Annotated in this window: 56 protein-coding genes and 3 pseudogenes (1 of these 59 cut by a window edge); 25 read left to right on the top strand and 34 right to left on the bottom strand. The window is 70.6% G+C overall.

All coding sequences use genetic code 11. The features are described from left to right. From A4R44_RS04245 to A4R44_RS04230, 5 genes and pseudogenes are all read right to left on the bottom strand, one after another. Positions 1–856, bottom strand: partial view of a (2,3-dihydroxybenzoyl)adenylate synthase gene (locus A4R44_RS04245; protein ID WP_232791489.1) — the start only. The gene continues 899 nt to the left of window position 1, outside the view; 856 of the gene's 1755 nt are visible here — the first part of the coding sequence; its start codon is at positions 854–856; its stop codon lies off the left edge, out of view. Positions 857–947: 91 nt separating this feature from the next. After that, entirely contained in the window at positions 948–2192 is a 1245-nt protein-coding gene (locus A4R44_RS04240) for an isochorismate synthase (protein WP_067576629.1), read from the bottom strand. 152 nt (positions 2193–2344) lie between these two features. Next, positions 2345–3079 (bottom strand): 2,3-dihydro-2,3-dihydroxybenzoate dehydrogenase, encoded by a 735-nt coding sequence (locus A4R44_RS04235; RefSeq protein ID WP_067576407.1) that lies wholly within the window; start codon positions 3077–3079, stop codon positions 2345–2347. A 360-nt stretch (positions 3080–3439) separates the two neighbouring features. After that, positions 3440–3541: pseudogene (locus A4R44_RS45260) on the bottom strand (2,3-dihydro-2,3-dihydroxybenzoate dehydrogenase); the annotation flags it as partial. Between the two features lie 134 nt (positions 3542–3675). Then, the gene (locus A4R44_RS04230) at positions 3676–5910 is read right to left on the bottom strand and encodes a cation-translocating P-type ATPase (RefSeq protein WP_067576406.1); all 2235 of its coding nucleotides are present in this window, start codon (positions 5908–5910) and stop codon (positions 3676–3678) included. A gap of 229 nt (positions 5911–6139) precedes the next feature. Here A4R44_RS04230 and A4R44_RS04225 point away from each other — a divergent pair, with 229 nt between their 5' ends. After that, positions 6140–6334: a hypothetical protein gene (locus A4R44_RS04225; RefSeq protein ID WP_338080294.1), complete on the top strand. Its 195-nt coding sequence runs from the start codon at positions 6140–6142 to the stop codon at positions 6332–6334. A 158-nt stretch (positions 6335–6492) separates the two neighbouring features. Here the strand turns inward: A4R44_RS04225 and A4R44_RS04220 are convergent, their stop codons facing one another. Further along, entirely contained in the window at positions 6493–8430 is a 1938-nt protein-coding gene (locus A4R44_RS04220) for a cytochrome c oxidase assembly protein (RefSeq protein WP_095213178.1), read from the bottom strand. A gap of 407 nt (positions 8431–8837) precedes the next feature. Beyond that, positions 8838–9407 (bottom strand): RNA polymerase sigma factor SigC, encoded by a 570-nt coding sequence (gene sigC / locus A4R44_RS04215; RefSeq protein WP_093577110.1) that lies wholly within the window; start codon positions 9405–9407, stop codon positions 8838–8840. A 100-nt stretch (positions 9408–9507) separates the two neighbouring features. Here sigC and A4R44_RS04210 point away from each other — a divergent pair, with 100 nt between their 5' ends. Then, positions 9508–10248 carry a zf-HC2 domain-containing protein gene (locus tag A4R44_RS04210; RefSeq protein ID WP_067576403.1) on the top strand — a complete coding sequence of 247 codons (741 nt, stop codon included), beginning with the start codon at positions 9508–9510 and terminating at the stop codon, positions 10246–10248. 723 nt (positions 10249–10971) lie between these two features. Here the strand turns inward: A4R44_RS04210 and A4R44_RS04200 are convergent. Both A4R44_RS04200 and A4R44_RS04195 read right to left on the bottom strand, forming a co-directional pair. Further along, positions 10972–11580 (bottom strand): DUF5134 domain-containing protein, encoded by a 609-nt coding sequence (locus A4R44_RS04200; protein WP_067576401.1) that lies wholly within the window; start codon positions 11578–11580, stop codon positions 10972–10974. Beyond that, the gene (locus A4R44_RS04195; RefSeq protein WP_067576400.1) at positions 11577–12890 is read right to left on the bottom strand and encodes a PepSY domain-containing protein; all 1314 of its coding nucleotides are present in this window, start codon (positions 12888–12890) and stop codon (positions 11577–11579) included. Before A4R44_RS04195 ends, A4R44_RS04200 begins: the two co-directional genes overlap by 4 nt. Positions 12891–13081: 191 nt before the next feature. On the opposite strand from A4R44_RS04195, the gene mftA reads away from it, so the two are divergent. From mftA to mftD, 7 genes are read left to right on the top strand one after another with little or no spacing between them, the layout of a single operon-like run. After that, positions 13082–13186, top strand: a complete 105-nt coding sequence (gene mftA / locus A4R44_RS04190) for a mycofactocin precursor MftA (protein ID WP_067576399.1) — start codon at positions 13082–13084, stop codon at positions 13184–13186. Further along, a complete protein-coding gene (gene mftB / locus A4R44_RS04185; protein WP_067576398.1) occupies positions 13176–13469 on the top strand; it encodes a mycofactocin biosynthesis chaperone MftB in 294 nt (97 codons plus the stop codon). The genes mftA and mftB overlap by 11 nt, the downstream gene beginning before the upstream one ends. Continuing rightward, positions 13469–14656: a mycofactocin radical SAM maturase gene (mftC, locus tag A4R44_RS04180; protein WP_067576397.1), complete on the top strand. Its 1188-nt coding sequence runs from the start codon at positions 13469–13471 to the stop codon at positions 14654–14656. Before mftB ends, mftC begins: the two co-directional genes overlap by 1 nt. Before the next feature lies 1 nt (position 14657). Then, positions 14658–15347, top strand: a complete 690-nt coding sequence (gene mftE / locus A4R44_RS04175) for a mycofactocin biosynthesis peptidyl-dipeptidase MftE (RefSeq protein ID WP_067576396.1) — start codon at positions 14658–14660, stop codon at positions 15345–15347. Further along, positions 15344–16132: a mycofactocin-coupled SDR family oxidoreductase gene (locus A4R44_RS04170; protein ID WP_067576395.1), complete on the top strand. Its 789-nt coding sequence runs from the start codon at positions 15344–15346 to the stop codon at positions 16130–16132. The genes mftE and A4R44_RS04170 overlap by 4 nt, the downstream gene beginning before the upstream one ends. Beyond that, the gene (gene mftF / locus A4R44_RS04165) at positions 16129–17556 is read left to right on the top strand and encodes a mycofactocin biosynthesis glycosyltransferase MftF (RefSeq protein WP_067576394.1); all 1428 of its coding nucleotides are present in this window, start codon (positions 16129–16131) and stop codon (positions 17554–17556) included. The genes A4R44_RS04170 and mftF overlap by 4 nt, the downstream gene beginning before the upstream one ends. Next, the gene (gene mftD / locus A4R44_RS04160) at positions 17553–18725 is read left to right on the top strand and encodes a pre-mycofactocin synthase MftD (RefSeq protein ID WP_067576393.1); all 1173 of its coding nucleotides are present in this window, start codon (positions 17553–17555) and stop codon (positions 18723–18725) included. Before mftF ends, mftD begins: the two co-directional genes overlap by 4 nt. A gap of 9 nt (positions 18726–18734) precedes the next feature. Here the strand turns inward: mftD and A4R44_RS04155 are convergent, their stop codons facing one another. Together A4R44_RS04155 and A4R44_RS04145 are read right to left on the bottom strand one after the other, a co-directional pair. Beyond that, positions 18735–19487 (bottom strand): alpha/beta fold hydrolase, encoded by a 753-nt coding sequence (locus A4R44_RS04155; RefSeq protein WP_067576392.1) that lies wholly within the window; start codon positions 19485–19487, stop codon positions 18735–18737. Positions 19488–19856: 369 nt separating this feature from the next. Then, complete coding sequence (locus A4R44_RS04145) at positions 19857–20576, bottom strand: YafY family protein (protein WP_232791488.1); 720 nt, start codon at positions 20574–20576, stop codon at positions 19857–19859. Between the two features lie 343 nt (positions 20577–20919). Here A4R44_RS04145 and A4R44_RS04140 point away from each other — a divergent pair, with 343 nt between their 5' ends. Beyond that, positions 20920–21849: a hypothetical protein gene (locus A4R44_RS04140; RefSeq protein WP_067576390.1), complete on the top strand. Its 930-nt coding sequence runs from the start codon at positions 20920–20922 to the stop codon at positions 21847–21849. Between the two features lie 7 nt (positions 21850–21856). Continuing rightward, entirely contained in the window at positions 21857–22222 is a 366-nt protein-coding gene (locus A4R44_RS04135) for an RNA-binding S4 domain-containing protein (protein ID WP_009076800.1), read from the top strand. A 19-nt stretch (positions 22223–22241) separates the two neighbouring features. Here A4R44_RS04135 and ctaD read toward each other — a convergent pair whose 3' ends face one another. The 5 genes and pseudogenes from ctaD to A4R44_RS49960 all read right to left on the bottom strand — a co-directional run. Further along, positions 22242–23945, bottom strand: coding sequence for a cytochrome c oxidase subunit I (gene ctaD, locus A4R44_RS04130; RefSeq protein ID WP_067576389.1), 1704 nt, complete (start codon positions 23943–23945; stop codon positions 22242–22244). Between the two features lie 102 nt (positions 23946–24047). After that, a complete protein-coding gene (locus A4R44_RS04125; RefSeq protein WP_067576388.1) occupies positions 24048–24299 on the bottom strand; it encodes a hypothetical protein in 252 nt (83 codons plus the stop codon). Positions 24300–24304: 5 nt separating this feature from the next. Beyond that, positions 24305–24730, bottom strand: coding sequence for an SPW repeat protein (locus tag A4R44_RS04120; protein ID WP_067576387.1), 426 nt, complete (start codon positions 24728–24730; stop codon positions 24305–24307). Further along, complete coding sequence (locus A4R44_RS49965) at positions 24727–25197, bottom strand: hypothetical protein (protein ID WP_232791501.1); 471 nt, start codon at positions 25195–25197, stop codon at positions 24727–24729. The genes A4R44_RS04120 and A4R44_RS49965 overlap by 4 nt, the downstream gene beginning before the upstream one ends. A 53-nt stretch (positions 25198–25250) precedes the next feature. Further along, positions 25251–25307 (bottom strand): annotated as a pseudogene (locus A4R44_RS49960) (hypothetical protein); the annotation flags it as partial. A 344-nt stretch (positions 25308–25651) separates the two neighbouring features. Here A4R44_RS49960 and A4R44_RS04110 point away from each other — a divergent pair. The 4 genes from A4R44_RS04110 (at position 25652) to A4R44_RS04095 (ending at position 29107) form a co-directional block, all read left to right on the top strand. Further along, positions 25652–26746, top strand: a complete 1095-nt coding sequence (locus A4R44_RS04110; RefSeq protein ID WP_067576386.1) for a calcium:proton antiporter — start codon at positions 25652–25654, stop codon at positions 26744–26746. 299 nt (positions 26747–27045) lie between these two features. Then, the gene (locus A4R44_RS04105) at positions 27046–27258 is read left to right on the top strand and encodes a hypothetical protein (protein WP_067576385.1); all 213 of its coding nucleotides are present in this window, start codon (positions 27046–27048) and stop codon (positions 27256–27258) included. Next, complete coding sequence (locus tag A4R44_RS04100; RefSeq protein ID WP_067576384.1) at positions 27255–28697, top strand: MDR family MFS transporter; 1443 nt, start codon at positions 27255–27257, stop codon at positions 28695–28697. The genes A4R44_RS04105 and A4R44_RS04100 overlap by 4 nt, the downstream gene beginning before the upstream one ends. Before the next feature lie 5 nt (positions 28698–28702). Beyond that, positions 28703–29107: a hypothetical protein gene (locus tag A4R44_RS04095; RefSeq protein ID WP_067576383.1), complete on the top strand. Its 405-nt coding sequence runs from the start codon at positions 28703–28705 to the stop codon at positions 29105–29107. Between the two features lie 501 nt (positions 29108–29608). Here A4R44_RS04095 and A4R44_RS04090 read toward each other — a convergent pair. The 4 genes from A4R44_RS04090 to A4R44_RS48785 form a co-directional block, all read right to left on the bottom strand. Next, the gene (locus tag A4R44_RS04090) at positions 29609–31249 is read right to left on the bottom strand and encodes an FUSC family protein (protein ID WP_198545148.1); all 1641 of its coding nucleotides are present in this window, start codon (positions 31247–31249) and stop codon (positions 29609–29611) included. Between the two features lie 314 nt (positions 31250–31563). Beyond that, the gene (locus A4R44_RS04085) at positions 31564–31881 is read right to left on the bottom strand and encodes a hypothetical protein (RefSeq protein ID WP_067576382.1); all 318 of its coding nucleotides are present in this window, start codon (positions 31879–31881) and stop codon (positions 31564–31566) included. Between the two features lie 203 nt (positions 31882–32084). Beyond that, a complete protein-coding gene (locus A4R44_RS04080; RefSeq protein ID WP_067576381.1) occupies positions 32085–34247 on the bottom strand; it encodes a helix-turn-helix domain-containing protein in 2163 nt (720 codons plus the stop codon). A 62-nt stretch (positions 34248–34309) separates the two neighbouring features. After that, positions 34310–34453, bottom strand: a complete 144-nt coding sequence (locus A4R44_RS48785; protein ID WP_198545147.1) for a hypothetical protein — start codon at positions 34451–34453, stop codon at positions 34310–34312. A 466-nt stretch (positions 34454–34919) separates the two neighbouring features. Here A4R44_RS48785 and A4R44_RS04075 point away from each other — a divergent pair, with 466 nt between their 5' ends. Together A4R44_RS04075 and shbA are read left to right on the top strand one after the other, a co-directional pair. Next, on the top strand, positions 34920–35879 hold the full coding sequence (locus tag A4R44_RS04075) for a hypothetical protein (protein WP_093577067.1): 960 nt from the start codon (positions 34920–34922) through the stop codon (positions 35877–35879). 283 nt (positions 35880–36162) lie between these two features. Continuing rightward, entirely contained in the window at positions 36163–36813 is a 651-nt protein-coding gene (shbA, locus tag A4R44_RS04070; RefSeq protein WP_067576380.1) for an RNA polymerase sigma factor ShbA, read from the top strand. Positions 36814–36919: 106 nt separating this feature from the next. Here shbA and A4R44_RS04065 read toward each other — a convergent pair whose 3' ends face one another. Further along, positions 36920–37336, bottom strand: coding sequence for an STAS domain-containing protein (locus A4R44_RS04065; protein ID WP_067576379.1), 417 nt, complete (start codon positions 37334–37336; stop codon positions 36920–36922). Between the two features lie 259 nt (positions 37337–37595). Here A4R44_RS04065 and A4R44_RS04060 point away from each other — a divergent pair, with 259 nt between their 5' ends. Beyond that, positions 37596–38303, top strand: coding sequence for a trypsin-like serine protease (locus A4R44_RS04060; RefSeq protein WP_067576378.1), 708 nt, complete (start codon positions 37596–37598; stop codon positions 38301–38303). Positions 38304–38351: 48 nt separating this feature from the next. Here the strand turns inward: A4R44_RS04060 and A4R44_RS04055 are convergent, their stop codons facing one another. From A4R44_RS04055 to A4R44_RS04040, 4 genes are all read right to left on the bottom strand, one after another. Next, positions 38352–40796, bottom strand: a complete 2445-nt coding sequence (locus A4R44_RS04055) for a helicase HerA domain-containing protein (protein ID WP_232791487.1) — start codon at positions 40794–40796, stop codon at positions 38352–38354. A 772-nt stretch (positions 40797–41568) separates the two neighbouring features. Continuing rightward, positions 41569–42195: a hypothetical protein gene (locus A4R44_RS04050; RefSeq protein WP_067576377.1), complete on the bottom strand. Its 627-nt coding sequence runs from the start codon at positions 42193–42195 to the stop codon at positions 41569–41571. 76 nt (positions 42196–42271) lie between these two features. Further along, positions 42272–43879: a KGGVGR-motif variant AAA ATPase gene (locus A4R44_RS04045; RefSeq protein ID WP_067576376.1), complete on the bottom strand. Its 1608-nt coding sequence runs from the start codon at positions 43877–43879 to the stop codon at positions 42272–42274. Between the two features lie 3 nt (positions 43880–43882). After that, positions 43883–44458: a TIR domain-containing protein gene (locus tag A4R44_RS04040; RefSeq protein WP_067576375.1), complete on the bottom strand. Its 576-nt coding sequence runs from the start codon at positions 44456–44458 to the stop codon at positions 43883–43885. Between the two features lie 179 nt (positions 44459–44637). Between A4R44_RS04040 and A4R44_RS04035 the strand changes: the two genes are divergently transcribed. Next, on the top strand, positions 44638–45591 hold the full coding sequence (locus A4R44_RS04035) for an SEFIR domain-containing protein (RefSeq protein ID WP_067576374.1): 954 nt from the start codon (positions 44638–44640) through the stop codon (positions 45589–45591). 363 nt (positions 45592–45954) lie between these two features. Here the strand turns inward: A4R44_RS04035 and A4R44_RS04030 are convergent, their stop codons facing one another. Both A4R44_RS04030 and A4R44_RS04025 read right to left on the bottom strand, forming a co-directional pair. Continuing rightward, a complete protein-coding gene (locus A4R44_RS04030; protein ID WP_067576623.1) occupies positions 45955–46860 on the bottom strand; it encodes a serine hydrolase in 906 nt (301 codons plus the stop codon). A 4-nt stretch (positions 46861–46864) separates the two neighbouring features. Further along, positions 46865–47743 carry a LysR family transcriptional regulator gene (locus tag A4R44_RS04025; RefSeq protein WP_093577064.1) on the bottom strand — a complete coding sequence of 293 codons (879 nt, stop codon included), beginning with the start codon at positions 47741–47743 and terminating at the stop codon, positions 46865–46867. Positions 47744–47854: 111 nt separating this feature from the next. Between A4R44_RS04025 and bla the strand changes: the two genes are divergently transcribed. The 6 genes and pseudogenes from bla (at position 47855) to A4R44_RS04000 (ending at position 51158) form a co-directional block, all read left to right on the top strand. After that, positions 47855–48751, top strand: a complete 897-nt coding sequence (gene bla, locus A4R44_RS04020) for a class A beta-lactamase (protein ID WP_067576372.1) — start codon at positions 47855–47857, stop codon at positions 48749–48751. Next, positions 48748–49269: a D-alanyl-D-alanine carboxypeptidase family protein gene (locus A4R44_RS04015; protein ID WP_067576371.1), complete on the top strand. Its 522-nt coding sequence runs from the start codon at positions 48748–48750 to the stop codon at positions 49267–49269. The genes bla and A4R44_RS04015 overlap by 4 nt, the downstream gene beginning before the upstream one ends. A gap of 347 nt (positions 49270–49616) precedes the next feature. Then, a complete protein-coding gene (locus tag A4R44_RS48780) occupies positions 49617–49820 on the top strand; it encodes a hypothetical protein (protein WP_067576370.1) in 204 nt (67 codons plus the stop codon). Between the two features lie 292 nt (positions 49821–50112). After that, positions 50113–50469 (top strand): annotated as a pseudogene (locus tag A4R44_RS49955) (decarboxylase); the annotation flags it as partial. A 97-nt stretch (positions 50470–50566) separates the two neighbouring features. Then, positions 50567–50848, top strand: coding sequence for a hypothetical protein (locus A4R44_RS49950; protein ID WP_232791486.1), 282 nt, complete (start codon positions 50567–50569; stop codon positions 50846–50848). A 64-nt stretch (positions 50849–50912) separates the two neighbouring features. Then, positions 50913–51158 carry a VOC family protein gene (locus A4R44_RS04000; RefSeq protein ID WP_157904820.1) on the top strand — a complete coding sequence of 82 codons (246 nt, stop codon included), beginning with the start codon at positions 50913–50915 and terminating at the stop codon, positions 51156–51158. Between the two features lie 585 nt (positions 51159–51743). Here the strand turns inward: A4R44_RS04000 and A4R44_RS03995 are convergent. The 7 genes from A4R44_RS03995 to A4R44_RS52180 form a co-directional block, all read right to left on the bottom strand. Further along, a complete protein-coding gene (locus tag A4R44_RS03995) occupies positions 51744–53408 on the bottom strand; it encodes an alpha/beta hydrolase (RefSeq protein ID WP_067576369.1) in 1665 nt (554 codons plus the stop codon). Next, positions 53408–53716: a type VII secretion target gene (locus A4R44_RS03990; protein WP_067576368.1), complete on the bottom strand. Its 309-nt coding sequence runs from the start codon at positions 53714–53716 to the stop codon at positions 53408–53410. The genes A4R44_RS03995 and A4R44_RS03990 overlap by 1 nt, the downstream gene beginning before the upstream one ends. Positions 53717–53859: 143 nt before the next feature. Beyond that, on the bottom strand, positions 53860–54666 hold the full coding sequence (locus tag A4R44_RS03985) for a helix-turn-helix transcriptional regulator (protein WP_067576367.1): 807 nt from the start codon (positions 54664–54666) through the stop codon (positions 53860–53862). Between the two features lie 310 nt (positions 54667–54976). Further along, a complete protein-coding gene (locus tag A4R44_RS03980; RefSeq protein WP_067576366.1) occupies positions 54977–55216 on the bottom strand; it encodes a hypothetical protein in 240 nt (79 codons plus the stop codon). Between the two features lie 10 nt (positions 55217–55226). Further along, positions 55227–55406 (bottom strand): hypothetical protein, encoded by a 180-nt coding sequence (locus tag A4R44_RS47750; RefSeq protein ID WP_157904819.1) that lies wholly within the window; start codon positions 55404–55406, stop codon positions 55227–55229. After that, positions 55399–55767: a hypothetical protein gene (locus A4R44_RS45240; RefSeq protein WP_095213175.1), complete on the bottom strand. Its 369-nt coding sequence runs from the start codon at positions 55765–55767 to the stop codon at positions 55399–55401. Before A4R44_RS45240 ends, A4R44_RS47750 begins: the two co-directional genes overlap by 8 nt. A 20-nt stretch (positions 55768–55787) precedes the next feature. Further along, positions 55788–56228 carry an Imm1 family immunity protein gene (locus A4R44_RS52180; RefSeq protein ID WP_369805822.1) on the bottom strand — a complete coding sequence of 147 codons (441 nt, stop codon included), beginning with the start codon at positions 56226–56228 and terminating at the stop codon, positions 55788–55790. Positions 56229–56298: the final 70 nt, after the last annotated feature.

Below are 56298 nucleotides of genomic sequence, written 5' to 3'. Positions count from 1 at the left end.
CCCGTCCGGTCCGCGCCGCCGCCTGCACCCAAGCCGCCGCCAGCGGCGGAACGACCCCGCTGATCGTGACCCCCTCAGCCTCGATCAGCCGGAACGCGGTGTCCGCGTCCGGCCGCGGCGCCATCACCGTGGCCGCCCCCGCGTGCAACGCGCCGAGCAACCCAGGCGAGCTGAGCGGAAAGTTGTGCGCGACCGGCAAAGCCGCGAGATACACGCTTTCTTTCTTGAGCCCGCAAATCCGCGCACTCTCCCGCACGCTGTACAGATAATCGTCGTGCGTACGCGGAATCAGCTTCGGCAGCCCCGTACTGCCGCCGGACAGCTGCAGAAACGCTATCCCCTCCGAATCCGGCTCCGGCAGTTCGCGCGGCGCGCTCGCCGCCAGCTCCGCGAACTCCGGCTCCCCCACGACGAAGACTTTCCGTTGCTGCTGCGCGACTTCCCGCGCCATCTTGGCGTGATCATGCCCAGCGTGCCCGCCGACGGTGAGGATCGCTTTCGCGCTACTCTGCTCCGCGAAGTGCCGCAACTCGCTGTCGCGATGCGCAGGCAACGCGAACACCGGCACCGCACCGGCCCGCCACAGCCCGAAGACGACCGGCACGAACTCCGGAATGTTCGGCAACTGCACGACAACCCGGTCGCCCTGCCCGATCCCGTCCGCGGAAAATCCCGCCGCCAGCCGATGCGCCCGCTCGTCCACCTCGGCAAACGTCCAGCGCTGCCCCTCGCCGACAACCGCCGTCCGGTCCGCATACGCCTCCTTGAGCGAGGTCAGCAGCGCTCCGAACGTCTGCCCCCGCCAATACCCGCTGGCCCGATACCTCGCCGCGGTCTCCTCCGGCCACAGGTTCACGCGACCCCCTCCGCACCCGACACCATCGGCCCCCGCCACCACGCGCTCGCCCGGTGCCCAGCCGCAGTCTCCGCCGGCCACAAGTCCACGCTCATGCGGCGCCCTCCGCGCCCAGCGCACGCAGCAGCGTCCCGAACTTCGCGCTGGTCTCCGCCAGTTCCGCAGCCGGATCAGAACCGGCGACGACCCCCGCCCCCGCGAACAGCCGCGCGGTCTTGTCGGACACCTCGGCGCACCGGATCGTGACGACCCATTCGCCGTCGCCCGCGAGGTCGGTCCAGCCGACCAGCCCCGCGTAATACCCGCGATCCTCCGGCTCGAGCCGCGCGATCGTGTCGCGCGCCAGCTCGACCGGCACCCCGCACACCGCAGGCGTCGGATGCAACGCCTCGGCCAACTCCAGCGACGACGGCCCGCCCGGCCCCACCCGCCCGGTGATCCGGGTCGAGAGGTGCCACATCGTCGGCGTGCCCATCACTTCCGGCTCTCGCGGAACTTCCAGCTCGGTGCAGTAGCGCCCCAGCACCTCCGCGACCTGCGCGGCGACGAGAGCGTGCTCGTTGAGGTCCTTTTCGGACACTCGCAGTTCGGCAATCGCTTGCGCGTCCTGCGCCGGATCCCCCGTCCGCCGCCGCGACCCGGCGAGCGGATTCGCGGTCACGACGTTTCCCTGGCGAGACACCAGCAACTCCGGGCTCGCCCCCACGAGCGTCCGCGGCGCCGGATCCCCGGGCGCACTGACGTCGACGGCGAAAGCATGCGCCGCGGGGTCCGCCACGACGAGGTTGCGGAGGAGTTTTCGCACGGAAACACCGTGCTCGCCCACGAGATCCAGCGCCCGGGCGAGGACGACCTTGCGGAGTTCCCCGGCACCGATGAGGTCGACCGCCCGCCGGACGCTTTCGGCGTAAACCTCGGGTGCCGGCCGCGGGACTACGGTCCAGGAGGCCGGGTCGTTTCGCCGTGGCGCTTCGGGGTCTTCGAAGCCTGAACCGCCGGGGGATCCGGCGAGGGCCGCGCTCTGCGGGCCCCCCTCGCCCGGCATCCCGGCCCGCCGCACCACCGCGGGCACGATCAAGCTGCTCCCGGAGTCCGGCCGGAACCCGATCGCTCCCACCACGACCGGATTCGCGACCCCCGCCAGCACCGCGGCTTCCAACGCCTCGGCCGCCGCCGCGGCCCGGTTCCCGCTCGTGCCGCGGACGTGCGAGTGCACACCATCGGCGAGCAGAACTCCGCGGGCCGACGAGTAGTAGAACGACCCCGGCAGGTACGCGGCCAGGAGATCCGCCGCCCGGTGGACCGGCCGCGGACGGGCCGGAGCAGGTGAGGACACGAGCTGAATTCCCTTTCGCACACGCGCAGGCGGCCGAGCCGCCCTGTCCGTTCCTCGTGCGAGGCCCGGACCTTGACCGTTCGGTTAGCCTAACCTAATGGACACTAACGTACCCGGACGAAAAGAAAAAGCCGCCCGGCGGGTCGACCCGGTCACGCCCGAAGCGTGGCGCCGCCGTCGACGTAGAGGTTCTGCATGGTGATGTGCCTCGCCCGGTCGGACGCGAGGAACAGCACCGCGTCCGCGATGTCCGCCGGGTCGGCGATCCGCCCGAGCGGAATCCCGACCCGGAACTGCTCCGGATTCCCCGCGATCACCCGGGCTTCGCCGGAGTCGTCCGTCCACAACAGACGTTGCATCTCGGTGTCCGTCGACCCCGGCGAGACGATGTTGCACCGGATCCCCGCACCGGCGAGTTCGAGCCCGAGACAGCGGGTGAGCATGGTCGCCGCCGCCTTCGAAGCCGCGTAGGCAGCCATCCCAGCCCGCGGGACACCGGCCGCGTTCGACCCGACGGTGACCAGCACCCCGTTCCCCCGCGGCTGCATCCGCCGGGAGATCTCGCGCAGGACGGTGAAAACCCCGGTCGCGTTGACCGCGAAGGTCGCCGCCCAGTCCTCGTCGCTGGTCTCCGCCACCGACCCGGGCCGCAGCACCCCCGCGACCGACACCCCGATCCCGATCGGCCCCAATTCCCGCTCGACATCCGCCACGACCCGCGCGACCGCCCCCGGATCCCCGACATCCGCCACGAACGGCACCACCCGCCCGGCACCGGCCGGACGCTGCGCATCGACCGGCACACCAGCGTCGCCCGCAGTGCGAGCCTGCGCCGCGGCAACACCGTCAGCCGCGCCAACCCGCGCCGCGTCGGCACCGTCAACCATGCGAGCCCGCGCCGCATCAGCGCCGTCAACCCGCGCCACATCAGCACCGTCAACCGTGCGAGCCCCCGTCGCGCCAGCGCTATCAACCGTGCTGGCTCCCGCCACGTCGGCACCGTCAACCATGCGAGCCCGCGCCCCAGCAGCACCGCCAACCCGCGCCACATCAGCATCGTCAACCATGCGAGCCCCCGTCGCGCCAGCGCTGTCAACCGTGCTGGCTCCCGCCACGTCGGCACCGTCAGCCGCGCCAACCCGAGCCGCGCCAGCACCGCCACCTGCCAGCGCGACACCACGGCTCGCGAGCGCCCCCGCCGGCTCGGCCCGCGCCAGCCCCGCGCCATAGTCCCGCGCTGCGACCTCCCGCAACCCCTCCTCGTCGATGTCCACCGCGGCCACCACGGCACCGGCCCGGGCGAGCGCCTCCACGACGGCCGCCCCGATGCCGCGCGCACCGCCGGTCACCAGCGCGATCCGCCCCTCGATCCCGGCTCCCGCGTCCCGCGTCACCGCGCACCTCACCCTCCGTCGCCGACTGATTAGGCAAACCTAACCTAATCGAGTGAGCGTCGGCCAGGGTGATCCCGCCCACCCCGGGTTCAGCGGCCCGGCGCGAAGTTCCGCAACCGCAGGCTGTTGGCCACCACCAGCACCGACGACAGCGACATCGCCGCCCCCGCGATCAGCGGGTTCAGCAGCCCGCACGCGGCGAGCGGCAGCGCGGCCACGTTGTACCCGAACGCCCAGCCGAGATTCCCCCGAATGGTGCGCAAGGTCCGTTGCGCGAGGCGGATCGCGTCCGGCAGCACCGACAGGTCGTCGCGGACGAGGATGATGTCGGCCGACCGTAAGGCGAGATCGGTCCCCTCGGCGACTGCCAACCCGAGGTCAGCGGTCGCCAGCGCCGGAGCGTCGTTCACTCCATCCCCGACCATCGCCACCCGATGCCCTTTGCCCTGCAACGCCGACACCGCGGCCGCCTTCTCGCTCGGCAAAACCCCGGCGAGCACCTCGGGAATCCCGACCTCCGCGGCGACCGCATGGGCCGTCACCTCGTTGTCTCCGGTCAGCAGCACCGTTTTCAATCCCAGCCGATGCAGCCGCGCGACCGCCTCCCGCGCGGAAGGCTTCACCTCGTCCCGCACGGCGAGCATGCCCGCGACCTCGCCAGCCGCCGACACGAGCACCACCGTCGCCCCGCCAGCCTCCGCCGACGCCACCACGGCCTCGACCTCCGGGCCGACCGAAATCCCTGCGTCCACCAGCAACCTCGGCCGCCCGACGGCCACAGCCGTTCCCTCGACCACACCGCGGGCGCCCAGCCCGGGCAGTGCCTCGAACTCAGCAGCCGGAACCACCTCCGGCCCACCAGCGACAATCGCTGCGGCAATCGGGTGTTCTGACGACGCTTCCACCGCGGCTGCGAGACGAAGCACCTCGGTCGGCGAGAACGCCCCGAACGCCCGGGTCTCGGCGAGGGTCATCCGCCCCTGTGTCACGGTGCCGGTCTTGTCCAGCACCACGGTGTCGACATTACGACTCGCCTCGAGCGCATCCGGCCCCTTCACGAGAATCCCGAGCTGCGCACCTCGCCCGACGCCGACCATCAACGCGGTCGGCGTCGCGAGCCCCAGCGCGCACGGGCACGCGATGATCAGCACGGACACCGCCGCGCCGAACGCGTCCCGAGCCGGATTCCCGGTGAGCGACCACCCCGCCAGGGTCAGCAGCGCCAACGCCGAAACCACCGGGACGAACACCGCGCACACCCGGTCGGCCAGCCGCTGCACCGCCGCCTTCCGCTCCTGCGCCCGCTCGGCCAGCGCACTCATCTGCGCCAGCTGCGACCGCGCTCCGACCGCCTCCGCGCGCACCACCAGCCGGCCGTTCAGGTTGACGCTCCCGCCGATCACCCGGTTTTCCGGCCCGACCTCCGCCGGAACGGGTTCGCCCGTGATAGCGCTGACATCCACTGTGGACAGACCGCTGTCGACGCTTCCGTCGGCGGCGATCTTCTCCCCCGGTCGCACCACGAACCGGTCGCCTGCCGCCAGTTCGCCGATCCCGACCAGCACTTCGCCGTCCGCACGCAGAATCCGCACGTCCTTCGCCGCCAGCGCGTCCAGCGCGCCGAGCAGATCCGCCGCACCGCGCCGGGACCGCGCCTCGAAATACCGGCCGGCGAGCAAGAACGTCGTCACTCCGGCCGCGACGTCGAGGTACACCGAATCCGCACCCGGTGCGGTCGCACCGAACCCGATCCAGTAACCCGCCTCGCCGCCCGATCCGATCAGCACCGAAGCCGCCGACCACAGGTAGGACGCCAGCACGCCCAAGGAAACGAGCGTGTCCATACTGGACGATCGGTGCCGCAGATTGCGCAGCGCGGCACGGTGGAACGGCGCCGCCGACCAGAACACGACCGGGGTCGCGAGCAGCAGGCACACCAGCTCCCACAACGGGAATCGCAGCGACGGCACGAGCGCGAGCGTGATCGACAGATTGCCGAGCGGGACGGCCAGCACCGCGGCCACGATCAACCGGCGGCGCAAGTCGCGAACCCGCGCGTCGCGGTTCTCCGGACTCGATGCGCCGCGGACAGTCGCGGTGTAGCCCGCGCGCTCGATCGTCGCGACCAGCGAGGCCGGGTCGAGCTCAGGCGGACAGTGGACAGTCGCGCGTTCGGTCGCGTAGTTCACCGTGGCGCGGACGCCGTCGAGCTTGCCGAGGGAACGCTCGACGCGCGCCGCGCAGGCGGCACAGGTCATTCCGCCGACGGCGAGATCGAGTTGACGGGTCGGGGTCGCCGCGGGGGCGGCGGTCTGCGTGGACATGATTCTCCGGATTCCAGGACGGGCACAAAGTCGGTGGCAGTGCCGGTGCCGGGAAGGCGGACCGATTTCCATCGTACGCCTGCTTTTCCGTCGCCACTCCTTCGGGTGACTTGGGAACCTTTCGGCTCTCCCCGACGACTATCCGGATGGTGGCAGTGCCCGACCCGACCCCGACCAGACCGGAGCGACAATGTCCAAAACCCTTGCCTCAGCAGGAAACCTTCGATACGTGATCACGTTCTGCGGCACCTGCGACTGCGGCTGCCCGGAGCTGTTCCTCGACGACGCCGCCCCGCCGGAGCGGCGAGTCGTGCTGACCGACGACTTCGGGCAGCGAGTGCGGATGAGCTTGGCACAGCTGAAAGTTCTCGTCGACGACATCAAAGACGGAGCCTTGGACAAGGTGGTGACCGCCGTGGTCTAGGCACAGAATTGGCTCGGTGCACCGAGATCGCCGCCGCGGGTGGCGCGCGGGAACGCGATCTGCGGGCAGCCGGATTCGGCAGGCGACGGGCCGATGCCGGTCGTGCGGAACTCGGGGGTGACCGAACCCGATCCGCGCCGGCGGGTATCGGGCCGCGGCTACTGCCTTCTGGCCGCCAGGTTGGCGAGCATCGCGTTGTAGGCGGCGAAATCGTCGTCCTCGCCTTGGTCGAAGCGGCGGTCCAGCCGGGCGGCCTCGCGGTCGTCGTGGCGGCCCCACTGCACCAGCAGCGCCACGACGACCACGATCATCGGGATTTCCCCGGTGGCCCAGGCGATGCCGCCGCCGAGGCGTTGATCGGAAAGGAGGTCAGGCATCCACGGCAGAGAGAGGTAGCGGTAGAACGTCTCGGCGATCACCGCCTGCTTGTTCATCAGGATCACGCCGAAGAACGCGTGGAACGGCATCACCGCGAACATCATGCCGAGCCGTGCGAGATGCGGCATCGAACGCGGCGGACGGTCGACGCCGATCACCAGCCAGAAGAAAACGTAGCCGGACACGAGGAAATGGAGGTTCATCAGCTGGTGCGCCCAGTGGTAGCGCATCGCCTCGCCGAAGAGACCCGAAAAGTACAGCGCGTAGTACGAGCCGACGAACACCACCGACGCCACCAGCGGGTGCGCGACCAGGCGCGTGAACCGCGAGTGCAGGAGCGCCACGAGCCACTCGCGCGGACCGTCCGGCCCCTTGCCCGCCACCGGCAACGCGCGCAGCGCGAGGGTCACCGGTCCACCGAGCACGAGCAGCACCGGGGCGAGCATGGCCAGCGTCATGTGGATGACCATGTGCAGGCTGAAGGTTCCGGACGAGTACGTGCCCAGGCCGGACGACGTCGCGATCAGCACCGTCGCCCAGCCGCAGGTCCACGCCCAGAACCGGCCGCGAGGCCAGTCGTCGCCGCGATTGCGGAGGCGACGTGCTCCGGCCGCGTAGCCCGCGACCGCGAGCACCGCGACAACACCGAGGAGCAAGTCCGGACGCCAATCGAGGAAGAGACGCGCGAACGCGGGAGGGTCCGGCAGGTCGTACCCGAGCACGGTCTCGCCGACGGTCGCCGGATCGTCCACGAACGCCGGCGGCACCAGATGCGCCAGCCCGGCCGAGACGCCCATCGCCCCGGCCAGCACCATGACCTCCGCCACGAGAGCCGCCGTGCCGCCACTCGAACGACGGCGCGTTACGGCGATCAACGCCGCCAACACCATCGTGATCACGACCTTCACCCCGAGGAGCAAGCCATAGCCAGTAACCAATCCAGCCGGACGGGCAAGCGCCAGACCGTCGACGATCCCGGATGCGGCGAGCACGACGAGACACCACGTCGCCACCCGTCGATACCGGCGGAGCGCGACCTCTCCTGCCGCGCCTGAACCGCGGTGGACCAGCAGCGCGACCAGCGCCCCGGTCCACAACGCCGCCGCGATCACGTGCCACACCAACGCATTCGTGGCCAGGTCGTGCCACGCGCCGATGGAGACGTGCCCGGCGATCGCCCTCGGCAGCAACCCGACGAGAGCGAGGCCGAGCCACAGCACCGTGGTGCGCCAGGTCAACGTGCGCCAAACGCCGATCGCCACCACCGCGGCCACCGCCAGGACGCAGAGCCACGCCTTGGGTTCCTCCATGGCGTCGACGAGGACGGCGAGCTTCGCCAGATGCAACGCCTCGGAAACCGGCCGCCCTGATGCGTCAGCGGCGTCGAACGGCACCAGCACGGCGGCGGCGAGCGCCGAAACGCCCGCAGCACCCGCGGCGGTGCGAGTCGCCGCGTAACCGTCCGGGGAGAGCCGGCCCGCTTCGCCCGGCGGGCTCAGAAACGCCGCGAACACCAGCCCGCCGACGCAGACCACCCCGGCCGCGTCGGCGACCAACCGGAGCAAGGAGGAGCCCAAGGACGTCAGCGGACCAGGGACCGGGTTGCCGAGAGCGGCATAGACATCGCCCGCCGCGGCGACCACCGCCACCACGACCACCGCGGCAACCCCTGCCGCGGCAAGCAAACCCCGCCGGTGCGGGGCTGGAATAGTGCGCACAGCAGAGTGGTCGGGCGGAGATGGCGGCGAGTTCCCGCGACGCGGATCACGGTCATGATCCAGTTCTCGCGGCACGAACGACCCTGCCGGACCGGTTGACGGTTCTGGTTCTGGTTCTGGTTCTGGTTCCGGTTCCGGCTCCGGCTCCGGCTCCGGCTCCGGCTCCGGCTCCGGCTCCGGCTCCGGACGCGAGCGAAGCACCCAGCACCGCGCTCAGTCACCGCCCGCGCCAGACGATCGCCGTCGAGCGAGCGGCCAGCGGCCACCGGCCGGCGAAACCCACCCGCCCGCCGGCTCCCTGGCGCGAGCAGCACCCTGCCCAGGCACCAAGCGAACCGCATGCTCGCCGAACGACCCGCTCCCCAGCCGGCAACCGCGCGATCCGACGAAGACCAGAACTCCCCGCGTCACATCGCGGTGTCGTTCTCCTCTTGGGCGCGCAGCAGATCGTCCCGGGCGCGGGACACCCGGGACCGCACCGTGCCGACCGGGCAGCCGCACACCTCGGCCGCCTCCGCGTACGACAGGCCCAGGAACTGGGTCAGCACCAGGGCTTCGCGGCGATCCTCGTCGAGGGTGTCCAGCAGCAGGCCCAGTTCGATCAGGTCCTCGAAGCCCGCCGTGTGTGTCCGGGCGGACTGTTCTTCGGCCGCACGCTGCCAGTCGGCCGTCGTGGATTCGCGAGGGCGGACCGAACGCGCGCGGATGCGGTCCACGACGACCCGGCGGGCGATGGACAGCAGCCAGGTCCGCGAGGACGACCGGCCCGCGAACCTCGGCAGCGAGCCGAACGCGCGCAGGTACGTTTCCTGGGTCAGGTCGTCCGCTTCGGCCGGGCTCGCGCGGTGGGCCAGGAACCGCCACGCGTCGGCTTGCGTCGCGCGGACCCAGGCTTCCAATGCGGTCCGGTCGCCGCGGCCGGCGGCGAGGGCCAGCGCGGTGATCCGCTCGTCGTCGTTGTCGCGGCCGGTGGACACGGACATCACGGTAGTCCATGCCCGTCCGGGACAGTCGCCTGACCAGGCCGGAGAAAAATCGCCGAACCCGCCGGGAACCGGGGCGCGCGTCCGAGCGACTATGACAGACGTGAGCTGTGAAATCTTCCGCGAAGCGCTGTCCGCGCGACTCGACGGCGAAGCGGGCCCGTTGCCCGAACCGCAGGTCGACCGGCATCTCGAGACCTGCGGGGCGTGCCGGAGCTGGTACGAGCGGAGCACGACGCTGCGCCGTGCCCTGCTCGTCCGCAGCGCGCCCGAGGTGCCCGACCTCACCGGCCGGATCCTCGCCGAAACCCCGGCCCCGCCGCGGGAGAAATGGGGGCTGCGGGTCGCGCTGGGACTGGTCGGGCTGGTCCAGTGCGGGCTGGCGTTCGCGCAACTGCTCGGCATGGACAACGCCCACGGCGGCGGCGGTTTCATGGAAGGCCACCTGATCAACGAAAGCGCGGCCTGGAACCTCGCGGTCGGCGTCGGACTGCTGTGGGCGGCACTGCGCACCCGCGCGGCAGCCGGGCAGCTGCCGATGATCACCGGGTTCGTGATCGTCCTCGCGGTGCTCACGACCAGCGACCTGATCGGCGACCGGGTGACCGTCGCGCGGGTGCTGTCGCACGTCTTCCTCGTCGTCGGACTGGCACTGCTCTACGCCGTCCACCGGCAGCACCGGCTCCGGCACCAGCCCGGCCCCGACCTCGCCGGCACCGCCGACGACCCGGACCACGCCACCGTGCCGGCCCACGGTGCGCTCGCCCTGGTCCGCCCGCACCCGAAGCGCGGCCGCGACTCCCAACGCCCGACCGGACGGCACCGCGCCGCCTGACGCGCGCTCGCGCGGGAGCCCGGCCGGGAAAGCTCACCCAGCCGGAAACCCGCGAGCACGGAATCCGCGCCGCCATCGCGGGCCTGCGAACGACCTGAACCGCAACCCGGAGAGGCGGCCGCGCCGTCCGGAGCCGCCGCTGCCCGAGCGCGAGGGTCAGCCTTGAACTGCCCGAAAGTCTTCTTAGGCGGACAATCTAAGACACAACCCGAGTCAACCCGCGAAGCTCTCTTACTCGCGGGCCTGGCCTGACCGCGAGGCAACCGCGCTCTCCGAGATAACCAATCGGCGAAGACTGATCCGCTCAGCCCAGACAACAGGAACCGCGGATCCTGGCACTGACGGCACGAGCAAGCGCCTGCTCAACCCAGCCAAGCCCGCCCGAACACCAGGCTCTGCGAAGCACGCTCCGAGTGCTTCGCAGAGCCTGGCCACGCGACCCCGACAGCCCCCGCGCGAGCAAATCCCGCGAAACCGATCCGCCCGCCCAAGAGCGGGAACTGCGGACTCTTGCCCGCACGCTCCAAGATGCCCGCCGCCCAAGCCAAACCCGCCAGCTCGAACCCGTCGGCCTCGCCAACGGGACCCGCCCAACGACGGGCCCGCAACCTCTGGCACGCGGCCCGAAACAAGAGGCCCGCCGCAGCATGCCCGGCCACGACACCAGCCAGCCAAACCCCCTTCGGTCCTGAAGCGGCGCACCGAACCACGCGCCGGGCACGCTCAGATCATCGCTACCGCCATCACCGCCATCCCCAAGCTCATCACGCCTTCCATCACCAGCCCGGCCTCCCGCCGTCCGGGGCGGGCGACTGTCCGGGCGTGATCGATCGCCCTGGCCAGCCACGCGATCCCCGCCGCGAGAAAGACCACCGCCAGCACCACCGCGACCACCACTACCCGCGCAGGCGCGTGCCCGGTCATCGTCATGCCAGCGTCGCCCATGTCCATCCCGGCGTGCTCGCCGCCCATCGCGGTCGCGGACATCGTCATTCCCGCCATCGCCGACGGCATCACGAACGCCATCCACGCCATCCCGGCCATCATCAGCGCGTGGTGTGCTCCGGGCAGACGTCCGTGCCCGAATCCCAGTGCCGTGCTCACCGCGAACCATCCGGCGGCCGCTGCGAACAGCACGACCTGCGGCATTCGCGCGAAACTCATCGTCGCAGGCCAAGCCATCGTGACCATCCCGACGCACATCGCCGTGTGGAGCGCGTCGGCCACTCGCCCGCTCAAGCCGGGACGCCGCGCGCATCGGTACAGGCAGAACATCCCCGCGGCCGCGAACAGCAGCGTGAGGATCCAGCGCAGACCCGGTTCGGCGATCATCGGGCGGTCCCCCGGCGCAGGCCCAGCAGGCAGTCCACCGCCAGGAATCCCAGCAACGACACCCCGAACACCGGCAGGAACCAGCCCGCCACCGCCAGTCCGACGAGCACCGGGGCCAGCACTCGCCCGGGGATCCGCCGCCACGCGCCCCGCACCGGCAGCCTGCCGAAACGACTCCGGCCCCGCAGCCACCACATCCGATACCCCCACCCCACAACGCACGCCAACGCCGCCCCGAGCACCGTCAGCGCCACCTGGTTCGCCACTCCGAACAACAACCCCATATGCGCGTCGATCCCCCACCGGCTCAGCTTCGCGGCCAGCGGGTAATCGGCGAACTTCAGCGTCCCGGTGATCTTCCCGGTGCCGGGGTCAACCGACATCGAGTCCTGTTTGGACGGCCAGCTCCGGCCGACCTGCTGCACCACGTAACCGCCGCCGGAAGGCGGCTGGATCTCCACCGGGTCGGACAGTCCGGCCCTCGCGGTCGCGTCGCGGACGGCCTGCCAGCCGACGTCGCCGGGAGACGGAGAGGCGGACGAGACCGACGGCGTCGTCCAGTCCAAAGAGGACCGGAGGCCGGTGATGTTCGCACCGGCGTGCAGCGACCACGTCAGCCCGGTGGCGGAAAGAAACAGCAAACCCGCGGCGATCCACAGGCCCGTCGAGCCGTGCCAGGAACGCAGCCGTCGCCGTCCGGGTTTGCCTGCCGACGGCAGCAGCACCGCACGCAACCGTCGACGGCGGCCCAGCCACAAAGCCACTCCGGCGAGGGTGATCACCCACAGCCAGCTTGCCGCGAGCTCGCTGTAGAGCCGGCCGAAGTCGCCGAGATGGAGGTTGCGGTGGAGGGTGTCGATCCAGCCCCGGACCGGCAGCGCCTGTCCGGAACCGTAGGTCTCCAGTGCGCCGCGGACCTCGCCGTCATGCGGGTTGACGAACACTGTGTACCGGTAGCTCGGCGCCAGCCCCGGACGGTCGAAGATCACCTGGGTGGTGTCGGTCGCGGACGGAGCCGGGCGGACGCCGATGACCTTCCCGTCCGGCACCTGACTGCGAGCGACGAGAACCTGCTGGTCGAGCGGTACGGCGTCAGCCGCGGCCGGGACGTGCAACTCGTGCGCGTAGACGGCCTGTTCCAGCTGCGGCGTCCACGCGTACGCGATCCCGGTCAGCGCAGCGACCAGAAGGAACGGGCCGACGAACACCCCGGCGTAGAAGTGCAGCCGCAGCACTAACGGCCGGACCGCCGCCCACCCCGCAGCTCGTGCCGGTTCCGTGCGTGGCGCGTCGTCGATGCCGATGGCCATCCTGCTCCCTTCGCGTGGTCCGCCTCCTGAGGAGTCGGACCGGCGGGGCAGTCGGTTCCCGGCGGCGGCGAACGCCCGTTCGGGTGCCCCGCGCCGGCGAAGCATTGCTTCTGGCACTCGGTGACAGTATTGTCGCCCTCACATTCGACACCAAGTGTCAAATATCGCCGTCACGAGACAAGGGAGTCACGATGAGCGAGTCGACAACCGCCGCCGAGACGAAAGCCGAAGAGGTCGTAGCCGACGAGTTGCTCGTCGAGGAGGTCTCCATCGACGGAATGTGCGGTGTCTACTGATCGCGGCGCCGCGGCGTTCGATCTGGACGGTGCTTGGGAACTGGACAGCCGGGTCTCCATCCGGCCGGAGCGGTTCGGCGCGCTGCTGTACCACTTCGGCACCCGCCGGCTGTCCTTTCTCAAGAGCCGCACCATGCTCGCCGCGGTGCAGGCGCTGACCGACCACCCCTCCGCCCGCGCCGCGTGCGCGCAGGCCGGGGTCGCGCAGGCGGAACTGCCCCGCTACCGCGCCGCCCTCGCCGCCCTCGCGGCGTCGGACATGATCCAACCGAGGAGCGTGTGATGCCGCTTGTCGACGAATTCCAGTTCGGGCTCGACGCGCCGATCTGCCTCACCTGGGAACTCACCTACGCCTGCAACCTCTCCTGCGTGCACTGCCTTTCCTCGTCCGGCCGCCGCGATCCGCGCGAGCTGAGCACCGAGGAGTGCAAGGCGCTGATCGACGAGTTCGAGCGCATGCAGGTGTTCTACGTGAACATCGGCGGCGGCGAACCGACCGTCCGGCCCGACTTCTGGGAGCTGGTCGACTACGCGACCGAGCACCACGTCGGCGTCAAGTTCTCGACCAACGGCATCAAGATCACCGAGGACGTCGCGCAACGGCTCGCCGGCAGCGATTACGTCGACGTCCAGATCTCCCTCGACGGCGCCACCGAGGAGGTCAACGACCACGTCCGCGGCCCCGGCTCCTACCGCACCGCGATCCGGGCGATGGAGAACCTCGCCGCGGCCGGGTTCGGGAACTTCAAGATTTCTGTCGTGGTGACCCGGCAGAATGCGGGGCAGCTCGACGACTTCAAAGCCATCGCCGACCGCTACGGCGCCCAGCTGCGGCTCACCCGGCTCCGCCCGTCCGGCCGCGGCGCGGACGTCTGGGACGAGCTGCACCCCACCGCCGCCCAGCAGCGGGAACTGTACGACTGGCTGGTCGCCCGCGGCGAAAACGTGCTGACCGGCGACTCGTTCTTCCACCTCGCGGGCTACGGCGACGGCGGTCTGCCCGGGCTCAACCTGTGCGGCGCGGGCCGGGTGGTGTGCCTGATCGACCCGGTCGGCGACGTCTACGCGTGCCCGTTCGCCATCCACGACACCTTCCTCGCCGGAAACACGCGCGGCGAAGGCGGATTCACCCGCGTGTGGCGCGAATCCGAGCTGTTCGCCGAACTGCGCGGCCCGCAGAGCGGCGGGGCCTGCACGTCGTGTTCGGCGTTCGACGCCTGCCGCGGCGGGTGCATGGCGGCGAAGTTCTTCACCGGGCTGCCGCTCGACGGTCCGGACCCGGAATGCGTGCGCGGCCACGGCGAACGCGCGCTGGCCGGGGTCGCCGCGGGCAGCGCGCCGAAACCGTCGCTGGACCACTCGCACCGCACACGCAAGCGCGAACCGGTGCCGGTGACCATCGGCATGCGCCGCCCGCCGGACCGGGCCTGCGACGAGAACCCGCTCGCCGGCTTCACTCCGGGCCGCTGAAATGCGCCTGGCCGATCTGTCGTCGCCGGACGTCGCCGAACACGCGGCGTCCGGCGCGATCCTCGCCGTGCCGCTCGGGGCCACCGAGCAGCACGGCCCGCATCTGCCGTTGAGCACGGACACCGACATCGCGACGGCGTTGTGCGAAAGGCTTGCCGCGGAGCGGCCGGACGTGCTGGTCGCGCCAGCCGTGCCGTACGGATCGAGCGGCGAACACGCGGGCTTCGCCGGGACGTTGTCGATCGGGCAGGCGGCCACGGAACTCCTGCTCGTGGAGCTGGGCCGCTCGGCCTGCGAAACGTTCCGGCGACTGCTTTTCGTGTCCGCGCACGGCGGAAACGCGGCTTCGGTGACCCGCGCGGTCGCGACGTTGCGGACCGAATCGCGGGACGTCTCGATGTTCGAGCCGCGCTGGCAAGGAGATCCGCACGCCGGACGGCCGGAAACCGCTCTCCAGCTGGCTCTTCGGCCGGACGCGGTGCAGATGGGAAAAGCAGTCCCGGGAGACGGCCGTCCGCTGAGCGAACTGCTTCCCGCGCTGCGCAAGGGCGGCATGAAAGCAGTGACCGGCACCGGGATCCTCGGCGACCCCACCGGCGCGACGGCGGACGAAGGGCGGGATCTCCTCGACGACCTCACGGCGCGGTTGCGAGCGCACGTGCACGACTGGACTTCCGTGGGGACGCGATGAAAGCCGCCCTCGTAACCGGCGCGGCGCGCGGCATCGGCGCAGCCACCGCGATGAAGCTGGCCGCACAAGGCTGGGCCGTGCTCGCGGTGGACGTCGCCGAAGACGACCCAGCACTCCCCTACCCCATGGGCAGCGGCGAAGAACTGTCCACAGTGGTCTCCAAGATCCGGGAAACCGGCGGCGTCGCCGAGGAATTCCGTGCAGACGTCCGCGACCGCACCCAACTGGCCACAGCGGCAGCAGAAGCGGAACAACGCTGGGGCGGCCTCGACGCGGCCATCGCGGCGGCCGGGGTGATCGCGGGCGGAGTGCCGCTGTGGGAAATGCCGCCCGAGCAAGAAGACGCTGTCCTCGAAGTCAACCTTCGCGGCGTCCTCAACCTCGTCCACGTCGCGATTCCCGCGTTGCTGCGCCGTCCGAAACCCCGCTCCGGCCGGTTCCTGGCCGTCGCGTCCGCAGCCGCCGTGCGCGGGTTGCCGACGCTCGCCGCGTACTGCGCGGCGAAAGCCGGTGTCGCCGGGCTGATTCGCGCGCTGGGCACGGAATTGGGAGACTCCGGCGTCACCGCGAACGCGGTCAGCCCCGGGTCGACCGACACGCCCATCCTCGCCGAGAGCGCCCGGCTGTACGACCTTCCTTCAGCACAAAGCTTCGCCGCACAACAACCTGTGCAGCGATTGCTCGACCCCGCCGAGGTCGCCGCCGTCCTGGCGTTCCTCGCCGGTCCGGAAAGCAGCGCGACGACCGGCGCGGTCATCCCGGTGGACGGAGGGCTGGCGTTGTGACCACCCCGCTGCCCGCCGGATTCCGCCTCGCCATCGACCCGAGCGTCAAACAACTCTCCGACGGCCTCCTCTTCGGCGGCTCCCCCGCTCGTGTCCTGCGGCTCAGGAAAGCCGGGCGGACGGCGTGGACACGCCTGGCGGACAATCCGGTCGAGACCTCGGCCGAAGGCGTCCTCGCCCGGCTGCTCACCGACGCCGGATTCGCACACCCGTTGCCACCGGCCAAAACCGCCGACGCAACCGTCGTGATCCCGGTCCGCGACCGCGCCGAGCTGCTCGGCCGCTGCCTCGCCGGGCTCGACGGCCGCTACCCCGCGCTGGTCGTCGACGACGGATCCGCCGACCCCGCTGCCATCGCCGCCGTCGCCTCCGCGCACGGCGCGAAACTCGTCCGCCGCGACGTCAACGGCGGACCAGGCGCAGCCCGAAACACCGCGCTGGAGCACGTTTCCACCGATCTGATCGCCTTCCTGGACAGCGATTGCGTCCCGTCGCCGGACTGGATCGACCGGCTGGCCGGGCATTTCGCCGACCCGCTCGCCGCCGCCGTCGCCCCGCGCGTCCGTCCCCTCGCCTCAGGCACCTGGGCCGGTCGCTACACCCGCGCCGCCAGCAGCCTCGACCTCGGCGCCGCCGCCGCCCGCGTCGCGCCCGGCACGCGACTGTCCTATGTGCCCACTGCCGCACTCCTGGTCCGGCGGACCGCGCTGGACTCCGTCGCCCGCGACGGTGCGGTCTTCGACCCGGCAATGCGCGTCGGCGAGGACGTCGACCTCGGCTGGCGGCTCCACGACGCCGGCTTCCGGATCCGCTACGACCCGTCCGCGCACGTCGGCCACCACGAACCGGCGACCTGGCGCGCGTTGCTCGGCCGTCGCGCCAGCTACGGCACTTCCGCCGCGCCGCTCGCCCTCCGCCGCCCGGGGGCGATGGCTCCGCTCGTCCTGCACCCATGGCCGACGCTGACCGTCGCCGCTCTCCTGGCCCGCCGTCCGCTTCCGGCCGCCGCCGCGTTCGCGGGCGCAGTGCTGAGCATGGCCCGTGTGCTGCGCCAAAGCGAAGTGCCGACCCACGGCGTCCAGCGCGCGACGGCCACCGCCGTCGGCCAAACCTGGCTCGGATCCGGCCGTTACAGCACGCAATTCGCCGCTCCCCTGCTCGCCGCGCTCCTGCTGCCCGGCGGGCGGAAACGCTGGGGGCGGCGGGCCGCGATCGCGTCGCTGCTCGCCGGACCGCCGCTGGCCGCCTGGCTGCGGCAACGCCCCGATCTCGATCTCTTCCGCTACACCGCCGGCGCGGTCGCCGACGACCTCGCGTACGGCGCCGGGGTGTGGGCGGGCTGCCTCAACCACCGGACCGCGGTCCCGCTGCGGCCGCGCGTCACCTGGCGCCCTCTGCGCGTCGACCCGAAGGGAAAACGATGAGCACCACCTGGTTCGAATCCGTCGCCGAAGCACAGCGGCGGGCGAAGAAGCGCCTGCCCGCGTCCGTCTATTCGGCGCTGATCGCCGGTTCGGAAAAAGGGCTGACGCTGCAAGACAATCTCGTCGCCTACGACGAACTGCGGTTCGCCCCGCGCACCGCCGGACTGCCCGGCGAACGCGATCTGAGCACGAACGTGCTCGGCCGCGACGTCGCGCTGCCGGTGCTGATCTCGCCGACCGGCGTGCAGGCCGTGCACCCCGACGGCGAGGTCGCGGTGGCTCGCGCGGCCGCGGCACGCGGGACGTCGATGGGGCTGTCGTCGTTCGCGAGCAAACCCGTCGAGGAAGTGGTGGCCGCCAACCCGAACACGTACTTCCAGGTGTACTGGACCGGCAGTCGCGACGACATCCTGCGCCGGCTCGACCGGGCCAGGTCGGCGGGCGCGGCCGGGATCGTCCTCACGCTCGACTGGTCGTTCTCGCACAGCCGCGACTGGGGCAGCCCGCACATCCCGGAGAAGATGACGCTGCGCGAGCTGATCCGCTTCGCGCCCGAGGGCATGATGCATCCGCGCTGGCTGCTGACCTACGCCCGCACCAAGAAACTGCCCGACCTCAGCGTCCCGAACATGGCCGAGCCCGGCACGCCGATTCCCACGTTCTTCGGCGCGTACGGCCAGTGGATGCAGACCGCGCCGCCGACCTGGGAGGACGTGAGCTGGCTGCGGAAGCAGTGGGACGGGCCGTTCCTGCTGAAGGGGGTGTACCGCGTCGACGAGGCGCGCCGCGCGGTCGACGCCGGGGTCAGCGCGATCTCGGTGTCCAACCACGGCGGAAACAACCTCGACGGCACCCCCGCCACGATCCGCGCGCTGCCCGCGGTCGCGGACGCAGTCGGGAACGAGGTGGAAGTGTTGCTGGACGGCGGCATCCGGCGGGGCAGCGATGTCGTGAAGGCGCTCGCGCTCGGGGCGCGTGCGGTGCTGATCGGGCGCGCGTACCTGTGGGGCCTCGCCGCGGGCGGACAGGCCGGGGTGGAGAACGTGCTGGACGTCCTGCGCAACGGCATCGACTCGACGCTGCTCGCGCTGGGACACCGCAGCGTGCACGACCTGAGCCGCGAGGATCTCATCGTTCCGGAGGGGTTCGAGCGCCGGATCGGGGCTTGAATTCCGCAGCTAGCGCCGTCCGCCGCCGAAGAACCGCACCGCCGCGGCAGTGAACTCCGGCGAGGCCGGCGCACCGTGATGATCGCCGGGCACCGGGGCGAACTCCGCGTTCACCAGCCGGGCGAGCGGCTCGGCGTCGGCGTGCCCCGCGTCCTCGCCGCCGACCGCGACGAGCGCCGGGATCGTCAGCGCGGTGAGGTCGTCCGTCGGCACGACCGAACGAAGGACGTGCATCAACGCGTGCGGGTCGGTGCCGAGGCGGGCGATCCGGTGCGCGGTCCCGGCGCCGGCCGGTTCCACTGCCCTGCCTTCGGTCAGCGCCGCGAGCACCCGGTGCAGCGGACCGCCCCCGCCGCCTCGCCGCATGGCGGCGAGTCCTTGCCCGCCAAGGAGAATCCGCGACGGTCGCGCGCCCCGCACGACCATGCGGAACGCGACTCGCGCGCCGAGGGAGTACCCGCCCAGCGCGTATTCGGTCAGGCCGAGCTGCTCGGCGAACGCGAGCCCGTCGTCGACGAGCACGTCCGGCGGGTACCCGGCCGGATCGCCGGGCCGCGGACTCGCGCCGTGCCCGCGGAAATCCGGCAGCAGCACGCGGAATCCGCGTTCGGCGAGCTGCTCGGCCAGGCCGCTGCGCAGCCACGCTTCGCCGGACGAGGTGAACCCGTGCAGCAGCACGACCGGTGTGCCCTCGCCTAGTTCGCGGTAGGCCAGTTCGAGTCCGTCGCGGGCGCGGAACCGATGGACGGGCAGGGCGATCATGGGCTCCTTCCGGCCGGCCGGACCCTATGATCGCACGCGCGGGCACCCGGGATCGGGGAAGCGGACGCGTCCCCGGCACCACCCGCTCCCGGTCCGCCCGGCCGTCGACCGCGATCCCGCCGCGCGAGCCGTTCGACCAGGTTCCGGCGATGGGCTGCCGCTCCGGGTCGAGCGCCGGCTCGCCGTGCCACGGATGCGGGTCCTTGGCCAGCACGCGCAATTCCTCGCGGTCCAAGCCGCATTCGCGCGGGCCGTCCGGCCGTCCGGCGAAGCGATCGTCCAGTTCCGCGAGACGAGCCGTTCGGTTCCGTCGACGACGAAAGCGCGCGGGACGAACACGTTTCCGACGTCGCGCTGGACGCCTCGGGTCTAGGCCGGGGTTTGGCACCGGAGCACCGGCGGTGAGCGCCGGTGCGCGAGCGAGGCGTCCTCGTTCCCCATGCGACACCAGAGGGCGGGGATCCGCGGGAGTTCGACCTCGCGGCGCTCGACGCGGCCGCCGGTCAGCGCGAGGGCGCGGATCCGGTCCAGCCGAAAGCCGCGCACCGCGTCGCGCAAGCGGCACCAGCCGAGCACGTACCAGCCCGCCAGGCCCCACAACAGGCCCAGCGGCTCGACGTCGCGTTCTGTCTTCTGGCCTTTCGCGTCCCCATACGACAATCGGAGGACGCGCCGTGCGGCGAGAGCAGTCAGGATCAGTCCGCTGTGGACAGCGGGCGGTTCGGGCTCGCCGACCCGGTGCAGCCGCGGCGAGGTGCTGTTCGCCCGTCGCGGACGTCGGACGGCAGCCGCGCGAGCACCTCGCGCCGCTGTCGGCTCCGCCGCGCCCGCGAAGGGCGAACCGGCGGCCGAACGCAGCACGACGGTGATCGCGATGGCTTCCTCCGGCGCGAGCGGTGGCGGGTCCGTTCGCGGTTGAGCCCCTAGCCGCCAGTCCGGCCGGGTTCGGTCCAGATCGGGACGCCTGGCCTCGCACAAACCGCCGAGGTCGCCCTCGAACCGGGACGCGAGCCACGCCGCGGTCCGGGTGCGCGGTGTGACCGGCCGAAGCTCCTCGACAAGCGCGTACAGCCGGTCCGCGCGATTCACCCGGCCAGCCCACGAACCTGCGGACCATCACCCGATCGGGTGGCTTTGCGGGCGACCGCCGTCACGAAGGCGGAGCTGCGCTGTTCCGTTCGCGGGAGCCGCGACCGGCGCCGGTCCGTCCGGGTGAGGGCGGCGGACCGGCGAGGTCCCCTCGTTCGTCGGGGGACGAGGGGACCGCCGGGGCGGGTCGGCGCAGGGGGCCGGCCCGTTCCCGGTCCGGCGGGGACGCCGCGGCCTCCGGCCCCGGGCAACCGTGCTGACCGGCCGAGACCCGACCTTCGACGGGTTGCGCCGCCGTCCGTTCCGGAGGCGAATGGGTGGGGACGACCCGAGGAGGACGCAGGTGTTCTCGACAGGTCCCGGCACCCAGCCGGACCGGCTCGCCGACGCGCTGGCGGACGGGCCGTTCAGCCGTGCCCTGACCCTGGCCATCGACCGCAGCGGGCTCGGCCTCGACCGGCTCCGCGACCGGCTCGCCGCGGCGGGCGCGGCGGTCAGCACCACGACTCTCAGCTACTGGCGGACCGGCCGCACGGTGCCCGCCCGTGCCCGTTCGCGCGTCGCCGTGCGGATCCTCGAGGGTGTGCTCGACCTGCCGCCGGGCTCGCTGACCGGGCTGATCGAGCGCGATCCGGAACCGCCGCCGGTCCCGGTCGTGCGCTGGGAACGGCTGTGGGGACGCCGGAACGCCGTGCTGCGGGTGCTGAACTCGTTCGAGACGGCGTACCGGACTTCGCTGGTGGTCGTCAGTCTTCACGAGGCCGTGCACGTGGGCCCGGACCGGCGGCTGCACCGGCTGGAAGTGCGCGAGGTCGTCCGCGCGACCGAGGACGACACGCACATCCGGCTGGTCACCGCGCACGGCGTCGGCCCCGGCTGCCCGCCGCGGCTGGTGCGCACCCGCTACTGCTCGCCCGGGCGCACGGAAACCCTCGCCGAAGAAGGGTTCACGGTGTGCGAACTCGTCCTCGGCCGCGGACTGGACCGGGGCGAAACCGCGATCGCGCAGTACGAATTCGAGTTCACCGACGACCGCCCGGACTGGTCCTACGAGCGCCGGTTCCGCAACGCCGTGCACGAACACCTGCTCGAACTGCACTTCGCGCCCGGCTTCGAACCGCGGGCCTGCCACGCCTACCGCCTCGACTCCCCCGCCGGGCCGGAAACGACCGTCGCCGAGCTGCCGATCACCGAGGGCCTTCCCGCGCACGTCGTGTCGGCGGCGGTCACTCCGGGGATCCTCGGCCTGCGCTGGCAGTGGGACCCGCCATGATGGACCCATGGAATCGACGCGGATCGACCGCTGGCTCTGGGCGGTCCGGCTGACCAAGACGCGCGCCGACGCCGCGGCCGCCTGCCGCGGCGGGCACGTGCGCGTCAACGACCGCCCGGCGAAACCCGCGACCTCGGTCGTGCCCGGCGACGAGGTCCGGGCCCGGATCGGGACGACGACCCGCGTGGTCGAGGTCGTGCAGGTGATCCAGAAACGGGTCGGCGCGGCCGTCGCGGCCACCTGCCTCATCGACCGCACCCCGAAGCCGCCGCCGGAAGCGGCGATCCCGGTCGCCCGCCGCGAGCGCGGCGCGGGCCGTCCGACGAAGCGGGAACGCCGGGTGCTGGACGAATTCCGCCGCCAGCAGGGGTGACCCGCTCGGGGCGCCCTGGTCAGGCGCCCGAGTTCGCCTTGTCCCGCCGCCGACGCACGTGCTGTTCCTCCCGCATCCGCTCCACCATGTCCGGATAGTGCAGTTCGAAGGCGGGCCGTTCGGAGCGGATCCGCGGCAGCTCGGTGAAATTGTGCCGCGGCGGCGGGCTCGACGTGGCCCATTCCAGGGAATTGCCGAAGCCCCACGGATCGTCCACGTTGACCTTCTCGCCGTAGCGGTAGCTCTTCACCACGTTCCAGATGAACGGCAGCACCGAAGCGCCGAGAACGAATGCGCCGATGGTCGAAATCGTGTTCAGCACGGTGAACCCGTCGCTGGCCAGGTAGTCCGCGTACCGCCGCGGCATTCCTTCCGCGCCGAGCCAGTGCTGCACCAGAAACGTCGTGTGGAAGCCGATGAACGTGGTCCAGAAGTGCCATTTGGCGAGCGATTCGTCGAGCATCCGGCCGGTCATCTTCGGGAACCAGAAGTAGATCCCGGCGAACGTCGCGAACACGATCGTGCCGAACAGCACGTAGTGGAAGTGCGCGACCACGAAATAGGTGTCGGTGATGTGGAAGTCCAGCGCGGGCGCGGCCAGCAGCACTCCGGTCAGCCCGCCGAGCAGGAATGTGACGAGGAATCCGGCCGACCACAGCATCGGCGATTCGAACGACAGCGTCCCCTTCCACATCGTGCCGATCCAGTTGAAGAACTTCAGCCCGGTCGGCACCGCGATGAGGAACGTCATGATCGAAAAGAACGGCAGCAGCACCGCGCCGGTCGCGAACATGTGGTGCGCCCACACGGTCGCCGACAATCCGGTGATGCCGACCGTCGCGAACACCATCATCCGGTAGCCGTAGAGCGGTTTCCGGCTGAACACCGGAATGATTTCGGTGACTATCCCGAAATACGGCAGCGCGACGATGTACACCTCGGGATGGCCGAAGAACCAGAACAGGTGCTGCCAGAGGATCGCCCCGCCGTTCGCGGGATCGAAAACGTGCGCGCCGAGCCTTCGGTCCGCCTCCAGCGCGAACAGCGCGGCGGTGAGGATCGGGAACGCGATCAGCACGAGAATCGCGGTGAAAAAGATGTTCCAGGTGAACAGCGGCATCCGGAACATCGTCATTCCCGGCGCCCGCAGGCAGAGGATCGTCGTGGTCATGTTGACCGCGCCGAGAATGGTTCCCAGGCCGGACACGATGAGACCCATGATCCACAGGTCGCCGCCGGCTCCGGGACTGTGGACGGCGTCCGACAGCGGCGTGTAGGCGGTCCAGCCGAAATCCGGCGCCCCGGCGGGCGTGAGGAACGCGCTCAGCACGATCAACCCGCCGAAAAGGTACAGCCAGTAGGAAAACGCATTCAGGCGCGGAAACGCGACATCCGGCGAGCCGATCTGCAGCGGCAGCACGAAATTGGCGAATCCGAACACGTTCGGCGTCGCGTACAGCAGCAACATGATCGTGCCGTGCATGGTGAACAGCTGGTTGTACTGCTCCTGCGACAGGAATTGCAGCCCCGGCTGGGCCAGTTCGCCGCGCATCAGCAGCGCCATCGCGCCGCCGACCAGGAAAAACGCGAACGACGTGCCGAGGTAGAGCAGCCCGATCCGCTTGTGGTCGGTGGTGCGCAGGACGCCCAGCAGCACCGAGCCTTTCTTGCCCCGGTGCGGCGCCGCGGCGATCACCGCCGGCCGGGGCTCCAGTTGCGTCATGACCGACCTCCCGCGCACCCGACGATCGCCGGGCAGCCCACGGCGGCCCGGCCTCACGCACGGCGGGTAACCGGCCGCTGCGCGCGGCAAACCCAGGCTCTGTCAGCTGTCCCGGCGATACGGCAGCTGACCGTTCGTCAACGCCGCACCGAACACCACGGCCGCGCCGATCACCAGGAACACCGCCCCGGCGGCGGGCGCGGACGCCCACCACACCACGCCCGACGCGGCCACCAGCCAGGCCCCGACGAGCGCCTCCTTCCGGGCGGGCGTGCTCGCCTTGCGCGCACGCAGTCCCGCGCTGCCCAAAGCGAGCACGCCGATCGCGAGCACCGCCAGCACCGGCCAGTACATTCTCCTTACTCCCGGAAGTCGCCGCTGTGCCTGCGGTAGGCGACGGTCACCGAGATCACTGAGAAAATCGCCAGCAGCACGCCGACGATCAGCGAATTCGTGCGGATCGCGTCGCGGTGGCCGTCGACCGGGTAGCCGAACGCGAAAGGCGCGGCGATGAGCCAGAAGCCGATCGCGACATTGACCAGTCCCAGCCACCGCGCGCGTTCCGGCAGGCCGAACCGGACCAGCGCGACCGCCGCCACGGCGATCCCGCACGCCAGGCTGTTCCAGAACCCGGCCGTCGCGGACAACGTGAACGAGTAGCTGTACGCGAAAGCCGCGAACACCAGCCACGCCCCGGCCAGGAACTCGGCCGTGAGCGGCAGTCTGCTTTCCCGCAGCTTCCGGTCCCGCGGCGTGAACGCGGTGAGCGCCATGCTCATCTTCATTCCGTGGTCACCTCCTCGCCGGGGTCACTGCCCGGCCTTGATTCCCGATTCGCCGTGATCGAACTGGATCGCCTGGCGCAACGGCACTGTCGTGGTCCGGGCGGGCGCGGGCCGATCAGCAGGACCACGCGGTGGTGCGCCGCTTCGAGGACCATCGCGCTGCACGCGTACCGAGCCAGTACCGCGGACGCGAGCAGGAAGCAGGCGGCGATGGTGCGCACGACGTCTACGTCGCCGATCAGGCCGATCGCCAGGAGCATGCAGAGCACGAGGCTTTCCGCCAGCGCGGCGAGCGCGCCGGTCCTGGTGATCGCCCCGAGCCCGACGAACCAGAAGCCGATCGCGGCCGGGCTCGCCGTCGTCGTCGAAGGCGGCCTGCCGAGGCCGACGAACAACTGGTAGACGCCGAAGCCGATCCAGAACGCGCCCCACGCCCCGTGAACCACGGTGGCGAGCGCGTCACCCACATCCCGGCGAGAAACTGCGCGACGCCGCCGAAGGCGAACGCGAACGGGGCGAGCAACAGGGGCGTCGTCGTGCTGCCGCCGAACCAGCCTGCCAGGTCAGCCGCCACCATGAACGTCGGCACCGCGAACCCGGCGAGCCCCAGGATCGACGGTGCCGCCACCGGACTCAGATTGAGGTGCGGGTGCTCGCGCCCGAACGAATATTCCGCGCCGTCGCCGCCGGCCGCGCGGCCGGGAATCCGCGTCTCACGGGTCATCTCCGGCTCCTTCCCAGCCGAGGGCCCCTGCCCGCCGCGCGTACCCCGGCACCGATCTGCGGAACCCTGCATTCACTACGCCGAACGAGTGAATTTCATGGCTGGCCGGGCGACGGGCAGTGTCCACTTCGGACGCGACACTCCCCCGCGCGGACGGGATGCCCGGCGACGGGGGTCCGGTATGCCAGGGTGGGCGCATGGCGAGCGTCCGCGGTTATCTGTTGTCCTGGACCACTTTGCTGCCGTTGGTCGCCCTGGTCCTGCTGGCGCTCACCTGGGGCCGCACCCTCGGCCCGGTGCCGGTCGCGCTGGTGGCGATCGCGCTGGCGGGCACGGTTCTCGCCGCGGTCCACCACGCCGAGGTCGTCGCGCACCGGGTCGGCGAACCCTACGGCTCGCTGGTGCTCGCGGTCGCGGTGACCGTGATCGAAGTCGCGCTGATCGTCACGATGATGGCTTCCGGCGGCGAAAAGGCCGAAACCCTGGCGCGCGACACGGTGTTCGCCGCGGTGATGATCACCACCAACGGCATCGTCGGGCTGTCGCTTCTCGTGGGCGCGCGCCGGTACGGGGAAACGCGCTTCCACCCCGAAGGCAGCGGCGCGGCCCTGGCGACGGTCGGCACGCTGGCGACGCTGAGCCTCGTGCTGCCGACCTTCACCGCCAGCACCCCCGGACCGGCGTTTTCCGGGCCGCAGCTGGCTTTCGCGGCCGGTGCGTCCTTGGTTCTCTACGCCACTTTCGTGATGACGCAGACCGTCCGCCACCGCGATTTCTTCCTTCCCGTCGACCACGACGGCGAGACTCGCGAGGAGGAGCACGCGGAGCCGCCGAGCGCCCAGAAGACCTTGGTGAGCCTCGCTCTGCTGCTGATCGCCCTGGTCACCGTCGTCGGCCTGGCGAAGGTCGAATCTCCGGCGATCGAAGCCGGCGTGCGCGCGGCCGGGCTGCCGCAGTCTTTCGTGGGCGTGGTGATCGCCCTGCTGATCCTGGCCCCGGAAACCCTCGCGGCGGTCCGCGCGGCACGGCGCGACCGGATGCAGATCAGCCTCAACCTCGCGTACGGCTCCGCGATCGCCAGCATCGGCCTGACGATTCCGGTCATCGCACTCGCCTCGGTGTGGCTGAAGGGACCGCTGCTGCTCGGTCTCGGGCCGACGCACATCGTGCTGCTCGCGCTCACGGTGGTCGTCAGTGTGCTGACGGTGGTACCGGGACGGGCCACGCGGCTTCAGGGCGGGGTGCATCTGGTGTTGCTCGCGGGATTCCTGGTGCTGGCGATGAATCCGTGAGTTCGCCGTGGGGCTGGCGGCCTCCGCCGGTGCCGCGGAGGTCCGTGGGGAACCCTGCGGGAATCTGATTCCCGCAGGGTCCCCCTCACGGACAGCTCGGTCGTGCTCCGTGCTCCCAGCTGATCGCCCCGAGCCCGCGAACGAGATTCCTGATTCGCTTGTCGTTACCGCGATCACTGCCCGATCGCTGGTCAAGCGGCTTTTTCCGCCGCTTCCCGAGGCTTTGGGCGGGCCGCCGGCGCGGGCCGCGGGAGGAAAAGGACGCCGGTTTTGTCGGTGCTCATCCGTATCCTGGCCAGGTGAAGATCCAGCAGTCCCCGAACCCGTCCGCTGCGGCCGGTGAAGCCGCGCGCAGAGCTTTCCCCGGCGTCCGGCCGGCAGCCCCGGCCGGCACCCGTTTCGTCCGTGCCGCGGGCGGCGCGCCCGTCGCTTTCGCGAGCGTCCGAGGCGCCGCCGCCCGGCTCGTGACCCCTGAGTTCGCCGGTGCCTCCGGCCGCGAGGTGCGCGCATGACCGGCGTCTCCTCCCCCGTCACCGAGGCTCCGGCACGGCCGCCCGCCAAGCCCGGGCTGCTGATCAGCGTGCTCGTGCTGTCGGCGTTCGTGATGATCCTCAACGAGACCATCCTGAGCGTCGCGCTGCGCGACCTCACCGTCGACCTCTCCGTCCCGACCACCACGATCCAGTGGCTCACCAGCGGCTTCCTGCTCACCATGGCGGTGGTGATCCCGACGACGGGATTCCTGCTCGAACGGTTCACGCCGCGGCAGGTGTTCGCCTTCTCGCTCGCTTCGTTCAGCCTCGGCACGCTGCTGTGCGGCGTCGCGCCCGGCTTCGGCCTGCTGATGGCGGGCCGCGTCGTGCAGGCGTGCGGCACCGCGGTGATGATCCCGCTGCTGATGACCACCGTCATGCGGCTCGTGCCCGCCCAGCGCCGCGGCGCGACGATGGGCACGATCAGCATCGTCATCGCGGTCGCGCCCGCGATCGGCCCGACGATCGGCGGCGCGGTGCTGTCGTCGCTCGGCTGGCGGTGGATGTTCTTCATCGTGCTGCCGCTGTCGCTGGCCGCGCTGCTCACCGGGATGCTGCAACTGCGGATCGAGAGCGAAACCCGCGCGGTTCCGCTCGACGTCCTCTCGGTCGTCCTGTCCGCCGTCGGTTTCGGCGGAGTCCTGTACGGCCTGTCGTCCGCGGGCGAATCCGCCGAGACCGCGCTGGTGCCGCCGTGGCTGCCGATCGTCGTCGGAGTGGTTTCGCTGGCGGTGTTCGGCTGGCGGCAGCTTCGCCTGCAGCAGCGCGACCGCGCCCTGCTCGATCTGCGGCCGTTCACCCACCGCAGTTTCGTCGTCGCGCTGGGGCTCAGCGCGTTGCTGTTCATGTGCCTGATCGGCGCGGGCGCGATCCTGCTGCCGCTGTACCTGCAGACCGTCCTGCACAAGTCCACGTTCGTCAGCGGCCTGGCCGTCCTGCCCGGAGGTTTGGTGCTCGGCCTGCTCGGCCGTCCGGTCGGCGCCCTGTTCGACCGGGTCGGCGCGCGTCCGCTGGTGCTGCCCGGCGCGCTCGCGATGGCGGTCTCGCTGTGGCTGTTCTCGTTGCTGGGCCCGGGTTCTCCGCTGATCGCGGTGATCGGCATCCACGTCGTCCTGATGGCCGGACTGGGCCTGATGATGACGCCGCTGATGACCGAATCGCTGGCGGCGCTGCCCGACCACCTCTACTCGCACGGCAGCGCGATCCTCTCGACGCTCCAACAGGTCGCCGGCGCGCTGGGCACCGCGGTGTTCATCAGCGTCGCGACCCTGAGCAGCGCCGGACACGCCGCGGCGAGCCCCGACTCCGACGGCCTGCAGACGGCGTTCGTCGTCGCCGGCTGCATCGGCGTGGCCGCGGTGGTCGGAGCCTGGTTCGTCCGGTCGCCCCGCCCGGAACGAACGGAGGAGGAGGCCTGACCCCGGTGGACCCAGAACGGCTCGATGCCGTCGCCCGCACCTACACCGCGTCCATGACCAGCATCCGCGGCCGGCGCGTCCACCGGCTGATCATGCGCCGGCTGGCAGGCTACGACCACGTCCTGCCAGCCGGGACCGCCGCCGGCGCCCCGGCGCTGCTCGCCCTGTCCGCCGACGGCCGAGCCGCCCTCTGCCACAGCGACGGCCGCGGCCCGTCCGCAGATCTCGTCGCCTGCGGCCCGACGCCCGGGGTCACCGTGACGTCCGCACACGACCTCACGAAGGACTCGCTGCCGGTGCTGAGCTGGACCGTCCGGCATCCGGGATTGCTGGACGTCGCGGGCCCGCTGACGATCGTCCCCGGCGAGGCGGAGCAGGAGGAGATCGAGGCGGCCCTGCGTCTTCGATGACCGGCTGCGGGGTATTCAGGACGAAGCCAGCGGCTCGGAGCCTGCGCTGATGACCGGTGCCCGGTCGCGGCCGGCTTCGAGCCGCCCGAGGCGGACGATCTGCCACCGAGCGACGGAGAAACTCCGCCCGGTGCGCCAGCCGGGCCAGCGCCCGCCGTTCGCGAGACAGCCGCGAACAGGCCCGCCGAACCGCGGCGATGACCGCAGACCTCCCCCGGAGGAGTCCGCCGAGCATCTGTGCCGCCCCGGCCAGCACTCCGCCTCGCGCGGGCCACGAGCCGACCGGCAGTCTCGCCGAGCACCAGCGCGATCGCCGAGCGCCCTCGCGAGCATCAGCCCATCCACCGGCCAATCCCGCCGAGCACCCGCGCGCCTACCAGGCAATCCCGCCCACCACCCGCACAACACCAGACACCCTCGCGAACACCCCCACACCCACCAGGCAATCCCGCCCACCACCCGCACAACACCAGACACCCTCGCCGGAGAATCCATCTCGCCCTACCGCGCCGCCATCCGGGCGGGCAGGCGTCCCGGTCTCACCGGCCGAACGCACGCTCCCACCGTTCGACGTCCCGCAATCCGCCGTCCGGCGCGGACCAGCAGGCCTGGAGCAGGTCGTAGCCGTCGTGGACCAGGGCCGCGTGGGCGGGCCAGCGTTCGGCGGCCCAGCCGGGCTCGTTGTGCGCCGAATCCACCCCTGCCCGGGTCGCGCCTTCCAGCTCGAACTGGAGGTCCCGGCGCGCAGCCGCACGCGGAACCGGCGCGCCGGCCAGCACCGCGCGGGCAGCGGCGCGAACCCGAGATCCGGTCCAGTCCAACGTCTTCCGNCTTCCGATGCGCACGCGGCACCACCGCGTACTGCACGACCACCGCCACCGCGACCCCGATCGCCGTCTGCGCGAAACGGTCCGCCACCGCGGGCCACACCGGGCCCGGCAGGCTGGCGACCCCGGCGGCCAGCAGGGCGAGCGGCGTGATGACGACTGTCGCCACCGCGTAATTCCGCGGCACCACCAGCTCCACGCAGAACTGCAGCACCGCCAGGATCGCGATCAGCACGACCCCGGAAGGCGCGACCATCATCACCAATCCGAACAGCACGAGCCCGGCCGCAGTCCCGACAAACCGGTGCAGCGCACGGACATTCGCCCGCCGCCGGTCCAATCCCTGCTGCAGCACCACCAGCGCGCTCAGCACCGCCCAATGCGGCCGTCCAAACCCGATTGCCACCGCCAGTTCCCCTGCGACCACGCACCCAACGCCAACGCGCAACGCCGTCAACGCGGCATGCGAACGCAACGGAGCCGCCCGCCACAGCCGGTACCCGAGGTTCGGTCGCGGCAACGGGAGCTTCCCCGGCGGCAGCTCGACGGACTCGCCCGGCGAAGCGTCCGCGAACCGCCGGTGGGCGGCGAGCAAGGTCGCCACCAGATCCGGTCGCGTGCCCCGGCGCGGATGTCCCGCGTCATGCAGCGCAGTCCATGCCGCGGACACCGCGGCACCGGCGGCGTGCCGGGCCTCCGCCGTCTTCCGTTCGGCGGAGATGAACGCGTCGACGGCCCGCACCGCACGTTCGACGGCTGTCCGCTCCGGTTTGGCCCGGTCGGCCAGCACCCCGGCCATCGACACCACAACCGACGATCCGGCCCCCGCCGCAGCGCACGCCAGCACCACCCACGGCCGGGCTCCAGCCTCGACCGCCGCCTGCGCACCCGCGCACACGAGCGCGAAGAACAACGGCCCCGGCGGTCCCAGCCGCAACGCGTCGACGACGTAGGTCGCCAGCACCGCGACCACGGAGACCACCAGCACCGACACCGGCCCCGGCGGCACCACGGTCCCCACCGAAGCACCCAACGCGGCCGCTGCGAGCAACCCGGTGCCAGCAGAAGCCACGACGCCCGCCCGGACCCGGTACGGCCGCCCTTCGCCGTACAAGACCGCGAACGTCCCCAGCGTCACGAACAACGCCGAGGCCGAGGCCCCCGCCAGCACCAGCGCGATCCCCGGCACGGCCACCGCGGCCGCGGCCCGCAACCCCGCCGACCACCTCCGCCCGACCGGCGGCAAAGCGAACATCAACGCCCGGAAACCCGCCACGCGAGGCAACTGCTCAACCGGCTCGGGCGACGATCCCATCCGCCCATCCCAACACGCCGCCACCTGCCCCGAAAGCCCGGCCACGCCAGGCAGAGACCGCGAGCACACTCCCGGCGCGGGTTCGCTCCGCAGTCGAAACGCCTCGCCGGTGGACGGAGAGGCGCTGCCAGGCCCGCCGGACGCGGCCTCGCCGCTCATGCCCGCAACGGCCAGCCCTCGTGCCCCGATCACCACCCCTCCGGACGGGGAACAACCGCCAAGCTCGCCGAACACGCCAACCACCGCCCATCCCCACGACACCCAACCCCTCCCCGTGCCCCGCCCACTAACCCTCGCGGACAGAGAACAACCGCTCACCCCCGCAACACCCAGCCCTCCTGCCCGCTCGCTAACCCTGCGGACAGAGAACCGCCCACCCAGCCGAACACCGCAGCCACGCCAGCCCGCCGCTCAACCTCGCCGAACACGGCAGTCACGCCAGCCCGCCGCTCAACCCCGCCGAACACCGCAGCCACGCCAGCCCGCCGCTCAACCCCGCCGAACACCACAGCCACGCCAACCCCCCGCAACACCCAGCCCTCGCGCATCGCCGCAGCGAGCACTCGGCTGTCGACGATGGAGGCGCCGTACTCGCCCGCTGTCCGCAGCGCGGCAGTCGCTTCTACCGGCACGCCCGGAACCGCGGATCTCACGAGCCAGACCGGCGGTTCACCCGCCCGCCTGGGTGGGTCCGAACTCGACAGACCCGGCGCGCCGACCTCGGCCCAGTCGCCTCCGCAGAAGGCAGCGCCCCTCCGCGGAAGGCAGCGCCCGTCCGCCGCACGCAGAAGAGCAGGCCGCACGCAGAAGAGCAGGACAGGAAAGGCGAGTGGCCTCACCGAAACTCAGCCCGCGCAGCCGCCTCCCCCACTGTCACCGGGTCCAGGTCCGGATGGGCCGCGTCGGCCCGTTCCCATTGCGCAGCGGCCTCCTCCGCCATCCCTTGCGCCGCAGCGACATTCCCCGAACCCAGGTAAGCCCGTGCCGCCTCGTGCGTGCTGCCGCAGGCCTCCGCGCGGGCCGCCGCTTCTCGGTAGGCCGACTGCGCGTCCGGATGATCCCCCGCACGGAACCTCGCCCAGCCAAGGCAGTTCAACCCCATCACGACGTCCAGTTCCAGCCCCAGCTCCTCGAACACCGACAGCGTTTCCTCGACCAGACGGGCGGCTTCGGCAGGCCGTCCCAACGCTGTCAGGACCAGGGCGACACCCCGCGTCGTGATGGCGCCGCTGCGTCGGTTGCCGGTCAGTTCGTAGAAATCGGCCGCGGAGCGCAGATCGCGCAGGGCTTGTTCGTGGTTGCCCCGGTAGTGCTCAGCCCAAGCGGCATGCGCCAGGGCGGTCGCTTCGCCGTGGCGGTCGCCGATTTCCCGGTACTCCCGCAGGGCCTGGCGGTAACACTGGGACGCCTCGTCCAGATCGCCGCGATCGACGTAGGCGATTCCCAGGTTCGCGGCGGTCGTCGCGGCGGCCCAGCGGTTGCCGACGGCCTCGGCGGCGGCGCGTGCCCAGCGGTGCGTCGCGATCCACGGGTCCCACAGTTTGGTCAGGTAGAAGAATCCGCGCAGGAAGAACGCCAGCTGCCAGCAGCGCTCGGACTCCCCGGTCCGGCGGCAGAGCGCGACCAGGTTCGGCCATTCCGCACGGAACCAGGCGATCGCGCTGTCCTGGTCCGGGAATTCCACCTTCGGCAGCCCAGGCGGGTAAGTCACTTCCGGGCGGTACCGCGGGCCGCTCATCGCCCGGTCGGCGCGTTCCGCGGTCGCCACCGAGAAATCGGCCAGGCGGCGGAAAGCGTCCTCGCCTGCGACGCCGGAGCCGGCGAAAACCTTGACCAGGTCGTGGAAACCGAACCGGCCCAGTTCCGGCTGCGTCAGCAGGTACGCCTGGTGCAGGCGGTCCAGCAGGCGTTCGGCCTCCACCGCGTCCAGGCAGCCCAGCGCTTGCGCGGCGGTGACGTCGAAGTCCGGGCCGGGGTGCAGGGCGAGCAAGCCGAACAGCCGTGCTTCCGGCTGCTCCAATTGGCGGACTGACAACCCGAAGGCGGCAGCCAGGCTTCGTTCGCCGTCGTCGAGTTCGCCCAGGCGGCGGGTCTCGTCGGCCAGGCGGCGTTCCAGTTCCGCGACGTCCCACGCCGGGTGGGCGCGCAGGCGAGCCGCGGCGATCCGGATCGCCAGCGGGAGGCGGCCGCAGCGGTCGGCGATCCGCCGAGCGGCGTCGGGGGTCGCGCCGGTCAGCACCGCGACCAAGGCGGCGGCCGCGGCGGAAGGGAGGACGCCCAGCGAGACGTGCTCGGCTTCGTCCAATGCGGGCAGCCGGCTGCGGCTGGTGATCACGACCCGGCATTTCGGTTCCGCGGGCAGCAGCGGGCGCACTTGCCCGGTGCTGCCCGCGTTGTCCAGCACCAGCAGGAAACTCCGGCCGCGCAGGCAAGTCCGGAAGAGCGCCGCGCGGTCGTCGGGATCGGCCGGGATCCGGTCCGCGGGCACCTCCAGGATCCGCAGCAGACGGTCGTGCGCGTCGGCCGGCGTCACCGGTTCGCCGGAGGTGCCGCGGAGATCGAGAAAGAGGCTGCCGTCGGCGAAGGAGGCTTCGAGCCGGTACGCGCACCGCACCGCCAGTGCCGTCTTGCCTGCCCCGCCCATCCCCGAAATGACGCAGACTCCGCCGTCGGACTCGAGAATCTCGCGCACCGCCCGGGATTCCGCATCGCGGCCGGTGAACTCGGCGGTCACCGGGGGAAGGCCGGACGGGCGGACGTCCGGCCGGGTCCGGCGTTTTCCGGTTTCCGCGGGAACCAGTGCGGTAAGCGCACCTGGAGTACCGAATTCGGATTCACACAATGCCGCAAGTGTGGAATTCGGGGCAGCGAGGCCGGTTTCGACCTTGCTCAGGTACCCCTTGCTGTAATGCACCCGTCCGGCCAGTTCGGTGAGCGACAGCCCAGCCGAGGTGCGCTGCCGCCGCAGTTCCGCTCCGAACGTCGCGCGCGCTGTCATCCGCCCCCACCTTCTTCTCGCTCCCAGTATGACGATCCGGCAGACGCCGGGCCGCGGTTTTCTCACGGCGCGGTCCGCACCGGCACCGGCACCGCGGCCGGAGCCGGTCCGCCCGGCTGGCCGAGGGCGAGTCCGGACACGAGCGCGACCCCGGCGAGCCACAACGCGGCGCGCACCAGCAGGGAAAACGAACAGACGACCTTCACGACAAGCTCCTTCCGAGGATTTCCGCCTGCCTGATCAGCGGCTTGTCCCGAGAATGCGGGAGCTCGCGGCATTCGGGGAAGGAGTTTCCTGTTTCCGCCTTAATCGCGTGAACGGCGTACCGGAGGCAACGCCGGAGCGGGATCGCCCGCGCCGCGGCGAAAGACGTCCGGCCGCGGCAAGCCGGGGACCAGCCCGCGCACCGGTCCGGCTCGGGCGCAGGTTGCGAGATCGCGAGCCGGGCAGCTGACCGTTCGCAGGCAGCATGGGCGAGAACAGTCACCCGCCGTTTCGGGAAGGCGCCATCCGAGCGAATTTCCGCCGCGGATAAACCCGGTCGCACCAGCCGGATGCGGAATGGGAAATCATTCCGGTCACAGTCGGTGCGCCGGGTGCGGACGAGGCTGGACATCGGCGCCCGCATTGCGCAACAGTGGCTGCGGGCGGGGAGACGCGAGGGAGGAACGGGTGGAACCGAACGCGGCGGACTTGGTCGCGGAATTGAAAGTTCTCCGGAAGGGGCGCGGCGTATTCACCACTCCGCTCGGGATTCGGGTCGGCCCGGTCCTGCGCGAGGTGTGCGGGATTCCCGGCAACGCGGAGAACGTCGAGATCCGCGATCGGCTCGCGCACGTGCTGGAGCCGCTGGCCAAGACGCTCCCGGACGACCTCCGGATCGCCGTGCTCGCGGCGTTCGCGATGCTCGAGCCGGCGCGCAAGCCGTTCTACCAGGAGCGGGTGCACTGGGCCGCGCGCGAGCTCGACCGCGACGACCGCACGATCCGGCGGCGCATCGACGAGGGCATCGAGCACGTCGCGCACCTCGCGCTCGCCGGCCCGCGCGAGGGCGGCGGGCGGCCCGCGCCCGAGGGCAGCTGGCACACCGAACTGCTGCGCGTGTCCCTTGCGCTGGACCAGGAGCGGCCCGAGGTGTTCGAGTTCCGGCGGATCGTCGCCGACGCCGACGAGATCGCCGAACTGGACCTCGCGCTCACCCTCACCACCACGTCCGCGACCTCCGGCCCGGTGCGGGAAAGCGATCTGGACGTCGACGTCTTCCACGGCGGCACGCTGGTCCGCCGGGCGATGGAGTCGAGCGACCGGGTCGGGCTGGCGCTGCAGCTGGCCGAACCGTTGCCGCGCGGGAAAACGCACGACCTCGCGCTGCGGTTCCGCGCGGAATTCCGGCATCCGCACTACGTGTGCGTGCCGCGCCATCCGGTGGACCGGTTCGACCTGCACGTGCGCTTCCCGGCCGCGCCGCCGACCGAAATCGTGCGGCTGGACCGCGTGTTCCAGGACGACGCACGCGATCTGGGCGCACGCGGCGACGTGGTGAGCCCGGACGGCTCGGGCGAGGTGCACCTGCGGTTCGACCGTCTCGCGCCCGGTTTCGCCTACGGCATCCGGTGGAGCCCGGCCGGCTGAACCCCGCCGGCCGGGCCCGGAGCCGGTCAGTGCGTGATCATCGCGATTCCCCTTCCCGCTCGGGAGTCCTCCGACCGCACCGGGATCGCCGCCGCGCCGCGCCGCGCTACCGGCGGGCAGAACCTGTCCAAGATCTGTCCAAGTCCGGGCGAATTCCGTTGCCGCGCAACGGACAGAAGCTGGACAACACCTGCGCGGGCGCAACGTCCGCGCCCGGGCGGCCGACTCCCGGATCGAGCGGGCGAGACCACCGCGGCCGCCCGTAGGAAAGGACCGACCCCCTATGCCCACCGCCACCGTGCCCGAACCCGTCGAAGGCTACGTCCCGCTCGCCGCGCTGCCGCGCCCGTCCGGGCTGGCGCAGCGTCTGGAAACCGTGGTCCGCGCGGCCCGCGACGGCGTCCCCGGCGCGGCTCCGGAACTGCTGGCGCTGCTGAAACCGGTGATCGCGCGCTACTGCCGCGCCCGCATCGGCGGACGCGACCTGTCGTACCTGTCGGCCGACGACGTCGCGCAGGAGGTGTGCATCGCGGTCCTTCAGGCCGTGCGCGGCTACGAGGACCGCGGCGGGTCGTTCCTGCATCTGGTGCGCGCGATCGCGGCGAACAAGGTGGCCGACGCGTTCCGCGCGGTGGCGCGCGACCGCTCGCGGCCGGTGTCCGACGTCCCGGAGAACCCGGATCTCGGCGACGGTCCCGAATCGCACACGCTGACCGCCGACCTCGGCGCCTCGCTGGGCAGGCTGCTGGCCGGGATGCCGAAGCTGCAACAGGAAATCCTGACGCTGCGCGTCGTCGTCGGCCTGACGTCGGCCGAAACGGCGAAGGCGCTGGGGATCTCGCCGGGCAACGTCCGGGTGACGCAATGCCGCGCGCTGGCGAAACTGCGCGACTCGATCCAGCAGCAGGGACTGGCCGAAGCGCTGCTGGCGTGAACTCGCACCATCGCCGGAGCTGGTCCGGGCCACTGGTGGAAAAATCTCCGAAGTTCACCCGCTCGGGCCACCTCGACGGCGCGGGCGGGCCCGGATCCGGACCGGCTCAGCCCGCGTCGAGCCGCCGTTTCATCCGGCGCAGGAACGCGATCCGGTCGGTCTCCACGCGGACCGCCGTGCGGTCCGGGTAGATGTCGAACACCCCGGTCATCCCGGTTTCGGCCAGCCTGCGGCCCGCCGCGCCCGAGGGGTGCGCGAGCAGCCGCAGCACCACGCCCTCGGCGGCCGCGCGGTCCTGCGCGGCCCGCAGGACGTGGACGCCCGCGTCGCTCAGCTCGCTCAGCCCGGTCAGGTCCAGCACCAGCGCCATCGGGCGTTTGGCCAGCGCGAACGTCACCGCCCGCACCACCACCAGCGCGGTGCCGGCGTCGAGTTCCCCCGCCAGCAGCAGCGTGAGCACGTCGAGGTCGTCGTAGCGGTACGACGACTTCAGCCGTGCCGATCCCTGTGAGCCGGCTTCCATCCGCGTGCAGCGCTCCCTGTCCAGGCGGGGCCCGTCGCGCCCGCTCGTTCACCCGACACCATTCTGGACCTCGCGGCATGGTGACCGCGCTCACAGTCGGTGTCGGCGCCTCGTCACCGCGGGCTGGTCCGCTTGCCCTACGACGAAAGTCGGGAACTGACTCAGCCCGACCTTCGGCGGGTTCCGTCATTTACCGACATTCACGACGGTGGGTCAGTACCTGACCGAACCTCCCCGTACCCACCGGAGATGATCACCAGTGCGAATCGCGCGTACCGCCGCAGTCCTGTCCGGCCTGGCCTTCGCCGCCGTCGCCGCGGCGGCCCCGGCCACCGCCGCCCCCGCTCAGCCCGCCATCATCGACGGCGGCACCGCCGACTCCCTGCACGCGGCCGCCCGGATGTTCGCCGGCGGCGAGGAACTCTGCTCGGCCACGATCATCGCCCCCGACTGGATCCTCACCGCCCGGCACTGCACGCAGGGCGCGGGCGGCAAGCAGATCACCTTCCACGTCGGCAGCCTCGACCAGACCCAGGGCACCGAGGTTTCGGCGACGTCGGTGCACGACTCCCCCGACGCCGACATCTCGCTGGTCCAGATCGACCAGAAGGTCCAGACCGAGTACGCGCCGCTGGGCACCGCGAGCGACGTCAACGTCGGCGACACCGCGCAGGTCTACGGCTGGGGCGCGACCTGCACCGACCAGCCGGAGATCAACTGCCAGTCCCAGGTGCTGAAGGTGGCGAACGTCCAGGTCACCTCGGTCGACTGCCCGGACGGCGCGGCCGGTGTCTCGGTGTGCGCCAACCGCGGCGACGGCATCACCGCGGGCGGCGACTCCGGCGGCCCGATGTACGCGGGAGGCAAGCAGGTCGGCGTCGCCTCCACCAGCGACCGCCAGTCCTACACCGCCTACATCAACGTCACCCAGTACCGCGACTGGATCCAGTCGGTCGCGGGCGTCTGATCCGCAGCGGCCCGGGTCCGGACGGATCCCCGGGCCCGGGCCGCTGTTTCACCCCTGCCCGCCCCTGGCCCGCGCGAGCACCTCTTCGAGGCGCAGCGGGCTCGCCGGGTGGTGGCTCAGGCACAGCGGCGTCGACACCCGCCGGAACCCGAACGCCTCGCCGGACACGTAGAACTGGGCCCGCTCCAGCCGCGAGATGTCGGCCACCGGACTCCCCTTCGCCCGCGCCATCTCGTTCGCCGCGGCGATCTGCGCCGGGCTGTTGAGCCGCCCGAAGAACTGCGTCATCGCGTTGCCGGCGATCTGGTTGTGCAGGCCCTTCGGCGCCTGCGTCGCGAACAGCAGCCCCAGCCCGTACTTCCGGGCCTGCGCCGCGAGCACGATCGTGCTGCGCGTGCTCGCGGTGAGCGAACCGGACGCCGCGAGCGTCTGCGCCTCGTCCATCACGAACAGCGCGCCCAGCGGCCGGTCCCCCGCCGGATTCCGCTTGATCCACGCGAACAGCTCCATCTGCAGCTGGTTCACGAAACTCCGCCGCTGCGCCTCGGCCGGCAGCCCGGCGAAACTGATCACCGAAACCCGCGCCCGCTTGCCGTCCGCCGGAGCGAGCAGCAACGCCGGGTCGACCGGGGTTCCGGCTCCGGCGAACAGCGGGTCGTTGACCATCGCGGCCTTGAGCAGCTCCGCGACCTCGGCGGCGATCTTCCGGCCGCCGTTGAGATTCGTGACGCCCTCGGGCAGATCTTCGAGGACGTCGATCAGCTCCGGCAGACTCCGCGACCCGGTGCGGGCGTGGTGCACGATCGTCTGCCGCAGCACGGCCAGGCCGATGTCCGCCTTCGCGGTGCTGCCGGTGAGCCGGGCCTGCGGCGCGAGAGCGGCGACCGCCACCTCGACTGCCGCGGAGAACTCGTCCTCGTCGTCGAGCACCCCCGCGAAGTCCGGCAACGGCTCGAACCCGAGCGGCCGCCCGGTGGCCCGGCCCGGTGTCCAGACGACGACGTCGGTGCCCTCGAAGTAGCGCTCGGCGAGTTCGGCGTCTTCGGGCCCCCAGCCGTTCGGCGGACTCGGCCACGGGTCGCCGAGGCGGGCGAGGTCGTTGTTCGGGTCGAGCACGATGGACGACACGCCGAGCAGCGCGCATTCCTCGATGATCCGGCGCAGGAGCACGGTTTTCCCCGACCCGGAACCGGCGAAGACGGCGGCGTGCTTGCGCAGGGCGGACAGTTCGATGCGGATCGGTTCGCCGGATCCGGCTTCGGCGCCGAGGGTGAGGGAGTCCTCGGGCGGCGGGTGGGTTCCGTCGGAACGAGGGGCTTGAGCGGTTCCGGTGCGGTGCGGGCGCGGGGTCGGCGAGGGGGTGAAGAGGGAGGGCTGGGCAGCGGGCGTCGCGTTTGCGGGTCGCTTGTCCGCGGGCAGCGGGCTCGGCGGTGCGGGCTTCGCGGGGCCTCCGGAACGCACGGCGGCGTCGGGCAGGACTCCGGACAGCAGCTGGGAGCGCCGGGCCGGCCTGCGGTCGATGAGCCACTCGTGGACGTCCGGGCCGCCCTTGACGAACATCTCGTCCAGCGCCCAGAACGTGCGGACGTCCGCTTCGGACATCTTGAGCCGCCTCCCTCCGGCCGCTTCGAACGCCTGGAGCTCGGCCTGGGTCTTTTCCCCTTTGGACCACGAGGAGTTCCGGATCAGCACCAGATGCCGGTTCCCCGCGCCCGCCCGCAGCCCCGCCGCGGACCGGGCCTTCCGGAACCGGCTGAGCACGGCGATCGGGTTCTTCGCCGAGATCGCGCGGAACGCCCAGTGTTCTTCCAGATCCTTGGCCTCGTCGAGGGTATGGGTGAGCCAGGCGTGCAGTTCGTCCTCGCTGACGCGAGTGTCCCACTCCATCTCGTCGTCGCCGACCTCGGTGATCCAGCCGCGCAGTGCGGCCGAGAGCAGCCGGGGCATCACCTCGTCCTCAACCTTGTGGTCGAGCAGCGCCGACGGGTCCGCCTCCGCCCGGAGCTGGTCGAACCACTCGTCCAGTTCGGTGAAGCGATCGGGTTTCGGTTCCGGACGCGCCGGCAGCACCGCGCGGACGTCCGGATCGAAGGAAGTCATTTCCTGCACCTGTTCGGCGCGTACGCACGCCTCGATGTGCGCTCCGATCCGCTTCAGCATCTCACGCGGGGTGCATTCCTCCCACGGTTCGTCGAACGCAGCGGGCGCCACCGGCCAGGTGGCATGCGGCGGAATGAAATCCATTGCGGCGTAAGCGAACCCGAGTCGGCGCTCGACCAGCTGCTTGCCGACCCTGGCGTCGAGAACCCGGCCGAGGGTGGTCGTTTCCCGAAACCTGTCGCCGACGGTGTCGGCGGCCTTGACTTTGATCTGCGTCCACGTCGCGGGCAGGCAGGCGAGAACGGTCACGGTCCGCCGGGTGACCTCGCGGAGCTCCATCAACCCGTCAGCGATCTGGGCGACGAGCAAGTCGTCCTCTCGTCTTTGCCGCATTTCCCTCGCGAGCAAAGCGGACCGGGCCACTAGTGTGTCGAGCTGGTCGACGCCGATCACGAGCGGGCCGGTAAGCGCAAGCAGACGCGTGATGTCGTGAACCTGNGAACCTGCTCCAACGACGCCTTCGGCTTCGCCCGGATGCCCCACTTGCGCCGAGTACCAGACCTTGCTTCCTCGAAGCGGCCGAGATACTCGTCGCCGATATCGTTCTGAGTCAGGTCCTCCGCCGCGTACAAAGCGAGCGCGCGGGCTGTGTCCGCGCATTCGACCCCGACCTGCCGATCGAGCTTGCGCAGCCCCAGCACGAACGCGTCGAGGTGTGCTCGGCTCAGCCCGCGTCCGCTCAGCAAAACCGAGGCACTTTCCCATGGCACATCGCCGCGCTCGCACACACGCCGCAGGAAACCTCGCACCTGCGGTTCTCCGGAAGCGTCCGCGCGCAGGAGGCCGCGGCGCAGGGCGTCGGCGGTGTCCTCCCAGAACGCGTCGCCCGAAGTGAGGTCGTTGAGGAAGAAGTACCCTCCGGCGCGATGGACCGCCCGCCGGACCATCCCGAGCAGATGGGTCTTGCCGACGCCCTTGTGCCCCTGCATCACCAGACCGATCGGGCTCGGTGCGTCGCTCGCCGCCGCATCGCGAATGCCCACGTCGATCGCGGCCATCACCTCTGGGTGCAAGCCGTCGACGTGGTACGGCGAATCACGCCACACGTGGTCGGGCGTGTCCGCCCAGTCGAACCGCAGCGTCGCCAGGACAGCCAGGTGTTCGATCATGACGCCTCGATCGAGAGCAGATGATTGTCCTCACCGCCGATGCGCACGGCCGCCTCCCGGTCCGCCGGGGTGAGCGCCTTCCGGTTCGACTCGGGCACCAAGTGCGCTTGCCCGGTACGACTCAGCTGTTTGAGCACCGCGTCGACCTCAGCCGTCGCGACGCCGCCGAGCAAAGGCCGGAGGTCGGCCAGCCCTACCCAATCGCGCGGCTCGTGCGCGAGCTTCCGGTACGCAGTCCTGATCAGCTCTTCCAGGTCCACCGCCTGCGGAGCATCACTCCCCGCGAACACCGCCCTCAGCGAAACGTTGTGCAACCGCAGATACTCGAAGAACCCGTGCAACGCCAAGTAAGCCACCACGGTCAGCGTGCTCCGCACCGGCTCCGGCGGGGTCAGCGCCGCCAGTTCCTCCTCGCACCAGTCCCAGCCGGGGTCGGTGAGCCGGTGCACGAACGCACGCCCGGATTTCTCGCTGCTGACGTACTTTTCGTTGAGCTTCAGCCGGTCCCTCCCGTCGAGCGAGAAGCCCGCGACTTTGCGCAGCTCCGGGTTCGACATCTCCCGGCCGTGCACCATCAGCGCGATCATCGCCGCGGACTGCTTGTGGCTCAGTCGTTCGTGCATCCGCCGTCCTTCCTCGGGGTACCCCGGCCGCGGGCGCGGACGGGGCGTACTGGGGGTCGAGCCGGGCGAAACGCGGCTAGCCGCCGTTCACCCGCACATCAAGCACTTGCTGAGCCCAGGCCAGGGCTTCGCGGACGGTGAGCGGCGGCGGCATCGCGCCGTCGTCGCGGCGCGGGCGCAGCAGCACGGCAAGGTCCGCGCCGAGCTCCTGTGCGCGCACGCTGTCCCCGGCTCCGACCGCGCCCGGCATCTCGCTGGCGAATTCGCCAACGAGGTCCCACAGCTCCGGGCGCAGCCGGGCGTGTTCAGCTTGCCGCAGCAGGGAAACCAGATCGGCCTGACCGGTGTCGACCAGGGCCCGCCCGGCACCGATCTCGTCGGCGAGGCTGCGGGCGACCTTCAGCGCTCCGTTCATCGGGCCGAGTTGCAGATACCGCACGCTGCCGAGATAGCCGGAGAGGTCCCGGGGGTCGGTGCCCTCGGTGAGCACCAGGATCAGCTTGCGGTCGTGTCCCAGCGTGCGGTGCAGGAACAGCTCCGCCTCCGCCGATTGCCATCGGCTCGCCTTGCCGTCGATCACCAGGCACAGGTGCCGGGCCTCGGCTTCCGCGCGGCCGAGCCGGGATCGGTCGCCCGACAGCGACTTCCCCACCCGGATCCCGAGTCTTTCGAGTTCGTCGGCCACCGCGCGGGAAGCCGTCAGGTTCGAGCGCGGCATGCTCACCTGGATGTCATAGGCGAAATCCTTCTTCTGCGGGCGCACCGCGGCCACGTAAGCGTCGCGGTTTTCTTCCAGCAGCTCGGTGCGGTCGAAGGAGTGCGCGATCACCGCGGCGACCGTTTCGAGTGCGAAGCCGACCTGGTCCGCGCCGGGACTTTCCTCGTGCAGCACTGGAAGCTGCTCGCCGAAGGTCCAGTACGACACGTACGGCAGGGTGAGGTGCCGGGCCATCACTTCCGGCAGGACGTCCTGGTCCAGCCAGGATTCGAACAGGCTTTTGGTCTCCTCGACGCAGAACTTCCGCCATTTCTCCGAGCGGTCGTACTCTTCGCGCGTGTCGAACCGCGAGAGCACCGGGAGCACCGGCAGCTGCGGACGGTCGTAGGGCAGGGCGTTCCGGGCGACGTTGGCCCGTTTCGCGATGTCGACGGCGCCGCGAACACTTTGCCGGTTCGCGGTGTAGAGGACGACCAGCCGGTCCGGCAGGTGCGCCGCGCAGATGCCGCCGACATCGGAGATCCCGGTGCGGCTGTCGAGGAGAACGTAATCGTAGTTCGCGGTCCAGTGGTCCCGGCACTTTTCGAGATACGCGCCGAACCGGTCGTCGTACAGGCTTTCCCAGTCGATTCCCTGCACCTGCGCGGGATAATCGGTACTGTCGCGGCCGGCGGCGAGGAAATCGAGCGTGCCGGGCGAATTGCCGCCCGGGGCCAGCCGGAGGATGTGCCGGTCCGGCCGCACGGTTCCGGCACGGAAGTCGGTCACGAGGTCTACTACGCCGCCGTCGGGCTCGCGGTCCAGCATCGGCCGGAAATAGTCGCTCAGGCCGGGCGCTTCGAGGTCCCAGTCGACGCACAGCACGCGATGGCCCCAGCGCGCCAGCAGCACAGCGATGTTGGCCAGCGCGAAACTGCGACCGACGCCGCCCTTGAACGAGTAGAACGTGATCACGGTGCCGGTCATCGGTCAGAACTTCGGAACGCGGGAGGTCGGCGGGTCGTCCGGCACCGGGGTGAGCACAGGCCAGCCCGGCTGCCACGGAGGAGCCGCGCTGATCAATTCCTCCAGCTCCTGCGCGATCTCGTTCATCTTGTCGTGGAAACCGATGTACTTGGGCGAAATCTGGAAATGTTCGTACGGATGGTTCCAATCGGTCAGGTTCTGCCAACGGCGCTGATGCGCGAACGGCGGGAAATTCTTCGAATCAGCGTAGATAACCGGGTATATCAGCGTTGCCGGGCGTGCGCCGCCGACGAGGTTCTCGCGATGCGCCATCGATGCCCATTCGGCGAGGCACCACTCATTGTAGAAGTACTGGCCGGATGCCACCGGGACGAGAATCCTTGTGCGCTGCAGCGCATTGCGCAGTTCGTCCGGCCAGCGGTCGCCGACTCGCACCGACCCGTCGAAGAACACTCGGACCTCCCGGTCGAGGTTGCCGTCCAGCAGTTCGCACAGCCGCGGATGGAAATGGTTACGCACCCACCGGGCGATCGGGTCGGCGGTGCGCAGGTAACTGATGAAAACGTCGTAGTGATACACCTGGACAGCGCTCCCCGTCGATTTCCGCGTCCTGGCGATCCGGGACTCGGACCACGACGATACCTTTGGGAAAGACCCCGGCAAGGGACAGATTCTGGACACTTTGTGGCCGAAAACCCGTTGCCGCCGGCCGGACCCGAGACTGGACCGGTCGCCGCCGCCGGAATTCGAGGAGCCCGATGTCCGCCCCCGCCCCGCCCCGGATCTTCATCAGCTACGCCCACGACACCGCCGCCGAGCACTACCGGCAGGTCGGGACCTTCGCCACCTTCCTGCGCGCCCGGATCGGGCTCGACGTACGGCTGGACCAATGGGACGACGCCTCCCGGCTCGACTGGTCGGCCTGGGCGATCCGGAACATCCGCGCCGCCGATTTCGTGCTGGTGATCGCCTCGCCGAACTACCGGCGGCGCGCGGACGGCGAGGCGCCCTTCGACGAGGGCCGCGGCTCCCAGTTCGAGGCGCGGATCATGCGTGACGCGCTCACCCGCGACCTGGAGCGCGAGACCACCCGCATCCTGCCGGTGGTGCTGCCCGGCGCCTCCGTCGAAGACGTCCCGGCGTTTCTCACCCCGTATTCCACCACGCATTTCCGGATTCCGGATTTCACCGAAGACGGCGTCGCCGGTCTGGTCTCCGCGATCACCGGGCGCAGCCGGAACGAGCGTCCGGTGCGCGGGATCTGGCGCGGGGCGACGGATTCCGCACCGGGTCCGGTGCCGGCGACCGAACTGCCGTGGCGCGAGAAGAGCGCGGACGTCACCGCCGGCTCAGCGCGGATCGACGGGATCAGCTACGAGCACAGCGTCGTTTTGCGCACCGCCGGGCCCACTTCCGGGGCGTGGGCATTCGCGGAGATCGACCTCGGCGGCTCCTACGCGCATTTCACCGCGGTCGCCGGAGTGCTCGACGACGCCGAGGACGCGGATTTCCAGATCGGGCAGTTCTGCGTCCGGCTCGACGGGGAGATCCGCCACCTCGACCATTCCGCGGCCGGCAGCCCGCGGCACACCGAACTCGACGTCACCGGCGTCCGGCGGCTGCGGCTGGAGATCCGCCGCCCCGCGGCGGGCCCGGCCGCCCGCACGACCCGTCCGGCGGCGCTGGCCTGGGGAAACCCCACCCTCCGCTAGCCGCCCCGGCCACGTCTGCGAGGGGAACCCTGGAGGGAATCAGAGTCTTTCAGGGTTCCCCTCCCGAACCTCTCCGCAGGTGTTTCCTCCTCGCCGAGGAAACAGGAAACCCCTTTCCGCCCTCCTTCCCGGATCGCATTCTGGGTGCACGCCGCTCGTTCCGGGCGGTTCGCCGAGAAGCACGGAAACCCGATCAGCCGAGAAATACCGCTATTTCGCGACGGGGTTTTCCGTGCCTGGATCCGGGAGGGAGGTGCGGGAAAATGCAGACGCACGGAATCGTTCTCATCCTCACGCTGCTGGGCCTGGCCTGAGGGGAGGGAACCGGCCGGATTCGCCGCGAGGGCGGATCCGGCCGGCCCGCTATCCGCGAGCGCGCAAGCGGTCCCGCAGCGACCGCGCGACCCGCGCCATCAGGATCTCCGCTTCCGGCTGAATCGCCGCGGGCACCCGGGACTCGGTGAGCGCGGCGACCGCGAACGCCTGCCCGTCCGAGTGCTCCACCACCCCGATCTCGTGCCGCAGGTTCACCAGCGTCCCGGTTTTCGAGGACCACTTCGCGGAATCGGACGCGAAATCCGGCGCCAGCCGTTGGCGCAGCAGGTTTTCGCCCATCAGCCGCCGCACCCGCGCGGACACGTCCGGGTCGATCTTCGACGGGGTCCACAACGCGGTCAGCAAGTCGGCGAACGCGCGCGCCGAACCCGAACTCGCGCGCGAAACATCCAGCTGCCGCACCGGATGCCCCTGCCCCTCGGTCACCGCGCCGATCGCCAGCGAATGCGCGAGGTGCACGTCGGCCGCGGCGAACCGCTCCACCGGCGTGTCGCTCAGCTCGCTCAGCGAATGCCGCACCGAGATGCCGGTGATGCCCCAATCCCGCACCGTCCGCGTGACCTCCGCGGGCGAGGTGAGGGCGAACAGTTCGTCGGCCGCCGCGCTGTCGCTGATCGCGGAAGCCAGGTACATCAGGTCCGCCACCGAAACCCGCGCCGGATGCCGGAACCGCGCCAGCCCGGTCGGCCCCGCGCTCTCGGCCCGGCCGGGTTCGACCTCCACCTGCTGCGCGCCGTCCAGTTCGCCGCGCCGGATCCGGTCCTCGGTGACCGCCACGAGCGGGACCTTGACCAGCGACGCGGTCGCGAACTCCAGGTCGGGCTCGATCCCGAGCTCGCGGCCGGAGCCGAGATCGCGCACGAGGAACGAGCCGCGCAGCCCGCCCTCGTCGAGTTCGTCCCGCAACCGCGCCAGCAGCGCCTCAGTGTTCACGGCGTCAGTCTGCCGCAACATCCGCGCCGAGACACCGCGCTATCGCCGCGCGCAACGGCGTCCGCACCCGGCCGACGTCGTCGCCGAGCCCCGCGGCCACGTCGTACCCCCGCGCGAGCCGGACGCCGCCCACCGGACGCCACGCCAGCCCCAGTTCGCGCGCCTGATCCGCCGAGCACAACAGCAGATCCGCCGACCCGATCACGCTCGCCGCGGCCGTCGTCAACGTCCCGGCGACCTCGACCTGCGCGGGAAGCAACCCGGCCGCGTCGCGGGCGCGGAAGACCCGGTCGCGGACGTGCGGCACGTCGTCCTCCGGCTGGACCCACACCCGGCGCCGCGCACCGGGCGACCGGCCCGCGCGCAGGGTCTCCAGGTGCACCACGGCTTCCTCCGGCTCGGCCTCGCTGGCCAGCCCGAGCGGCACTGTCCACACCCCGTCCTCCGGCGGCACCGCGACCAGCGCGGCCCGCACCTCCTGCGTCCGCACCAGCTCGGCCCGCTCCGCAGGCCCGGCGACGCGGAACTCCAGAAAGACCTCCACCGTCCGCGCCTGCGCTTCGAGTTCGGCGAGATCGCGGGTGGTCGACGTGTCCGGGACCGCCAGCCGCAACGGCCGCCGGCGCGCGCGCTGCGCGTCCGATTCCATCGCCTCGGCGAGCCGCACCAGGCGTTGCGCGGACGGCAGCAGGTCCCGGCCGAACGGCGTGAGCCGCGCGCGCCGGGTCGACCGGTCGAACAGCCGCTCCCCCAGGTGCCGCTCCAGCGCGGCGATCCGGCGGCTCGCCACCGGCTGCGGGATCTGCGCGACCGCCGCGCCGCCGGTGAAGCTCCCCGCTTCGGTCACGCTCACGAACGCCTTGCAGCAGCCGACCAAGTCCACGACCAGAGCTTATGCCAGATCCGCATCAACTCGCACAGAAGTGTCTTGGACCGCATGAACCCGCCGGGGGCACGCTGCTGGGGAGTTGATCGACTTCGGAGGGAGAACCCCGTGTTCCGCAGGCTGACCCTGGCCTCGTTCGCATTGGTCGCGCTAGCCTCGTGTGCCGCACCAGCACCACCGGACGCTCCGGCGAGTTCCGCGCAGTCCGCCGCGCCAGTCGCGGCCAAGACGGTCGCGCAGCCGGATTTCGCCGCGCTGGAGAAGGCTTTCGACGCCCGGCTCGGCGTCTACGCGATCGACACCGGCGACGGCCGCGAGGTCGCTTATCACGCCGACGACCGCTTTGCCTACGCCTCCACGCACAAGGTGTTCAACGCGGCAGCGATCCTGCACCGCGGGGATGATCTGACCCGCACGGTCACGATTCGGCAAAGCGATCTCGTGCCCAATTCCCCGATTACGGAGAAGCACATCGGGGAGCAAATGTCGTTACAGAGCGTCCTCGACGCTGCGCTGCGTTACAGCGACAACACGGCGGATAACCTCATGTTCCGCGAGATCGGCGGTCCCGCCGGGCTGGCCGCGGAGCTGCGCAGGCTGGGGGATACGGTCACCCGCGTGGACCGCATCGAGCCCGCTCTCAACGAGACGAGCCCTGGTGACGTCCGGGACACGACCACCCCGCGAGCCTGGTCCAAGGACCTGCGCGCCGTCGCGCTCGACTCGGGACTCCCGGCGGACAAGCGGGCCGTGCTCACCAAGATCATGCGCGCCAACACCACCGGCGCGCACGTGATCCGCGCGGGCGTGCCCGCGGACTGGCAGGTCGCGGACAAGACCGGATCCGCCGATTACGCCACGCGCAACGACATCGCCGTGCTGTGGCCGCCGCACCGCGCGCCGATCGTGCTCGCCGTGCTGTCCGACCGCCGGCAGAAGGACGCGAAGACCGACGACAAGCTGATCGCGCGGGCCGCCGCCGCGGTCGTGAAGGCGTTGCAGTGACCGGAATCTACCGAGTGGCCACCCACGTGCTCGCGGTGCTTTTCGTGCCGGTCGCGTGGGTGGTCGCGCGGGGCCGGGCACGGCACGTCGCGTGCCAGTGGGCGCTGGGGGCCCGCTATCCGGCCGAAAACCTCGCCGGGCTCACGCCCGGCACGTACGCCGCGTTCACCGCGGCACGCACCGAAGCCTTGTGGCGGCACGGAATCCTGCTCGGCCTGACGTCCGGCCACCGGGACGCCGCGACGCAGGCCGGCCTGTTCCACGCCGAGGTCCAGCGCGCCGGGTCGCACGAACTCGCCCTGCACCTCACGCTCCCGCCCGCGCAATCGCAGCACGTGCGAGGCGTCGCGCTCGACGTGCGGCCCTGCGAAGGCGCGCAGTGGCTCGAAGTCCACGGTGGACGGTTCGGCCTGTATCGCGTGTACGACAACGAATGGTGGCATTTCGAGTATCACCCGGACGGCCGCCCGCAGCGGCTGCCGCACCCCGGTTTCGCCGCCACGCGCGCGGCCAGCTGAGGCCGGTTCGTCCACTGTGGACCAGGCCGCGAGTCACGGATACGCGACGAAACCGGACAAGCCGTAACGCACCCCTGAGCCGGGCGATAAGCGGATGCGCCCGGGGGCGTCCTGGGCCTGTCCGAACGGGAATCGCATGATCCGCCCCCTCCTGCGCTGCGGCGCCATCACGGCCGCGCTCGTGTGCGCCGCCTGTTCCGGCCCCGGGACAGTCCCGCCCTGCCGCCGGTCAGCGCCGCCGCGAGTTCGACGCGCCGCCCGACGCCGCGACGGTCGGCGACACCGTCGCGAACGAGCTGGGCCTGGCCAGGGCGGTCCACGTCAAGGGCACGAGCACCGACGGCCTCGTGGTCGACCTGCGGCTCAACCACGACAGTGCAGGCGGCTCGATCGAGAAGGACCGCGCGGCGCTGTCGCTCGTGCGCGTCGGCGACAGGATGTGGATCAAAGTCACCCGCGCGCTGACCAAGATCGCCGGAGCCCTGTCGACGATGGACGGCAAGTGGCTGTCGGTGGACGCTCCGCTGCTCCACGTCGCGGCGCAAGGTTGAAGAGCCTCCTGGACTGCGACGCCTTCCTGGGCACCGCCGCCGATGCGGGCGAGCCCGTCGACCTGGCGGGCACTCCGGCGGGGCGGTACCGGAACGGCAGCAAGGCGATCTGCCTCGGGCGCTTCGGCACGACCTGCTCCCTGATGCGGTACGAGTCCCCCGAAGGACGGCGCGATGGACCTCGACTTGGGCGAGCCCCGCCCGGCCAAGGCCCCGCCCGCAGGCGAGAGCTGCTCCGGCCCCGGCTCCTGAAGTTCTGCCATCCGGGCGAACGAATGCGACACTGCCCGAGATGATCGGTCTGCTGTATCCCACTCGCGATTGCGCCGAAGACGACTTCACCGCGCTGGCCGGATGCCTGGACGCCCGGCCCGGCGTGGAGTTCGCCTACGTGCCCTGGGCCCGGCGCGTGGTCGAGCGGGAAAACGTCCACACCGCCGTGCGCGAGCTGAGCGAGCCGGACCGGCTGGTCCGGACGGCGGCGAAGTTCACGACGCCCCCGCGCGTGGTCAGCTGGGCCTGCACGAGCTGCAGTTTCATCGACGGCGTCGCCGTGGCCAAGACGCAGACCGACGCTCTGACGGACGCGCTGGACGTCCCGGCGAGCAGCACGTCGCTGGCCTTCCTCGCGGCCGCGCACCGGCTCGGCCTCAAGCGGATCGCGCTCGCCTCGGTGTACGCGCCCGACCTCACCGACNCTCACCGACGCGTTCTCGGCGTTCCTTGCCGAGGAAGACATCGCCACCGTGCACGCCGTCTCGGCCGACGCCGGTTCGGACCGCGATCTGGCGACGTGGGACGGCGCCCGCATCCGCGACCTGGTCGATTCCGCGGCCTCCTCGGACGCCCAAGCCGTGCTGCTCCCGGAGACCGCGCTGCACACCGCGCCGCTGCTCGCCGAGCTCGAAAACCGGGCGGGCAAACCCGTGCTGACCGCGACGCAGGTGACGCTCTGGCACTGCCTCACCCTGCTCGGCCGACCGGCCGCCGGGCCGGGTCTGGGCACCCTGCTCGCCCATCCGCATTGACTGTCCGCTCTGGACAGCCAAGGTCCCGGCATAACCGCGGCCGATCGCGGGTAACTCCCCGAGCATGAGCAGCCGTCTGATCGCCGTCACCGTCGACTGCCGGGACGCCGCCGCGCTCGCCGAATTCTGGCGGGAAGCGCTGGGCTACCCGCGGGCCGAGCGGTGGCGGGACAGCCATGGACTCACCTACGTCGAGCTGAAAGCGCCGGACCGGCCGTCGCTGCTGTTCCAGCCGGTGCCCGAGGGTAGATGTTATGAAGAAGTAATCGATCCAGCAGGAAGGCAGGGGCGACGCGTGCACATGCCGTGAGCAACTGTGCACGCAGCTCCGGGGGGACACGGGTAAAGCTCGTTGATGCCCAAGCTGCCGAGCGCAGTCAGGACCGGGGCTCGGGCGTTCCGTTGGGCCAGACACACGGCGAACTGGCCCCGATGCTCAGGCGGCCTAGGACGGTTCCGGTTACCGTACCCGTAAGACTCATCAGGTAACCGTCATTATTATGGGCGTTGGCAAATTGCTCGCCCGTCCATGTGTCAGTTTCGATCGTCCAGCCATTGTCGTTCCACCATTTCTTGAGTTTTTCATAGTAGCTGTCGTTATGCGCGCGGTCCGGGCCATCGACCCAGTATGTAACACCAACCCTCACTTGACCCGTCTCCTTATCTGACGAGTCCGTGCAAGACTCCCCAGGAAAGACGATCTCAGTCAGCTTGTATCCAGGAGGAAAAGAATTAGCCGCAGCAGCATGAACAGCTTGCACTGTTAGTTGTTTGGCCTGCTCGGACGAGGGAGTACTTTGCATAGGTGCGCCTCCACAAGCGGCCACGGCGATCGAGCTGGCGACCAACGCCGTGAGTATCAGAGGCCGCGCCGCCTTATTCCAGGAACTGCGAATCATGGTTTGCTTCCGGCGATAATCTTGCCCATGGACTTGAGTGCGGGAGAGTCCTTGTTCCAGTAGTCGCTGTGGGATGTGATCGGGTTTCCGGCGTCGGAGTGGAAGGTTTGTCCTCCGAACCAGTCGGTGGTGGGGTCGGGGCCGAGGGGGTCGATGTGGTCGAGGCCGATTTCGGGGCCGTCGAAGTTGGTGAAGGCGGGGATGGGGTCGGTGACGGATTTGGTGGAGTAGATGTGCTGGCCGATCTGGTCTTGGGGGGTGCCGTCGAGGTGGAGTTGGTTGGCGTGGTCGACGCCGACGCCGGGACTGGCGACCATGACGAGGTTGTTGGCGGGCAGGCCGAGGTCGCGGGCGGTTTGGCCGACGACGGTGGTGCCGTAGCTGTGGCCGATGACGGTGGTGTTGACCGGTCCGTGGTGAGCGGCTCCGAGCCCGTCCTGGAAGTTGCGGAGCGACGGTTCGGCCTTGTCGGCGAAACTGGTGCTGGCCGCGTCCGGAAGCACGCTTTGCGGCGCGTCGTATCCCACCCATGTGATCACCGACGTCGAAGGAGAGCCCAACTGCATGGCTTTGGCTGCCATCGCGTCTGAGCGTTCGATGTCGGTGTGCATTCCGTCGTTGAGTCCGGCGGTGGTTCCGGGGACGTAGGTGGCGACGTTGGCGGCGTGGTCGGGGTCGCCGATCGCGACGATGGCTTGCCCGGAGCTGGCGGGGTTGATGCCGAGCAGGTAGGCGGGCGGCTGGCCGGGCAGTGCGTGGTCGAGCCGGTTTTTGATCTGGTCCATTCCGGCGATTTTGCCGTTGAGTTCGTCCAGCTGTTTTTGCAGTGCGTAGTACTCCTTCTGCTGTTGCGGGTCGCTGCGTTTCGTCCCGTCCAGCCGGTGCCGGATATCGTCGCGCTGACGTTGCAGATCGGCATAGTCGCGGTCGAGCACGGCTCGGTTCGCCCGGTCGCGGTCGGCGGCGGGCAGCCCGTTCATGGCGCCGATCGAGCCGGGGCGGTCGCGGACAAGGATGTTCCGTCCCGCAGCGGAGAGTGTGGCCCACCAGGCGGCGTTCTGGGACGGGGTCGCGTTCGGCGGAGGTTCGGGCAGGGTGAGGCCGGGGGCTTTCCCGCCGTCGGCGGCGGCAGCGGCGACAGTCGACTCGTTCCCGGTGCCGAACTGGCCCGCCGCCGCCCGGTCCAGAACCGAAGCAAGGTCGGTGTCGATGTCGTCGGTGGTGCGCAGGATCTGCGCGACCTCGTCCACCAGCTGGCCGTGGGCGCGGGCCCGGTCCTCGGGGTGCAGGTCCGCCGGTGGCTGCTGGCCTGCGAACGTGTCGGCGATGCCGCCGGAGTCGGTGATGCGGTAGCCGTATTTGCGGGCCAGCTCCTCGGCGTCGGTCAGGGCGTGCTGGACGCCGGTGATCGCGTCGGCGGCCTGCCCGATCGCCTTGCCCATGGCGGCGGCCCCGGCCGCGATCGTGTCCAGCCCGTGCATCAACGCCCGGTGCTGGGCCGCCGCGTCGTCGGCAGCCGGGCCGCTCCAGTCCTCCACCGGCAGGACCTTGCCGTAGTCGTCTCCCTCGTGGACCAGGATTTGCGTGCGGGCCTGCAAGGTCGAGCAGATCTCGTCCAGAACGCCGGGATTCCAGGCGCGGACGTCGGCCAGAGACACCATCAGCGCGGCCCCCGCATCCCCGGCCCGGCCGGGAACGCCCCGGCGGCGGCGCGGTCGCCGCGCTGGTACCGGTCCGCCGCCGAACCGAGGCGGTCGGCGAACCGCTGCGCCTCGGCGCACCACTCGGCGAACGTTTCCGTCCACGCCTCCCGGCAATGCCCCGCAGCAGCCGCCGCGCGCCCGCCCGGCACCGCGCCGGACACCCGGCCCACCGGCTCCGCGCAGTCCGCGCCGCGCAGCGCGCCTGCCTTCTCGCCCGCCGTCCGGCCCGCTGCGCGCAGCGCGTCGGGCACCGTGGTGAAACCCATCCGCGATCCCTCCCCGTGATCAGTCCGTCACAGGGTACGGCACCGGGACCAGGCAATACACGCCCCACACCGCGACCGGGGGACAAACGGGGGACACTGCCCACTCCGACCCGGTAGGACTACTCACCGGCGGGTGCGTAGTCCTACTCAGAGCCTCCAGCGTCGTGGGAGCCCTCGGCTCGGGGCAGCCGTTCTGTGAGCGCGTCCAAGCACTCTGCGAGCGCCGCCGCGCTCCGGGGCGGGAACGTGCCCGCGTCCGTGGCCTGTCGCAGCGTCTCGGCCGCTTCTTCCAGCCTCGCGCGCAGGTCGCCCGCGCGGTCTTCCGCCGAGGCGTCTGGCTTGTCTTTGTCGGGTGTCATGGCGTCACATCCCTCGGCCGTTGTCGGCGTCGCGTCGTGCGGGTCCAGCCCGTGGAAGCCCGTGGTCAGGTCGCGAAGTGCCAGCACGGCCGCGACTTCGCGGTCCTGCCCGAGTGCGTCCGCCACTGCTGCCACCGTGGCCAGCGACCGCACGGACGACCGCCCTGAGCACACGCGTTTCACGTAGTCCGGTGCCAAGCCGGTTCGTTCCGCGAGGCCGTCCAATCCCGTGGGCATGTGGACGGCTGTGGCTCCCATCCACTCGCCGAACCGCAGCATCGGAGGGACACGCAGCAGGCTTGCGACCGCGGGAATCCGGCACGGGCAATGGCGACCGGACGAGCTGTCGTCTTCTATTCTCCGCGCGTACTCGGCTACGGCTTTGAGTTGGAGGTCGAAACACCAGCCGGGCCAGTCGTCGCCGCTGCGGTCGTTCACTAATTGTTCGCCCGCGAGGCGGAACATTTCGACGTTGTAGCGATGGAAGGCCAGCATCCGGCTCGGTGGGGCATTCGCGCCGGGGTTGCGCTCGTTCATGTCGTGCTGAGCCGAGGACAGCGTTTCGGGGACAAGCGTTATGTCTTCCAGCATGCCGGTGCTCCACGGGTGCATCGACGCGCGTAGCGTCGCGGACTTTTCGAGAGGGGAAGCCGACCGGAGAATGTGCCGTCTTGAAGCGAGTCGGCCGCGAGCTTTCCGTGTCGGATTGCGGGGATGGGGCGAGTTGCCTCGGTGGCGGTTTCCCGGTCGATGCGCTGGCGGATTCCTGTTACGGAACGCGACGCGTAACGCCGGAGGAATCTGCGTCGCCTGCGGCTGCTGGCCTGCTCGCCGATTATCCAGACGGCGAGGGCGATCAGGGGCACTGCCGCCACTGCCAGCGAGAACAACACCCAGCCGTTCACGGGAGCGCGGGCGGGTTCTGTCGGGGCGACGACGGGCGGCACCGGACGGCGTGTCCGGACGTCTCGCGGATGGCGGCATGTTCGTGAAGAAGCTGGGAGAGCTCCCCGAGCATGCCCGCGTACTCGTGCTGACTTTGGGGCGTCATCTTGCCAAGCATCAAGGCGCTGGCGATGGATTCTGCATGGCCGCTCACGGCTCGAAGCGAGTCGATGAGCGCCTTGGTTTCTTTGTCCATAGTCGTTCTGCTAGCTTCCCTGCGATTCGTTGTCGTTGTCTTCTTGGGTCATCTCAAGGATCTTGTTGAGCAGTCTTGCCTGTCTGACATTTCCTTCATGCAGGGCCTGCAGGGCCGCTGCGGCGACTTGCGCCTCTTCTTTAGTCGGCTTTCGATCGGACTTGGGGTTCTTGGGATTCTTTTCACTCAATTGCTGTCCTCAGTCGCATGGCGAGAACTTGCGCGCGAGCCGAGAAATGCAATCGTTCCAGCATCTGGTCTTGCAATAGGCCATTTTGGGCTAGATGGCGAAGACTCGGCACCACCACATGATGCGCATCGGTGCGCACGAGTTCGGCAACCAGTTCTTCAAAAGCCTCGTGAGATCCGCAATTGAACTCGAAAAAGAACCGGACAAAATGAAGTCCTGACTTTTCGGAATATTCGACAAGCTGAGTTTCGAGTCGCTTGACTTTATCGTCCGGCACATCACGAGGCACACGCATGTAGCCGTAGGCGCGAGGCGCAACCCTTGGACTGCCCAGGACTGCCGCTGACCCCGTATTGCTCATGATTCGCTCCGCTCGACGCCTCAGAATTTATCGTAAGGTCGCCATTCGATACAGGTGGGTCTTTTTCTGGTATTGAGCCATTCAAGCAATGACTCTCTCGCCAGGCTGATAGGTATGGAAGCGGATGCTGGAAACACTGATCCGGTGGCTCCGTTGAATATCAGCATGGCATCACCCGCCGGGCGCGGGTTCCAGCTTATGGCATTGCCCATGACGGGATCGTTGTTGTCCGTGTAGTTGCAGGCGGCGACCCCCAGAGAAGCCCGTGCACTGATGCGGAACTGATGATCCGGGAAGGGGCCGAATTCCTTGGACTGGTAGTAGGGTTCCTCGCCGACGTTCAACGTGCTTTCCCAGTCGACGTGCTCGATTCCCAGAATGTCATCGATCAGCCTGACCGACCGATCGTACCCGTCCACAACTTGAACAGTGCCGGTTGTGAGCAGTGCTGTCAGGATCATGAAATGTCGACTCGCCCCCGTTCTTTCCGCCGATTTTCGTTGTTCATTCATCGATGCCGACAACTCTTTC

This window comes from Amycolatopsis sp. M39, from assembly GCF_001651785.1.
Classification (GTDB): domain Bacteria; phylum Actinomycetota; class Actinomycetes; order Mycobacteriales; family Pseudonocardiaceae; genus Amycolatopsis; species Amycolatopsis rubida.
Note: the sequence above shows the minus strand (reverse complement) of the source record. Positions and strands in the feature narration are given on the sequence as shown.

What these genes read in the sequence shown, in the direction of transcription:
- ctaD (WP_067576389.1), bottom strand. Translation starts at nt 23,945, where the DNA reads ATGACGCAACTGGAGCCCCGGCCGGCGGTGATCGCCGCGGCGCCGCAC.
- shbA (WP_067576380.1), top strand. Translation starts at nt 36,163, where the DNA reads ATGCCCACCGCCACCGTGCCCGAACCCGTCGAAGGCTACGTCCCGCTC.
- A4R44_RS04235 (WP_067576407.1), bottom strand. Translation starts at nt 3,079, where the DNA reads ATGGTTGACGGTGCCGACGCGGCGCGGGTTGGCGCGGCTGACGGTGTT.
- A4R44_RS04065 (WP_067576379.1), bottom strand. Translation starts at nt 37,336, where the DNA reads ATGGAAGCCGGCTCACAGGGATCGGCACGGCTGAAGTCGTCGTACCGC.
- A4R44_RS04210 (WP_067576403.1), top strand. Translation starts at nt 9,508, where the DNA reads ATGACAGACGTGAGCTGTGAAATCTTCCGCGAAGCGCTGTCCGCGCGA.
- A4R44_RS04080 (WP_067576381.1), bottom strand. Translation starts at nt 34,247, where the DNA reads ATGACAGCGCGCGCGACGTTCGGAGCGGAACTGCGGCGGCAGCGCACC.
- A4R44_RS04035 (WP_067576374.1), top strand. Translation starts at nt 44,638, where the DNA reads ATGTCCGCCCCCGCCCCGCCCCGGATCTTCATCAGCTACGCCCACGAC.
- A4R44_RS04135 (WP_009076800.1), top strand. Translation starts at nt 21,857, where the DNA reads ATGGAATCGACGCGGATCGACCGCTGGCTCTGGGCGGTCCGGCTGACC.
- mftC (WP_067576397.1), top strand. Translation starts at nt 13,469, where the DNA reads ATGCCGCTTGTCGACGAATTCCAGTTCGGGCTCGACGCGCCGATCTGC.
- A4R44_RS04155 (WP_067576392.1), bottom strand. Translation starts at nt 19,487, where the DNA reads ATGATCGCCCTGCCCGTCCATCGGTTCCGCGCCCGCGACGGACTCGAA.
- A4R44_RS04120 (WP_067576387.1), bottom strand. Translation starts at nt 24,730, where the DNA reads ATGAAGATGAGCATGGCGCTCACCGCGTTCACGCCGCGGGACCGGAAG.
- A4R44_RS04170 (WP_067576395.1), top strand. Translation starts at nt 15,344, where the DNA reads ATGAAAGCCGCCCTCGTAACCGGCGCGGCGCGCGGCATCGGCGCAGCC.
- A4R44_RS04045 (WP_067576376.1), bottom strand. Translation starts at nt 43,879, where the DNA reads ATGACCGGCACCGTGATCACGTTCTACTCGTTCAAGGGCGGCGTCGGT.
- A4R44_RS03985 (WP_067576367.1), bottom strand. Translation starts at nt 54,666, where the DNA reads ATGCTGGAAGACATAACGCTTGTCCCCGAAACGCTGTCCTCGGCTCAG.
- A4R44_RS03990 (WP_067576368.1), bottom strand. Translation starts at nt 53,716, where the DNA reads ATGGGTTTCACCACGGTGCCCGACGCGCTGCGCGCAGCGGGCCGGACG.
- A4R44_RS04195 (WP_067576400.1), bottom strand. Translation starts at nt 12,890, where the DNA reads ATGGCCATCGGCATCGACGACGCGCCACGCACGGAACCGGCACGAGCT.
- A4R44_RS04230 (WP_067576406.1), bottom strand. Translation starts at nt 5,910, where the DNA reads ATGTCCACGCAGACCGCCGCCCCCGCGGCGACCCCGACCCGTCAACTC.
- A4R44_RS45240 (WP_095213175.1), bottom strand. Translation starts at nt 55,767, where the DNA reads ATGAGCAATACGGGGTCAGCGGCAGTCCTGGGCAGTCCAAGGGTTGCG.
- A4R44_RS03980 (WP_067576366.1), bottom strand. Translation starts at nt 55,216, where the DNA reads ATGGACAAAGAAACCAAGGCGCTCATCGACTCGCTTCGAGCCGTGAGC.
- A4R44_RS04050 (WP_067576377.1), bottom strand. Translation starts at nt 42,195, where the DNA reads ATGCACGAACGACTGAGCCACAAGCAGTCCGCGGCGATGATCGCGCTG.
- mftD (WP_067576393.1), top strand. Translation starts at nt 17,553, where the DNA reads ATGAGCACCACCTGGTTCGAATCCGTCGCCGAAGCACAGCGGCGGGCG.
- A4R44_RS04100 (WP_067576384.1), top strand. Translation starts at nt 27,255, where the DNA reads ATGACCGGCGTCTCCTCCCCCGTCACCGAGGCTCCGGCACGGCCGCCC.
- A4R44_RS04200 (WP_067576401.1), bottom strand. Translation starts at nt 11,580, where the DNA reads ATGATCGCCGAACCGGGTCTGCGCTGGATCCTCACGCTGCTGTTCGCG.
- A4R44_RS04000 (WP_157904820.1), top strand. Translation starts at nt 50,913, where the DNA reads ATGAGCAGCCGTCTGATCGCCGTCACCGTCGACTGCCGGGACGCCGCC.
- A4R44_RS04125 (WP_067576388.1), bottom strand. Translation starts at nt 24,299, where the DNA reads ATGTACTGGCCGGTGCTGGCGGTGCTCGCGATCGGCGTGCTCGCTTTG.
- mftA (WP_067576399.1), top strand. Translation starts at nt 13,082, where the DNA reads ATGAGCGAGTCGACAACCGCCGCCGAGACGAAAGCCGAAGAGGTCGTA.
- mftE (WP_067576396.1), top strand. Translation starts at nt 14,658, where the DNA reads ATGCGCCTGGCCGATCTGTCGTCGCCGGACGTCGCCGAACACGCGGCG.
- A4R44_RS03995 (WP_067576369.1), bottom strand. Translation starts at nt 53,408, where the DNA reads ATGGTGTCTCTGGCCGACGTCCGCGCCTGGAATCCCGGCGTTCTGGAC.
- A4R44_RS52180 (WP_369805822.1), bottom strand. Translation starts at nt 56,228, where the DNA reads ATGATCCTGACAGCACTGCTCACAACCGGCACTGTTCAAGTTGTGGAC.
- A4R44_RS04055 (WP_232791487.1), bottom strand. Translation starts at nt 40,796, where the DNA reads ATGCGGCAAAGACGAGAGGACGACTTGCTCGTCGCCCAGATCGCTGAC.
- A4R44_RS04110 (WP_067576386.1), top strand. Translation starts at nt 25,652, where the DNA reads ATGGCGAGCGTCCGCGGTTATCTGTTGTCCTGGACCACTTTGCTGCCG.